Origin of the sequence: Streptomyces sp. NPDC008125 (assembly GCF_042957125.1) — a bacterium.
Lineage (GTDB): Bacteria > Actinomycetota > Actinomycetes > Streptomycetales > Streptomycetaceae > Streptomyces.
In genome coordinates, this window is record NZ_JBIBHR010000011.1 from 1 (window position 1) to 57,671 (window position 57,671).

General features: G+C 73.2%; 39 protein-coding genes, 1 tRNA gene and 1 pseudogene (1 of these 41 running past the window's edge). 16 read left to right on the plus strand and 25 right to left on the minus strand.

Annotation, left to right across the window (positions count from 1 at the left end):
* Window positions 1-52: 52 nt before the first annotated feature.
* Window positions 53-125: transfer RNA gene (locus ACFZAX_RS19595), tRNA-Arg, on the minus strand.
* A gap of 317 nt (window positions 126-442) precedes the next feature.
* Here ACFZAX_RS19595 and ACFZAX_RS19600 point away from each other — a divergent pair.
* From ACFZAX_RS19600 to ACFZAX_RS19630, 7 genes and pseudogenes are all read left to right on the plus strand, one after another.
* Window positions 443-2,089 (plus strand): dynamin family protein, encoded by a 1,647-nt coding sequence (locus tag ACFZAX_RS19600; protein WP_390963044.1) that lies wholly within the window; start codon window positions 443-445, stop codon window positions 2,087-2,089.
* A gap of 560 nt (window positions 2,090-2,649) precedes the next feature.
* Window positions 2,650-4,584 carry a GTPase gene (locus ACFZAX_RS19605; RefSeq protein WP_390963307.1) on the plus strand — a complete coding sequence of 645 codons (1,935 nt, stop codon included), beginning with the start codon at window positions 2,650-2,652 and terminating at the stop codon, window positions 4,582-4,584.
* Window positions 4,585-4,819: 235 nt separating this feature from the next.
* Window positions 4,820-5,185: pseudogene (locus ACFZAX_RS19610) on the plus strand (single-stranded DNA-binding protein); the annotation flags it as partial.
* A gap of 675 nt (window positions 5,186-5,860) precedes the next feature.
* A complete protein-coding gene (locus ACFZAX_RS19615) occupies window positions 5,861-7,336 on the plus strand; it encodes a Cys-Gln thioester bond-forming surface protein (RefSeq protein WP_390963308.1) in 1,476 nt (491 codons plus the stop codon).
* Between the two features lie 436 nt (window positions 7,337-7,772).
* A complete protein-coding gene (gene ettA, locus ACFZAX_RS19620) occupies window positions 7,773-9,437 on the plus strand; it encodes an energy-dependent translational throttle protein EttA (protein WP_390963045.1) in 1,665 nt (554 codons plus the stop codon).
* A gap of 5 nt (window positions 9,438-9,442) precedes the next feature.
* On the plus strand, window positions 9,443-9,865 hold the full coding sequence (locus ACFZAX_RS19625) for a thioesterase family protein (RefSeq protein WP_266704383.1): 423 nt from the start codon (window positions 9,443-9,445) through the stop codon (window positions 9,863-9,865).
* Window positions 9,862-10,599, plus strand: a complete 738-nt coding sequence (locus ACFZAX_RS19630) for a hypothetical protein (protein ID WP_390963046.1) — start codon at window positions 9,862-9,864, stop codon at window positions 10,597-10,599. The genes ACFZAX_RS19625 and ACFZAX_RS19630 overlap by 4 nt, the downstream gene beginning before the upstream one ends.
* A 45-nt stretch (window positions 10,600-10,644) precedes the next feature.
* Here the strand turns inward: ACFZAX_RS19630 and ACFZAX_RS19635 are convergent, their stop codons facing one another.
* Window positions 10,645-11,049, minus strand: a complete 405-nt coding sequence (locus ACFZAX_RS19635) for a globin (RefSeq protein ID WP_390963047.1) — start codon at window positions 11,047-11,049, stop codon at window positions 10,645-10,647.
* Window positions 11,050-11,089: 40 nt separating this feature from the next.
* Entirely contained in the window at window positions 11,090-12,499 is a 1,410-nt protein-coding gene (locus ACFZAX_RS19640; RefSeq protein WP_390963048.1) for an MFS transporter, read from the minus strand.
* Between the two features lie 269 nt (window positions 12,500-12,768).
* On the opposite strand from ACFZAX_RS19640, the gene ACFZAX_RS19645 reads away from it, so the two are divergent.
* Both ACFZAX_RS19645 and ACFZAX_RS19650 read left to right on the plus strand, forming a co-directional pair.
* The gene (locus tag ACFZAX_RS19645) at window positions 12,769-13,665 is read left to right on the plus strand and encodes a LysR substrate-binding domain-containing protein (protein WP_390963049.1); all 897 of its coding nucleotides are present in this window, start codon (window positions 12,769-12,771) and stop codon (window positions 13,663-13,665) included.
* A 71-nt stretch (window positions 13,666-13,736) separates the two neighbouring features.
* Window positions 13,737-14,726: a methyltransferase domain-containing protein gene (locus ACFZAX_RS19650; RefSeq protein ID WP_390963050.1), complete on the plus strand. Its 990-nt coding sequence runs from the start codon at window positions 13,737-13,739 to the stop codon at window positions 14,724-14,726.
* Window positions 14,727-14,766: 40 nt separating this feature from the next.
* On the opposite strand, the gene ACFZAX_RS19655 is transcribed toward ACFZAX_RS19650, so the two are convergent.
* The 14 genes from ACFZAX_RS19655 to ACFZAX_RS19720 form a co-directional block, all read right to left on the minus strand.
* Complete coding sequence (locus tag ACFZAX_RS19655; RefSeq protein ID WP_390963051.1) at window positions 14,767-16,320, minus strand: FHA domain-containing protein; 1,554 nt, start codon at window positions 16,318-16,320, stop codon at window positions 14,767-14,769.
* A 138-nt stretch (window positions 16,321-16,458) separates the two neighbouring features.
* Window positions 16,459-17,796, minus strand: a complete 1,338-nt coding sequence (locus ACFZAX_RS19660; protein ID WP_390963052.1) for a VWA domain-containing protein — start codon at window positions 17,794-17,796, stop codon at window positions 16,459-16,461.
* A 150-nt stretch (window positions 17,797-17,946) separates the two neighbouring features.
* Complete coding sequence (locus ACFZAX_RS19665; protein WP_390963054.1) at window positions 17,947-19,578, minus strand: protein phosphatase 2C domain-containing protein; 1,632 nt, start codon at window positions 19,576-19,578, stop codon at window positions 17,947-17,949.
* Between the two features lie 2 nt (window positions 19,579-19,580).
* Complete coding sequence (locus ACFZAX_RS19670; protein ID WP_390963056.1) at window positions 19,581-22,580, minus strand: tetratricopeptide repeat protein; 3,000 nt, start codon at window positions 22,578-22,580, stop codon at window positions 19,581-19,583.
* Window positions 22,577-23,950, minus strand: a complete 1,374-nt coding sequence (locus ACFZAX_RS19675; RefSeq protein ID WP_390963058.1) for a hypothetical protein — start codon at window positions 23,948-23,950, stop codon at window positions 22,577-22,579. Before ACFZAX_RS19675 ends, ACFZAX_RS19670 begins: the two co-directional genes overlap by 4 nt.
* A gap of 44 nt (window positions 23,951-23,994) precedes the next feature.
* On the minus strand, window positions 23,995-25,020 hold the full coding sequence (locus tag ACFZAX_RS19680; protein WP_390963060.1) for a transporter substrate-binding domain-containing protein: 1,026 nt from the start codon (window positions 25,018-25,020) through the stop codon (window positions 23,995-23,997).
* Between the two features lie 56 nt (window positions 25,021-25,076).
* Window positions 25,077-26,456 carry a hypothetical protein gene (locus ACFZAX_RS19685; protein WP_390963061.1) on the minus strand — a complete coding sequence of 460 codons (1,380 nt, stop codon included), beginning with the start codon at window positions 26,454-26,456 and terminating at the stop codon, window positions 25,077-25,079.
* Window positions 26,457-26,721: 265 nt separating this feature from the next.
* Entirely contained in the window at window positions 26,722-27,696 is a 975-nt protein-coding gene (locus ACFZAX_RS19690; RefSeq protein WP_390963063.1) for a BadF/BadG/BcrA/BcrD ATPase family protein, read from the minus strand.
* The gene (locus ACFZAX_RS19695) at window positions 27,687-28,952 is read right to left on the minus strand and encodes a 6-phospho-beta-glucosidase (RefSeq protein WP_390963064.1); all 1,266 of its coding nucleotides are present in this window, start codon (window positions 28,950-28,952) and stop codon (window positions 27,687-27,689) included. Before ACFZAX_RS19695 ends, ACFZAX_RS19690 begins: the two co-directional genes overlap by 10 nt.
* 1 nt (window position 28,953) lies before the next feature.
* Window positions 28,954-29,850 carry an ABC transporter permease subunit gene (locus ACFZAX_RS19700; protein ID WP_390963066.1) on the minus strand — a complete coding sequence of 299 codons (897 nt, stop codon included), beginning with the start codon at window positions 29,848-29,850 and terminating at the stop codon, window positions 28,954-28,956.
* A 3-nt stretch (window positions 29,851-29,853) separates the two neighbouring features.
* A complete protein-coding gene (locus ACFZAX_RS19705) occupies window positions 29,854-30,795 on the minus strand; it encodes an ABC transporter permease subunit (RefSeq protein WP_390963067.1) in 942 nt (313 codons plus the stop codon).
* 6 nt (window positions 30,796-30,801) lie between these two features.
* The gene (locus ACFZAX_RS19710; protein WP_390963068.1) at window positions 30,802-32,133 is read right to left on the minus strand and encodes an extracellular solute-binding protein; all 1,332 of its coding nucleotides are present in this window, start codon (window positions 32,131-32,133) and stop codon (window positions 30,802-30,804) included.
* Window positions 32,134-32,191: 58 nt separating this feature from the next.
* The gene (locus ACFZAX_RS19715) at window positions 32,192-33,415 is read right to left on the minus strand and encodes an ROK family protein (RefSeq protein WP_390963069.1); all 1,224 of its coding nucleotides are present in this window, start codon (window positions 33,413-33,415) and stop codon (window positions 32,192-32,194) included.
* Between the two features lie 192 nt (window positions 33,416-33,607).
* Window positions 33,608-34,672 carry a mechanosensitive ion channel domain-containing protein gene (locus tag ACFZAX_RS19720; RefSeq protein ID WP_390963070.1) on the minus strand — a complete coding sequence of 355 codons (1,065 nt, stop codon included), beginning with the start codon at window positions 34,670-34,672 and terminating at the stop codon, window positions 33,608-33,610.
* A gap of 316 nt (window positions 34,673-34,988) precedes the next feature.
* Between ACFZAX_RS19720 and ACFZAX_RS19725 the strand changes: the two genes are divergently transcribed.
* The 4 genes from ACFZAX_RS19725 to ACFZAX_RS19740 all read left to right on the plus strand — a co-directional run bounded on the left by ACFZAX_RS19725 (window position 34,989) and on the right by ACFZAX_RS19740 (window position 38,518).
* The gene (locus ACFZAX_RS19725) at window positions 34,989-35,525 is read left to right on the plus strand and encodes an HNH endonuclease (RefSeq protein ID WP_390963072.1); all 537 of its coding nucleotides are present in this window, start codon (window positions 34,989-34,991) and stop codon (window positions 35,523-35,525) included.
* Between the two features lie 243 nt (window positions 35,526-35,768).
* Complete coding sequence (locus tag ACFZAX_RS19730) at window positions 35,769-36,113, plus strand: hypothetical protein (protein WP_390963073.1); 345 nt, start codon at window positions 35,769-35,771, stop codon at window positions 36,111-36,113.
* A complete protein-coding gene (gene malQ / locus ACFZAX_RS19735) occupies window positions 36,114-38,264 on the plus strand; it encodes a 4-alpha-glucanotransferase (protein WP_390963075.1) in 2,151 nt (716 codons plus the stop codon).
* Between the two features lie 20 nt (window positions 38,265-38,284).
* On the plus strand, window positions 38,285-38,518 hold the full coding sequence (locus ACFZAX_RS19740) for a hypothetical protein (RefSeq protein WP_386890766.1): 234 nt from the start codon (window positions 38,285-38,287) through the stop codon (window positions 38,516-38,518).
* A 154-nt stretch (window positions 38,519-38,672) separates the two neighbouring features.
* Here the strand turns inward: ACFZAX_RS19740 and pepN (ACFZAX_RS19745) are convergent, their stop codons facing one another.
* From pepN (ACFZAX_RS19745) to pepN (ACFZAX_RS19765), 5 genes are all read right to left on the minus strand, one after another.
* Window positions 38,673-41,246, minus strand: a complete 2,574-nt coding sequence (gene pepN / locus ACFZAX_RS19745) for an aminopeptidase N (RefSeq protein ID WP_390963076.1) — start codon at window positions 41,244-41,246, stop codon at window positions 38,673-38,675.
* A gap of 150 nt (window positions 41,247-41,396) precedes the next feature.
* The gene (locus tag ACFZAX_RS19750) at window positions 41,397-42,425 is read right to left on the minus strand and encodes an aspartate-semialdehyde dehydrogenase (RefSeq protein WP_390963078.1); all 1,029 of its coding nucleotides are present in this window, start codon (window positions 42,423-42,425) and stop codon (window positions 41,397-41,399) included.
* Window positions 42,426-42,741: 316 nt separating this feature from the next.
* On the minus strand, window positions 42,742-46,047 hold the full coding sequence (locus ACFZAX_RS19755) for a S8 family serine peptidase (RefSeq protein WP_390963080.1): 3,306 nt from the start codon (window positions 46,045-46,047) through the stop codon (window positions 42,742-42,744).
* A 229-nt stretch (window positions 46,048-46,276) separates the two neighbouring features.
* Window positions 46,277-47,524 carry a hypothetical protein gene (locus ACFZAX_RS19760; RefSeq protein ID WP_390963081.1) on the minus strand — a complete coding sequence of 416 codons (1,248 nt, stop codon included), beginning with the start codon at window positions 47,522-47,524 and terminating at the stop codon, window positions 46,277-46,279.
* 156 nt (window positions 47,525-47,680) lie between these two features.
* Window positions 47,681-50,263, minus strand: a complete 2,583-nt coding sequence (gene pepN, locus ACFZAX_RS19765) for an aminopeptidase N (protein WP_390963083.1) — start codon at window positions 50,261-50,263, stop codon at window positions 47,681-47,683.
* Between the two features lie 156 nt (window positions 50,264-50,419).
* On the opposite strand from pepN (ACFZAX_RS19765), the gene ACFZAX_RS19770 reads away from it, so the two are divergent.
* The 3 genes from ACFZAX_RS19770 (at window position 50,420) to ACFZAX_RS19780 (ending at window position 54,090) form a co-directional block, all read left to right on the plus strand.
* Entirely contained in the window at window positions 50,420-51,070 is a 651-nt protein-coding gene (locus ACFZAX_RS19770; protein ID WP_390963084.1) for a DsbA family protein, read from the plus strand.
* A 127-nt stretch (window positions 51,071-51,197) separates the two neighbouring features.
* Entirely contained in the window at window positions 51,198-52,610 is a 1,413-nt protein-coding gene (locus ACFZAX_RS19775; RefSeq protein ID WP_390963086.1) for an MFS transporter, read from the plus strand.
* Entirely contained in the window at window positions 52,600-54,090 is a 1,491-nt protein-coding gene (locus ACFZAX_RS19780; protein ID WP_390963088.1) for an aminotransferase class V-fold PLP-dependent enzyme, read from the plus strand. Before ACFZAX_RS19775 ends, ACFZAX_RS19780 begins: the two co-directional genes overlap by 11 nt.
* A 137-nt stretch (window positions 54,091-54,227) precedes the next feature.
* Here ACFZAX_RS19780 and ACFZAX_RS19785 read toward each other — a convergent pair whose 3' ends face one another.
* From ACFZAX_RS19785 to ACFZAX_RS19795, 3 genes are all read right to left on the minus strand, one after another.
* A complete protein-coding gene (locus tag ACFZAX_RS19785) occupies window positions 54,228-54,869 on the minus strand; it encodes a Fe-Mn family superoxide dismutase (RefSeq protein ID WP_390963089.1) in 642 nt (213 codons plus the stop codon).
* A gap of 198 nt (window positions 54,870-55,067) precedes the next feature.
* Complete coding sequence (locus ACFZAX_RS19790; RefSeq protein WP_390963090.1) at window positions 55,068-56,537, minus strand: amino acid permease; 1,470 nt, start codon at window positions 56,535-56,537, stop codon at window positions 55,068-55,070.
* Between the two features lie 218 nt (window positions 56,538-56,755).
* Window positions 56,756-57,671, minus strand: partial view of an amino acid permease gene (locus ACFZAX_RS19795; protein ID WP_390963091.1) — the 3' portion only. The gene runs 506 nt beyond the window's last position; only the last 916 of its 1,422 coding nucleotides appear in the window; the start codon falls outside the window, past its right edge; its stop codon occupies window positions 56,756-56,758.

Consider the following 57,671-nt stretch of genomic DNA (forward strand, 5'->3'; position numbering starts at 1 on the left):
TGGACGCAAAAAAGCAGCCTCACCCGCGTTTCCGCAGGTGAGGCTAGGTGTGTGCCCCCGGCAGGACTCGAACCTGCGGCCAAGCGCTTAGAAGGCGCCTGCTCTATCCACTGAGCTACGGGGGCCGGGTGTGGGCCGTGGCGGACGGGAGCCCTGTGGTGGGGGAGTCCCTCGCCGTGCCGGGACAAGGATAGGGCTCTTGTCGCGGTGTCCCGGTTGCTTCGCCTGCGTGGCACCTTGTGGAGGTTCGGTGAAGCGAACCGATAATCGCAGCTGGGTGCGGATCACGCACCGGTTTTCGGGCCGGATCGCGCGGGTGTTGTGCACTCGTTATGCCCGCGCTGTGCATGTCCCGCCTGCCCTCGGGGTGGAACCGCCGCGCACGGGTGGCCATACGCTTCAAAAAGGCGCCAAAAGCGGGCATTCTTCGCATGTGGTGACCATGGATGTACGGCCTCAGTTCATCGACGCACTCTCCGCCCTGCGCGACCGTGTCGCTGCCGTGCGTCTCCCACTACCGCTCCTGGGATCGGAACGGGCCCGCCAGACCAGGGACGAACTCCTCGCGCAGCTCGACGACTACCTGCTGCCCCGGCTCAAGGCGCCCGAGGCGCCGTTGCTCGCGGTGATCGGCGGGTCCACCGGGGCGGGGAAGTCGACGTTGGTCAACTCGCTCGTCGGGTGCCGGGTCAGCGAGGCGGGCGTGCTCCGGCCGACGACGCGTACGCCGGTGCTGGTCTGCCACCCGGACGACCACCACTGGTTCGCCGACGTACGGGTGCTGCCCCAGCTGACCCGGGTCTGGTTGCCGCCGGGGCGTGGGGCCGGGGCGGACGGGATCGAGGAGGCGGGTGTCGGCCGGTCGCGGGGCGCCGCTCAGGAGTTGCGGGTCGAGACGGCGATGAGCCTGCCGCGCGGGCTCGCGCTGCTCGACGCCCCCGACATCGACTCGCTCGTCGAACGGAACCGGGTCCTCGCCGCCGAACTCATCTGCGCGGCCGACGTGTGGGTGATGGTGACCACGGCGTCCCGGTACGCCGACGCGGTGCCCTGGCACATGCTGCGTACGGCGAAGGAGTACGACGCCTCGCTGGTCAGCGTGCTCGACCGGGTGCCGCACCAGGTGGTGGGCGAGGTCTCCCGCCAGTACGCGGCGCTGATGACCCGCGCCGGGCTCGGGGACGTACCGCGCTTCACCATCCCCGAGCTCCCCGAGTCGGCGGGCGGTGCCAGCGGGCTGCTGCCCACCACCGCCGTCGCCCCGCTGCGTGCCTGGCTCACCCACCGGGCCCAGGACCCCGCCGCGCGGCAGCAGGCGGTGGGGCGCACGGCGGCGGGGGTCATCGACTCGCTGAGCGTGCGGATGCCCGCGCTGGCCGGGGCCGTCGCCCAGCAGTACGCGGCGGCCGTACGACTCACCGGCGCCGTGGAGGACGCGTACGAGAAGGAGGCCGAGCGCATCCGCCGACGGCTCCGCAACGGTGCCGTGCTGGCGGGCGACGCCCGGACGCGCTGGCGCGGGTACCCGCTGGACAGCTCGGCCTGCGAGGTGCTGGAAGCACTGGTGGAGAGCCTGGTGGCACTCGTCCAGTGCGCCGTCGCCGCCGCCGACGAGAAGATCCGTGCGGCCTGGCGGCGGGATCCGGCCGCAGCGGCGTTCCGCTTCGAGAGCGCGGGCCGGGAGGGCGGCGGCTGGGGCCCGGCGGAGGACGCCGAGGGTCGGATCGCCGTGGCGGTACGCCGGTGGCGGCGGGTCGTCGAAGAGCTGGCCGAGGAGGAGGTGGGCCGGCTCGACCGCAGTGTCGCGCCGGACCCGGAGACCGTCGCCGCGCTCCTCGCCGCCGCCCTGCTCGGCGGGCGCCGGGCCCGCACCGCGGGGGAGCAGCTCGCCGAACGCATCGGCGCCCAGGGCGCCCTGAGGCTGCGGGACAAGGGCGGGGCCCTGCTCACCAGCTATCTGGACCAGGTGCTGCGGGTGGAGCGGGAGCGGCGGCTCGCCCCGCTCGACGCACTCGACATCGCCCCGGAACCGCAGGCGGAGCTGATCGCCGCACTGTCCGTGTTGCAGAGGGAGAGGAGGCAGCGATGACTGCCGTCGTGGATCAGGACCGGGAGCAGGGCGATCAGGGCCGGGGGAGGGGCCAGGAGAAGGGCCGGGAGAAGGGCCAGGGAAAGGGCGATGCGGGTGGCGGGGGCGACAGTGACGTGACGGCGCCGGAGACGTCCGAAGCGTCGGAGGTGTCCAGGACACCGGAGGAGCCCACGGCGTCCACGGCGTCGGGGGCCTCGGGGGCCGCGGGGGAGGGGGCCGGGCCCGGGGCACCCGCCGTCGGCGATCCGAAGGTGCCGGGGGCCGCACGCGCGGACCGGAGGTCGGACCGAAACTCGGACCCGCAGCCGGAGCGAACGACGGGCCCGCAGCCGGACCGAAACGCGGACCCGAAGCCGGACCGGAGCCCGGACCGGAGCCCGGACCGGAGCCCGGACCGGAGCCCGGACCGGAGCCCGCACCGGAACGCGGACGCGGACGGGCCGGTGGACGAAGCGGGCGAACCGGGCGCATCGGGCGCCGTACCCGGGGCGCCGGCGGACGTGCCCGAACCGGCGGGCGACCCCGACCCGCGGGACACCGCCGTCACACCGGCGGGCGTGCCCTCCCACTGGGACGACGGGCTCATCGCCCGCCGGGCCGCGGCCCGGGCGGCCAAGGCCGCCGAGCGCGAGCCGGCCGTGCCGGAGGACGAACCGGGGCCCGAGGTCGAGGCGTACGTACCGTCGGGCGGCACGCTCCGGCCGCGGCTCGAAGCCCTGCGCGAGCTGGTCGGGCTCTCCCGGGCGCGGCTCGACCAGGGGACGCTCGCCGAGGCGGGCCGGGTGCTCGAAGAGGCCGCCGCGCGGCAGCGGCTCTCCTCCCGGCACACCGTGGTCGCCCTCGCCGGAGCGACGGGCAGCGGCAAGTCCTCCCTCTTCAACGCCCTCGCCGGAGCGCAGATCTCCGACACCGGGGTGAGGCGGCCGACCACCTCCTCCCCGATCGCGTGCAGTTGGACGGACGGGGCCGCCGGGCTCCTCGACCGGCTGGCGATCCCCGGACGGCTCCGCCGAAGGCCGCATGCGGGGACGGCGGCGGCCGACGCGGCGCTGCAGGGGCTCGTCCTGGTGGACCTCCCCGATCACGACTCGGCAGCCGCCGGGCACCGGGAACAGGTGGACCGGGTCCTCGCCCTCGTCGACGCGGTGATCTGGGTCGTCGACCCGGAGAAGTACGGGGACGCCGCCCTGCACGAGCGCTATCTGCGCCCCCTCGCCGGTCATGCGGAGGTCAGCTTCGTCGTGCTCAACCAGATCGACCGGCTGCCCGGCGAAGCCGCCGACCTGGTCCTCGACGATCTGCGCCGGCTGCTCGACGAGGACGGCATGGCGGTGGGCGAGCACGGCGACCCCGGCGCCACCGTGCTGGCCCTCTCCGCCCTCACCGGCGAAGGGGTCGGCGAACTGCGCGAGCTGCTGGGGAAGTTCGTCCAGGAGCGTACGGCCGCACAGCGCCGGCTCTCCGCGGACGTGGACGCCGCCGCCGCGCGGCTGCGCCCGGTGTACGTCGCGGAGGGGCGGTCCGGGCTGGGGGAACGGGCCCGGGAGGAGTTCACCGACCGGCTCGCCGACGCGGTCGGCGCTTCGGCCGCCGGACAGGCGGCCGAGCGGGAGTGGCGCCGGAACGCGGGCCGCGCCTGCGGCACCCCGTGGCTGCGGCTCTGGCGCTGGTACGAGTCGACGCGCAGGCTCGGCGGCCTGGAGCGCATGGGCCAGGTCCTCACACCCGCACGGGAGGAAGAGGAGGCCACCGCGCGGCAGCGGGTCGAGCAGGCGGTACGGGTGGTGGCCGACGACGCCGCCGGAGGGCTCCCGGACCCGTGGGCGCAGGCCGTGCGCGAGGCCGCGTACAACGGGGCGATGGGGCTGTCCGAGGCGCTGGACGAGCTGGCGGAGAAGGCGGGTTCGGCCGCCCCCGCCCCCGCCCGAGGCCGGAGGGCCGGAGCCGACGCAGCGGGGGCCGGCACGGCAGGGGCAGGCTCGGCGGACGGGGCCGCGAAGCCGGACGGGGGCGGCCGTACGCGCGGCCCGGGGCGGTTCGGAGGCAACCGGTCCCGGGGGGCCGGGGCGGAGACCGGGGTCGGCAGTGTCAAGGGCTCACCCGTGCTGCTCGGCCGGCCCGCCAAGCCGCCGCGCCCCAAGTGGTGGCCGGCGGCGGTGGTCGTCCAGGCGTCCATGACCCTGCTGCAGATCTTCGGCGGGCTGTGGCTGGTCGGCCAGATCGCCGGGGTGCTGAAACCGGGACTCGTCGTTCCCGCGCTCGTGATGCTCGCCGGAGTCGTCGGCGGACCGCTGGTGGAGTGGGCGTGCGCGGCCGCCGCGCGTGGGCCGGCCCGGCGGTACGGGCAGGAGGTCGAGCGGCGGCTGCGGGACGCGGCGGCCGGATGCGGTCGCGCCAGGGTCCTCGACCCGGTGGCCGCCGAACTCGCCCGGTACCGCGAAGTGCGCGAGCGGTACGGGGCGGTGACGGAGTTGTCCACAACCGGCCGGTAATCCACAGGCCCCGGCGGGATCGCCGCACCTCGTCCAGCATGGAGTCCTCGCACCGGCCCGCACACGGGAGCGGTGGAGGCGGCAGCACGGGGGAGCGGGGAGAGCCTCGCGTACCCACCGGTGCGCGGGGCTCTCCCGTGTTCCGGGGGCGTACGCGAGGGCGACCTCGTACCCCCGGCTGCTCGCACCCGGCGGGTTCGCCCGCACGGACAGCAAGCGAAGAGGGGGACAGGACATGAACGAGACCTTGGTGACCCTGGTCGGCAATGCCGCGACGGGGGTGGAGTTCCGCGAGACGGCCTCGGGCGGGATGGCGCGGTTCCGCCTCGCCGTGACACCGCGCCGCTGGGACCGGGAGAAGCAGCTCTGGGCCGACGGGCACACGAGTTTCTACACGGTGTGGGCCTGGCGGAGCCTCGCGTCGAACGTGGCCGCCTCCGTCGCCGTGGGCGAACCGCTGCTGGTGCACGGCCGGCTGAAGGTGCGGGAGGAGGAACGCGAGGGAGCGCGCCGGACGTTCGTGGACGTCGAAGCAGTGGTGGTGGGCCACGACCTGAACCGGGGCTCCGCCGCGTTCCGGCGCTCGGCGCGACGCGAGCCGTCGTTCGGCGCTGAGGCAGGTACGACTGCGGGTGCGGGGCTGGATTCGGGGGGCGGTACGGGCATGGGCGCGGGTATGGGTACGGGAGAGGGCGCCGGTGCAGGTGAGGGGGTGCGTACGAGAGTCGGCGCAGGACCGGGAGGGGGCCCTGGGGAAGGTCCGGGAGGAGGTCCGGGAGGTGGGCCGGCGGGGGCGGGAGGACAGGACGCGGACGGTCCGGTTTTCGCGAGCGAACCGGTCGGTGGCGGTCCCTCCTGGGAGTTCGGGCCCGTCGACGAGGAGGGCGGCCGTCCCGGGGCGGCAGGGGTTCCTCGTCCGGCGAGACGCTCACGCGAGCCGACGGGCCGTCAGTAACGGTATGCGGGGCGCGCGTCGGTGCGCTGCGTGCTCCGACGAGCGCTCGGTGCACGGCTGGTGACGGGGTGCTGATGGTTTTCGTCGTACGCCGTGGGGCGGGAGTGACGGCGATAACGATTGCGATTCGGAATGGTTGTGCGACCGTAAGACGGGGGAGCGGTTCTGGCCCCCGTCCATAGGATTCCCCCCGTACTCATGGGCACTTGAGTCTTTCGGCGGGGCACTCCCCACACGCGCACCGAGCGCGAGGGCTCCGCCCCGGAGGGGAATTCTGTGACTTCTGCGTTTTCTGAGATTTCAGCGCTTCAAGGTTCCGACATATCGTCCGACCCGGCCCTCGGCGCCGGTCGGGCCGCACGTCGGTCGCTGCGGGGACGGGGCCACGGGCTCGCCCGCCTGGCCTCCACCGCACTGGTCACCGGTCTCGTCGCGGCCGGCGCCCTCACCGGCGCGGGCACGGCGGCGGCCGACGAGGCGCCTGCGCACCAGGGCGGCGCGACCGCGGTCCTGGACGGGCTGAAGACGTCCGACAAAGCCGTGATCAAGACAGCCGGAGCGGACGACCTGCGAGTTTCCGCCGGTCTCTTCGAGATGACCGTCGACGGCGGCGGCAAGCTCAAGACCTACTGCATCGACATCCACAACCCCACCCAGCCGGCGGCGGAGTACAAGGAAACCCCCTGGGCGCAGTCCTCGCTCGGCAAGAACGAGAACGCCGGCCGCATCCGCTGGATCCTTCAGCACTCCTACCCGCAGGTCGACGACCTTGCTTCGCTCGCCAAGGCGGCCGGCGCCGACTCGCTCACCGAAGGCACCGCGGCCGCCGGTACCCAGGTCGCCATCTGGCGGTTCTCGGACAACGCCGACGTCACCGCGGTGAACGAGGACGCCGAGAAGCTCGCCGACTACCTCCAGGGTGCGGCCAAGAACTCGGCCGAGCCCCAGGCATCCCTCACCGTGAGCCCCGCCGTCGTCTCCGGCCAGGCCGGCGGCCCGCTCGGCCCGGTCACCGTCCACACCGACGCGGCCGAGGCCGCGGTGGCCCCGCCCGCCGACGCCGTCGCCAGCGGCATCAAGATCACCGACAAGGACGGCAACCCCGTCTCGAAGGCGACCGACGGCACCGAGCTCTACTTCGACGTGCCGAAGGGCGCCGCGGACGGTACCGCCGCACTCACCGTGCAGGCGACCACCTCCGTCCCGGTCGGCCGCGTCTTCACCGGCGTGACGACCACCAGCCAGACGCAGATCCTGGCCGGTTCCAGCGAGTCCGTCGTCTCCGCGCAGGCCACCGCGACCTGGGCCGCCAAGGGCCCGGTTCCCGCAGTGACCGCGCAGAAGAACTGCGCCAAGGGCAGCGTGGACTTCACCGTGACCAACAGCGGCGACCAGCCGTTCAGGTTCTCGTTCGAGGCCGGTACCGACTTCACCGTCGAGGCCGGTGGCACCAAGACCGTGTCGGTCCCGGTCGGTGAGGACAAGGCGTACGACATCACCCTCGGCGGTGTCGACAACGACTTCAAGCAGAACTTCAAGGGCGTGCTCGACTGCGTCACCGCCTCCACCCCCGCCCCGGGCGACGAGGGCACCGACACGCAGGCCGGCGCCTCGCCGAGCCCCGTCGCGACCGCCGCTGCCGCCGACACGACCGGCGGCGGTGAGGGCGACCTCGCCGCCACCGGTGGCTCCAGCGCGACCCCGGTCATCGCGGGCGTCGCCGTCGTGCTCGTCCTCCTCGGCATCGGCACGATGGTCTTCCTCCGCCGCAAGAAGTCGGCTGCCGGCGCCCAGTAGTGGCCGCCAGGTGCGCGCGGTGACCGCGCGCACCACGCCGTAACGGTGGGACGGTGCGACGGCAGGAGTGCCGCACCGCCGCAGGACCGTACGACCGAAGGCCCCGTTCCGCCGGATTCCCCGGGGGAACGGGGCCTTCGCACGTATCCGACCCGAGGCACCCGTACGTACCCGCGCGCACCCGCACACGCACCCCCGGCACCCGAACGAGCACCCCGCGCTCCGGTCGTCCGACGCCGGTTTCCATCGGCTTCCAGCGGTTTCCGGCCGCTGCCAGTGGCGTCTCGTCCGGCGATGTCGCCTTTGCCGCCGCCCGAGGCCCCCCGCCGCCGCCCAGGTCAGCGGCCCCGGGTGGGACGGGTTTCCCCCGTGGGCTTGTCGTCAGGCAAGATGGGGTGTATCTGCCCACACCTCTATTGCTGCCGGACGGTTTCTCTTGGCTGAGTTCATCTACACCATGCGCAAGACGCGCAAGGCGCACGGCGACAAGGTGATTCTCGATGACGTCACCTTGAACTTCCTGCCCGGCGCGAAGATCGGTGTCGTCGGCCCCAACGGCGCCGGCAAGTCCACGGTGCTGAAGATCATGGCCGGCCTGGAGCAGCCGTCCAACGGTGACGCCTTCCTCTCGCCCGGCTTCAGCGTCGGCATCCTCATGCAGGAGCCGAAGCTCGACGAGGAGAAGACCGTCCTGGAGAACGTCCAGGACGGCGCCGCCGACATCATGAGCAAGCTCAAGCGCTTCAACGAGGTCGCCGAGCTCATGGCGACCGACTACTCCGACGCGCTGCTCGAAGAGATGGGCAAGCTCCAGGAGGACCTGGACCACGCCAACGCGTGGGACCTGGACGCCCAGCTGGAGCAGGCCATGGACGCCCTGGGCTGCCCGCCCGGCGACTGGCCCGTCACCAACCTCTCCGGTGGCGAGAAGCGCCGCGTGGCGCTCTGCAAGCTGCTCATCGAGGCGCCCGACCTGCTGCTGCTCGACGAGCCCACCAACCACCTCGACGCCGAGTCGGTGAACTGGCTGGAGCAGCACCTCTCGAAGTACGCGGGTGCGGTCGTCGCCGTCACCCACGACCGGTACTTCCTCAACAACGTCGCCGAGTGGATCCTCGAGCTGGACCGCGGCCGCGCGCTCCCGTACGAGGGCAACTACTCCACGTACCTCGACAAGAAGGCCGCGCGCCTCAAGGTCGAGGGCCGCAAGGACGAGAAGCGCGCCAAGCGGCTCAAGGAAGAGCTGGAGTGGGTCCGGTCCAACGCCAAGGGCCGCCAGACCAAGTCCAAGGCCCGCCTCGCCCGTTACGAGGAGATGGCTGCCGAGGCCGACAAGATGCGGAAGCTGGACTTCGAGGAGATCCAGATCCCGCCGGGCCCGCGCCTCGGTTCCATCGTCGTCGAGGTCGAGCACCTCTCGAAGGCCTTCGGCGACAAGGTCCTGATCGACGACCTGTCGTTCACGCTGCCCCGCAACGGCATCGTCGGCATCATCGGTCCGAACGGCGCGGGCAAGACCACGCTGTTCAAGATGCTCCAGGGCCTGGAGACGCCGGACTCCGGCACGGTCAAGATCGGCGAGACCGTCAAGATCTCGTACGTCGACCAGTCCCGCGCCAACATCGACCCGAAGAAGACCCTCTGGGCCGTCGTCTCGGACGAGCTGGACTACATCAACGTCGGCCAGGTCGAGATGCCGTCGCGGGCGTACGTCTCCGCGTTCGGCTTCAAGGGACCGGACCAGCAGAAGCCGGCCGGTGTGCTCTCCGGTGGTGAGCGCAACCGCCTGAACCTGGCGCTGACGCTGAAGGAGGGCGGCAACCTGCTCCTCCTCGACGAGCCCACCAACGACCTGGACGTCGAGACCCTGTCGTCGCTGGAGAACGCCCTGCTGGAGTTCCCGGGCGCCGCTGTGGTCATCTCCCACGACCGCTGGTTCCTGGACCGCGTCGCCACGCACATCCTGGCGTACGAGGGCGACTCCAAGTGGTACTGGTTCGAGGGCAACTTCGAGTCGTACGAGAAGAACAAGGTCGAGCGCCTCGGTGCGGACGCGTCCCGCCCGCACCGCGCCACGTACAAGAAGCTCACCCGGGGCTGATCACCGTGGCCCGTCACCTCTACCCCTGCCCGCTGCGCTGGTCGGACATGGACGCCTTCGGCCACGTCAACAACGTGGTCTTCCTCCGCTACCTGGAGGAGGCGCGCATCGACTTCATGTTCCGGCTGGCGCCCGGGGACGGTTCGCCGTCCTTCGCGGGCGGTTCCGTCGTGGCCCGCCACGAGATCGACTACCTCCGGCCGCTGGTCCACCGCCACGCACCGGTCACCGTCGAGTCCTGGGTCACCAAGATCGGCGCGGCGTCCCTGACGATCGCGTACGAGATCAAGGACGCGGATCTGGTGTACGTGCGGGCCTCCACGGTCGTCGTGCCCTACAACCTGGTGGAAGGGCGGCCCCGGCGGATCTCCGCCGAGGAGAAGCTCTTCCTCCAGGAGTACATGGAGCAGGAGCCCGCCGCGGCATGACCGTGCCCGTGCACTCCGTGCTCTTCGCCGACACGAGGGAGGCGGCGGACCTCGCCGCCTTCCTCGGCCGGCTGCTCCACTACGACCGCGCCGCCGCCGTCCGCCTCCAGGCGGCCGGCGGGGCGCTGGCCGTGTTCGGGCGCCCGCCTTCGTTCGACGTGCTGGCGATCCGTACCGCACGCCTGGCCGCGACCGGGAGCCCGGGGGCCTTCGACGTCACCGTGTCGGCGGGGGAGTTCCTGGAGAGCCTCGGCCACGAAGGCCACGAAGGCCACGAAGGCCCCGAAGGTCCCGAGGACGGCGACGGAGGCGCAGGCGTCCTGCCCGCCCCCGTCACCGGACCGCCCTGGGCCGGGCTGTTGCCGCCCCGCGGCCCCTGGCGCGAGATACCGGGTCTGCCGGGCCCGCAGGAACTGCGGACGATGCTGACCACGGCCGTCGGCGAGTTCCGCGCCCGCGACGAGGCGCTCCCCGAGGAGCACCGCACTCGGGCCGAACGCGACGTGATCGGCCGCGAGATCTGGTCCCGGCCGGTGGGCGGGACCCCGCTCCCGCTGCGCGCCGTGCACGCGGCCCAGTCGCTCGGCTTTCTCCGCCCCCAGCCGGACTTCCCGGTGAGCCTGCTGTCGGCGGGATCCTGGCTGCGGCTGCGGACCCCGTACGGCTCCGTCGCCCTGCGCGCCGAGGGCGGCGGCGGGCTCGGGGCGCTCCAGGTGTCGGTGGGCCGGCGTTGAGACACCCGCGCTGGAGCCCGGCGCTGAAACACCCGCGCGGGTACGTCAGCCGGCCGTGTTCACCATCGAGGCCGCCGCGTACGTGAGGTAGGACCACAGCTGCTGCTCGTGCTCGGGGGCGAGGTCCAGCTCGTCCAGGGCCACCCGCATGTTGGCGAGCCAGGCGTCGTGCGCCGCCCGGTCCACCCGGAACGGCTGGTGCCGCATCCGCAGCCGGGGGTGGCCGCGGTGGTCGCTGTACGTCCGGGGGCCGCCCCAGTACTGCATCAGGAAGAGCGCGAACCGCTCCTCGGCCGGGCCCAGGTCCTCCTCCGGGTACATCGGCCGCAGCAACGGGTCCTGGGCCACTCCCTCGTAGAAGCGGTGCACCAGACGCCGGAAGGTCGCCTCGCCGCCGACCTGCTCGTAGAAGGTCTGCTCCTGCAGCGTGTCGTGCGGGTTCTCTGTCACGTCTCCATGGTCGCAGACGTACCGGCCCAGGTCCGGGGTCCTAGGACCCCTGGGGCCCGCGGTCCTGCGACCCCCTCGGCCCGGCGCCGGGACGGGCCCACGCGCAGACGAGTCCGGCGAGCGCGCAGATCCCGGCCGACAAAAGCAGGGACCAGCCGGCGTGCGCGGCCGCGGCGGCGCCCATGAGGGCGACGCCGAGGGTGGCGCCGACCTGGCGTACCGCGTTGAGCAGGCCCCCGGCCGAGCCCGCGGTCCCTTCGGGGGCGGCGCCGACCACCGCCGCGGCGAGGGCCGGCAGCACGAAGGAGATCCCGAAGCCGGTGAGCAGCAGGCCCGGAGCGAGCCAGAGGAAGCCGACCCCGGTGAAGGCCGGGAAGGCGAGCGCGGCACCCCCGGCGGTCAGCAGGGACAGACCGGTCAGGATGGGGAGCCGGGGGCCCTTGCGCGCCACGATCCGGCCGGTCAGCGGCGGATTGGCGGCGAAGGGGACCGTCAGCGGCAGGAAGGCGAGCCCGGTCTCCCACGCGCTCAGGTGCCACTGTCGCTGGAGCAGCAGGGGGAGTACGAAGAGCGCGCCGGCCAGCGCGAAGCCGACGGCCGCGCCGGCCAGGAGACCGGCCCGTACCCGGGCGGACCGCAGCAGCGCGCGGTTCAGGACCGGCGACCGGCTTCCCCGCTCGCGTACGAGGAAGGTGACCGCCGCGAGGAGGAACCCCGCCGACGACCACACCGCGTGGCCCGTGTTCCGCGCCCCGGCGGCGATCAGCGCGTCCGTGAGGAGCGCCAGCGCCACCGCGGCGACCGCCTGCGCGGGCCAGTCGAGAGGGCGGTCACCGCGCGGGCAGGCCACCGAACGCCCCCGGGTGAGGGCCAGCGCCACCAACCCGACGGGCACGTTGACCAGGAACACCGCGCGCCACCCGGCCGCCTCGACCAGGAGACCCCCGACGAGCGGGCCGGCCGCGACAGCCGCCCCGCTGACCGCGGCCCACACCGAGATGGCACGCGCCCGTGCGGCCGGCTCCGGGTAGAGCCGGCCGATCATCGCCAGGGAGGCGGGCACGCACGCCGCGGCGGCTGCGCCGGAGACCGCCCGGAGCAGCAGCAGCGCGGTCAGGCCAGGGGCGACGGAGCTGAGCACCGACGCCAGCACGAACACCGCGACACCGCCACGGAAGAGCCGGTCGGCCCCGAACCGGTCGGCCGCGGCCCCCGCCGACAGCAGCAGCGCCGCGAAGGCCACGGTGTAGCCGGTGACCGCCCACTGGAGTCCGGCCATCGACGTGCCCAGGGAGGAGGCCAGATCGGGTTCGGCGACGGAGAGCACCGTGGTGTCGAGAAGGACCATGAAGTAGCCCAGCGAAATGCCCGTCAGCGCACGGGTCCGCCGGCCCTTCCGGCTCTTCGGGGAGGAGAGGCCGGGGGATGCGGGTGGATCGACGACAGTCATGACGGGCAGTCCTCCTGGGAGTCGGGAGTCGGGAGTCGGTGGTTGGGGGTCGGTAGTCGGGAGTTGAGGGCAGGGGCGGACAGGGGCGGGCAGGGGCGGGCAGGCGGGAAAGCCCGGCCCAGGAAGCCGGGAAGCCGGGAGCGTGCGGGACGTTCGGGCGAACTCGGGTGCAGGCAGCCCACCTTGGCCGTCGCGGGGCGAGAGCTCCACCGGCTCGTCCGCACGGGGCGTTCGGAATCCCCGAACGCTCACCCGCGTTCTCCTCCGTCATGGAGCTACGCCAACTCAGGGTCTTCGCAGCCGTCTTCGACCACCGGACCGTGACCGCGGCCGCCGTCGCGCTCGGTCTCGCCCCCTCCTCGGTCTCGGAACAGATCCGCTCCCTCGAATCGGCCCTCGGGGTACCCCTGTTCGACCGGGGGCCCCGGGGGATGGCGCCGACGGCCGCCGGGCAGCGGCTGCGCGGCTGGGCGCGTTCCCTGCTCGACACGGCCGAGCGGGCCGTCCGCGACGTCCGGGCCGAGCGCCGGAGGCTGCGGCTCGGCGCGCTGGAGACGCTGGCCGGCTCCCATGTCCCGCTGGTCCTCGCCCGGCTGGCCGAGCGGCGGCCCGAGACCGACGTCGAGGTGCACGCCGACGGCAGCCGTCAGGCGCTCTTCGCGGACGTCGTCGCGGGGCGGCTGGACGCCGCGCTGCTGCTGGACTCCGGCGAGGAGATCGGCGGCCTCGGCTTCCCGCCGCCGGCCGAACCGCTGGCTTTCGTCGATCTCGACCCGGTCCCGCTCGCCCTGGTCGCCGCTCCCGCCCACCCGCTGGCCGGCCGGAGTGCGCTGGTCCCCGCCGACCTCGGCCGGGAGCGGCTCCTGGTCAACGTCCCGGAGTGCTCGTTCCGGATGGCCGGTGACCAGATCCTCGGCACCGGCCCCGAGCGGGTCCGGGCCGGCGGGGTGACGGTGATGCGCTCCTGGGCCGAGCACGGCCTCGGCATCGCGCTGCTGCCGCACTTCGCGGTCGCCGACAGCCTGCGGGCGGGCACCCTGGTCCGGCTCGGACTTCCCCTGCCCGACCTCAGCCTGCGCCTCGTCTGGCGCGAGGACCGCGAGGCCCTGCCCGGCCTGCGGGACATCCTGTACGCCGCCGCCCACGCCGCCCACCCCTCGCCATGACGGACCGGGCCGACGGACCCGGTGGGCAGCCGCCGCTCGCCCGCCGGGCGCCGCCGCAGGAGAGTGGAGGCATGGGTGGACCAGAGCACGCGGCGCGCGATCCGTTCGAAGCCGAGGCGGCGGCGGCCCGCCAGGCCATGGTGGGGCTCATCGTGGCCGGCGGCGGGCTGCGCGACCCCGCCTGGCGTGCGGCGTTCGAGGACGTGCCCCGCCACCTGTTCGTGCCGTACTACTACGAGGGCGGGCTCCTCGGCCACGTACGCCTCTGGTGCGGGGACGCCGACCCCGTACGCCGCGAGCAGTGGCTGCGCGGGGCGTACGCGGACGGCCCGCTGGCCACCCGGATGAAGGACGGCGAACTCGTCTCCTCCAGCAGCCAGCCCTCACTGATGGCGCTCATGCTCGAAGAGCTGGACGTGCGCGACGGCCAGAGTGTGCTGGAGATCGGCGCGGGCACCGGTTACAACGCCGCCCTGCTCGCCCACCGGCTCGGCGACCGGTCGGTCACCACCGTCGACCTCGACCCGGAGATCACCGAGTCCGCCCGCCGCCACCTCGCCGCGGCCGGATACCGCCCCACCGTCGTCACCGGCGACGGGGCACGCGGCTGCCCCGGGCGGAGCCCGTACGACCGGATCGTCGCCACCTGCACCCTGCCGCTGATCCCGGAGGACTGGCTCGCCCAGTGCGCCCCCGACGCGCGCATCCTGGCCCCCTTCGCCACCGGGCTGATCTCGCTCCGGGTACGGCAGACGGCCGGCGGGCGGCGGGCCGAGGGGCGCTTCCTGCACACCCCGGCGTTCTTCGTGCCGCTGCGCGGGACGCCGGAGCGGCACGGCGGCCCGGCCCGGCACACGGCAGGGAACGACCTCTACTCGTTCCTGCTCACCCTGGCGGGCGGCTCGCTCGGCGCGGACGAGGCGATGAACCTCTGGGAGGGCGAGGGACGCCCCGACCGGGAACGCTTCGGCCTCACCGTCGACCGGGGCCGGCAGTGGGCCTGGCTGGACGACCCGGAGGGCCCGTACGTATGGCCCCTCACCGGTCACGAGGAGCGGTGAGAGGCCGGAAGCCATACGTGCGGGGTACTGCCGGGGCGGGTCAGCCCCGGCGGACCGTGATCGTCGTCCACGCCCCGACGTGCACCTGGTCGCCGTCCTGGAGCGGCACCGGTACGTAGGGCTGGATCGGGTCCTCGGCGCCGTTGAGCGTGGTGCCGTTGGTGGAGTTCTGGTCCACCACCGCCCAGCCGCCGTCCGGCTGCTTCACCAGGACCGCGTGCTGGTGCGAGACGCCCGGGTCCTCCGGCGGCACCGCCAGGTCGATGTCGGGCGACTCGCCGGTGGAGTGCCGACGGCGCCCGATGGTGACCTGGCTGCCCGCGAGTTCGAGGTGCTGCTCGGGGGAGTAAGCGGGCAGGTTCAGCCCGGTCGCCTCCGGGCCGCTGCGCTGCATCATCGCCAGGAAGTAGTCACGGTCCGGCGCGATCACCGCGGTCCAGACGGCCGGCCGCGGCGGCTCCTGCCCACCGGGACCCGCCTGACCGCCCGGCGCCCCGGGGCCCGCCTGGGCGCCGGGGAAGCCGCCCTGACCGGGGAACGGCGGCGGGAAGGCCCCCTGGGGGCTCTGGCTCTGCTGCTGGAAAGCGTGCGGCTGCTGCTGCTGCGGCTGCTGGTGCGGCGCGGGGGCGTGCGGCGCCTGCGCACCCGCCTGCGCCCCGGCCCGGCCCTGCGAGGGCGGGGGCAACATCCAGTCGTCCGCCTCGGGCGCGGACGGACCGGGCGCGGGCGGCGCGCTCTGCTGGAACGCCGACGGCGGGCCCTGCTGGAACCCGGCCGGCGGGCCCTGCTGACCACCCTGCTGCCGGCCCGGCCCGCCCTGCTGGCCCGGCCCGCCCTGCTGGCCCGGCCCGCCCTGCTGGCCCTGCTGGCCCTGCGGGAAGGACGGCTGCCCGGGGTGGCCGGGGAACTGCTGCCCGCCCTGCGGGAACGGCGGCTGCGGGCCCGGCCCGCCCTGGGGGTTCGGCTGCCCGGGATGCCCCTGCTGGCCGTGCTGCCCCTGCTGGAAGGCCGGGGGTGGCGGGCCCTGCTGGAAGGCGGAGGGCGGCGGGCCCTGCTGGAACGCGCTCGGCGGCGCCTGCCGTCCGTCGCGATCCGGTACGAGCGGCTCCGCCGGGCGGTTCAACTGCGAGGGGCGCGAACCCTGGTACTCGAAGGGGTCACGCGGCTGCGGAGGCTGCGGGCCCTGGGACTGCGGGCCCTGGGACTGCGGGGCCGGCGGTGCCTGCCGGGGGCCGGGCTGCGCCTGGAAGCCCGGCGGCAGGTTGAGGCCGGGCACGGCTCCGCCACCGGCGCCGGGCTGCGGAGCCAGCGGGGTGTACGAGGTGGCCGTGTTGGTGAGGAAGTTCCACCGGCACTCCTCGCAGAACGGCCCCCCGGGCTCACGCGGGGTGCGGCACTGCGGGCAGAGCTCGACGCCGGCGGTCGGCTGAGAGCCGGGGCCGGAGCCCTGCGGGTAGCCGTACCCGGGCGCGGGCGGCGGCGGAGGGGGAGGCGGGGGCACGGCACCGGGCGGGCGGGCTCCGGCCATGCGGTGTCCGCAGACCTCGCACCAGTCCTCGGAACCCGACTGGTGTCCGTTCGGGCAGGTCGGCATGTCGGCGCTTCCCCCTCTCCTCGTCCGGCCCAGGGGGCCGTCATGCTCGTCGATCGCCGTGCGCGCGGCGGGGCGGAGGGTCCGCCCTCGGCCGTGCGGACGACTCTGTCGCTCGGCTTCGTCTGTGTCGTTCTCTTGCTACTTCTTGACGCGAACGGTCTTGGTGGAGCGCGTTTCGAGTGTCATCTCGTCCGCTTCCGCGACCTTCGCTTTCAGTCGCACAGTACCTGTCGCGGCGTCGACCACGTCGACCACCTTCGAAAGCAGCTTGGCGGTGTCCTCGTTGCCGGAGACCGACGCGAGCTGCACCGCGCGCCCCAGTTTCGCGGTCGCCCCGTTCAGGTCCCCGGCCTTGCGGGCGTCGAGTCCCTGCTGGATCACCCGGGCCAGCTCGGCCTGGCCCGTATAGTGCGCGACCTGCGGGTTCATCGCCGTGGACGCCACCAGGTCGTCCGTCCACACCGCCCGTACGAGCCCCTGCGCGAGGGTCTCCGGAGCGCCCCCGCCCGAGGGACCGGGGAGGACCAGGGAGACCCGCGCCGCCAGCATCTCCTGGCCGATCCGGGCCTGGGGAACCCTGACGCACACGTGATAATCGCGGGATTCGTCACCCCAGGAACCCGTCGGATAGTCCCCGGCGCGTGGCCCCGCCTCCGTCCGGCGCCCGGTCAGGTCGACGACCGACGGAGCGACCTGTTTCACGAAGAGGACCTCGGTGTCCACCGGAGTCCAGAGCCGCAGCGCCACGTCCGCGACCTCCTTGCCCATGGCGTTCTCCATCATCCGCGTGAAGTCCGCGGCCAGCCCGGCCGGGTCGGCGACGATGTCGGCGGTGCCCAGCAGGGCGGAGGCGATGCCCGTGACCTCCTTCACCTCCCAGTCGGTGCCGACGCCCCGGGCGTCACAGGTGAAGCGGCCCGCACAGGCGTCCAGCGCCGCCCGCAGATCCTCCGGCGCCTCGTGCTCGTTGCGCCCGTCGGTCAGCAGGATGCCGTGCCGCAGACCCACCCCGGTGGTGCCGAACAGCCGGTCGGCGAGCCTGAGCCAGGTGCCGATCGCCGTGCCGCCGCCCGCGCCCAGCCCGCGCAGGGCGTCCTTCGCCTGCGCCCTGGTCAGGCGGTCTGCCTTGGCGAGGCGGCCGTTGCCCGGGTAGACGTCCTTCGCCACGTGCGTACCGGCCACCACCGCGAAGAGGGTGCCGTCGCGCAGGGTGTCGATGGCCGCCGCGGTGGCGTCCCGGGCGTTGCGCATCTTCGTCGGCGGGTACTCCATCGACCCGGAGCAGTCGACCATGAGCACGACCGCCGTGTTCGACGCGGACGCGTTCCCGGCGAGCGGCACCCCACCCGTCGTACCGCCTCCCGTGGAGGTGACGGTGACGATCGCGTTGACCTCGCGGCCCCCCTCGGGGAGGTAGCTGTTCTGGTACACGTCGACGGAGAACCGCGGCGCTTGCGACTTGGAGAAGTTGGCCATGGAGCGGCTCCTCGATGCCCCACCGGAGGGACGGATACGGGTGTGCGGCGGACGGTCGGTGACCAAGGCGGGGAATGGTCCACAAGCAGTGGGAAGCAGTGGGAAGAGGTGGGAACCAGCCGGAAACGGCCGGGAGCGCCCGGGAGCCCGTCAGCCGGAGTGTGCCCCGGCCGGCGGTACGGCGAACGGCAGCAGCGCCACTGTTACGTTGTCGTGGCCCCCGCCGTCGAGCGCGTGCCCCACCAGCACCCGGGCGCCGTGCAGGGGGCGTTCGCCCGCGTCCCGGGGCAGGGCGGCGGCCATCTCCTCGGCGGACTCCGCGTAGTTCCAGAGTCCGTCGGTGCAGACCACCACGGTGCCCGGCTGGTCGGGCTTGAACGCCGCGGTGTGCGGGTCGAGTTCGTAGGCGTCGGCGCCGAGCCAGCCGGTGATCGCGTGGGCCCGCTCGTCCGCGTACGCCTGCTCCTCGCTCATCAGGCCCGCCGCCACCATCTGCGCGGCCCAGGAGTCGTCCTCGGTGAGCCGGGCCGGCTGCAGGCCACGGTCGGCCGGCACCCAGTAGACGCGGCTGTCGCCGACCCAGCCGACGATCAGCAGACCGGCGGCGACGATCGCGCCGACCAGGGTGCAGGCCGGGGCGTTCTGGTGGCGGTGCGGGTCGTGCTCCGTCGCGCCCTCCTGCTCCTCGGCCAGCGCGTTGACGGCCCGGGAGGCCGCGACGATCGCGTCGTGCATCGCCTGCTGCGGGTGGGTGCCGCGCGGCAGCGACTCCAGGAGGGACGCGTCGGCGGCGTACGCGGCGGCGGCCGACGCCTCGTCGGGCCGGTGCGCGGAGGACACCCCGTCGCAGACGATCGCGACGACGGCCGGCGAACCGTCCGGCAGCGCCGTCGTCGACACGGCGAAGGAGTCCTCGTTGCGGTGGTGGCGCAGCCCGCGGTCGCTGACCGCCGCCACCGGGCCGAGCTCCCGCTCCATGTGGTCGCGCTCGCGCGGCTGGGCGTGGCCGCAGGTCTCGCAGTACCCGTCGGTGTCCACCCGGCCGGCCCGGCAGGCGACGCACAGCTTGGTGCCGGCCGGGGCGCTCGTACCCGCGGCGGGAGTCGTGACGGTCCCGGGGGCGCGCGGGTCGGTGGCGGGCACGCCCTCGGGGGCGGACCCCGGTGCTGCCAGTTCGAAGTCCCCCGAGCCGTAGCCGGGGCCGAGGGAGCCGGGGCCGAGGGAGCCGGGATCGAAAGAGTCGGGTTCGGCCGAGCCGGGTCCGGCGGAGCCGGAAACTTGGCCGGGGCGCTGTCCCGGTACCGCCCGGTCGTCGTGGCGCACGGCGGGCGGGGCCACCGGGGCGGCGGGCGCGGCGGGGGCCGCCGCCGCGCGGGCGTACAACGGGTGGCCCGCGGAGTCGATGCCCGGGAGGTCGGCCGGACGGTGGACGGGCGCGGGCTGGTCCGAGGTGTCGGTCTCGGACGCGGGCGGCCACTGGACCGGAGCCGGAGCCGCAGCACCCGGAACCGCCCCCGGCCGGGCGGGAGCCGGCGGGGCCCCCGGCGAAGCATGCGGTACGGGCGCACCATGCGGTACGGGTGGGGCAGGCGGGGCCGGTGGTGCTGCCGGTGGGGGTGGAGGCGGGGCGGTGATCGCCATCGTCGGCCGGTCGCCCGGCCGTTCGGGCACGGCCGACAGGTCGTAGCCGCAGGCGCCGCAGAACAGGTCGCCCTGCTCCAGCGGTTCCGCGCAGCTGGGGCAGGCCGGCAGGGGAGCCGCCTGCTGGTGGATCCGTGACATCTTCACACCCACGTCCGGGGGCGGAAACGGTTGGCCCGCTCCACCAGTTCGATCCTCTCGTCGCCCTGCTGAGCCAGCCTGGCGAGCATCCGATAAGCGCGTTCCAGCCCGAACCGGAGCCCCCGCTCGTCCAGTTCGCTGCCGAGCAGCGTCCGCGCGCCCGGCCCCGAGAGCGCGGAACCCGCGGACGGACGGGCGGGTCCTGTGGAGAGTACCCAGTCCAGCGCGGTCCCCAGCACCTCCGTCGAGAGGCGCTCGCGGCGCACCGCGTCCAGCCCCAGTCCGGCCAGCTCCGTGATCTGGTCCGAAGCGGAGGCGAGGTCGTCCGCCAGCGGCTCTCCCGGGGCGCGCCCGCGCAGCCGCGCGCGGACCGAGGCGACCCGGGCGGCCGTGAAGTGGATCGACGCGGCGGGCACCGACTCCAGCGTCCGTACAGCGCCCGTACGGTCCCCTGCGGCGAAGCGCACCCGGGCGAGCCCGAACGCGGCGCTGACGAAGCTCGGATCGGTGGTCCAGACGAGGTGGTAGTAGTCGGCGGCGTTGTCCAGCTGCCCGAGCACCTCCGCGCAGACGCCGAGCGCCAGCTTGGGTGCCGGTTCGCCCGGGAACGCGTCGTACACCGCGTCGAAGGAGAGCGCCGCGTGCTCGCGGTCACCGGTCACCAGGGAGACGATCCCCCGGTACCAGACCACCCGCCAGTCGGCCGGGTACCGGGCCTCCAGCTCGCCCAGCACGTGGCCGGCCGCCCCGTACTCCGCCAGCTCCAGGAGGGCGCGCAGCTCGCGCAGCCTGGTCTCCGGAGAGGGCGCCGGTACGGTGCGCAGCGCGCCGATCAGCTCCTGCGGAGCCGCCGCCATCACCCCGGCGAGAAAACCGGCGTTGGGGTCGCTCGCGTCGACGCGCGGCACCGGCAGGGCGAGCGCGGTGGCACCGGCGTCGAGACCGCCGAGCCACGGCCCGGCTCCGGACGGCGCGGGTCCCGCCCCCGGCGGCGGGACCGGAACGGCTGCCGCCGGGTGGGCGTACGCCGGAGCCACCGGCTGCGACGGCACGTACGGGGACTGCCCGCCGGCCGGCGGACGGCCGCCCACCGACCCGTTCGTGTGGGTGGGCGCGGCCGTGAGCGCCGCCGCCGAGGGCTGGTACCCGGCCGGCGGGGTGTACCCGGACGGCTGGGAGTAGGGGGCAGGCGCCGCGTGCCCGGACGGCTGGGAGTAGGGAGAGGGCGCCGCGTATCCGGACGGCTGGGAGTGCGGGGCGGGCGCCGCGTGCCCCGGGGCCGGTGCGTACCCGCCGGGCTGCGGGCCGACCGCTCCGGTGCGGGCCGGGGGGACACCGCCGTACGGCCCCGGGCCCACCGGCAGTGCCGCCGCCACCGCCGGAGCCGCCGCGCCGGGGGCGACCGTGCCCGGAGCCGCCGCGCCCGGCGGGACGGCTCCCGCGAGGGCCCCCGCGGGGGGCTTCCCGCGCCGCCTCGGGCGTCCCGCCCGTCCCGCCGCCTGCGCGCCACGGCCGCCGAGGAGGGAGACGTCACCGGTCAGCTCGGCGAACAACTCCGTGTCCGTCACCCGCAGTTCCGGGCCGAACAGGGTGGAGAGCGCCGGGCGCGGGCGGCCCGACTGGAGCGCCACGACCTCCCGGAGCACCCCCGTCAGCTGTTCGGCCATCTCCTCCGCCGAGGCGAAACGCCGCGCCGGGTCGGGGTCGGTGGCGCGGACCAGAAGCCGGTAGAAGGACTCGTACGTCCGGAAGACCTCGATGTTCTCCGGGTCGGGCAGCGAGTCAACGAAGACGTTGGTGTAGCCCTGGAAGTCGAAGGTGAGCACCGCGAGGGTCCGCGCCACCGTGTACAGGTCGGAGGCGACCGACGGACCGACCTCCCCGACCTCGGGGGCCTGGTAGCCCACCGTGCCGTAGATCGCCGACTCCTCGTCGTCCATCCGGCGGACCGCGCCCATGTCGATCAGCTTGAGCTGGTTCTCCGTCTGGATCGCGTTGTCGACCTTGAAGTCGCAGTAGAGGAGGTTGCGGCTGTGCAGGTGGCCGAGCGCCTCCAGCGCCTCGATCCCGTACGCGCACGCCTGCTCGACCGGCAGCGGATCGCGTCTCCCGGCCGGGGTGCGGCGGTCGTTGGCGATCTCCTTGAGCGCCTTGCCGCCGACGTACTCCATCACGATGTAGCCGTCCAGCGAGCCCGTCCGCTGGTCGAGGTGCTCGACGAAGTTGTAGATCCGCACGATGTTGGAGTGCTCGATCTCGGCGAGGAAGCGGCGCTCCGAGATGGCCGCCGCCATGGCGTCCTGGTCGCCGGTGTCGAGCAGGCCCTTGAGGACCACCCAGCGGTCCGAGACGGCCCGGTCCACCGCGAGGTACACCCAGCCGAGCCCGCCGTGCGCGAGGCAGCCCGCGACTTCGTACTGCCCGTGCACCACGTCACCGCCGCGCAGCTTCGGTACGAAGGAGTACGGGTGCCCGCACTTGGTGCAGAACCCCTCGGTGCGGCCCGGCCGGTCGCCGCGCGCCCGGCCCACCGGCGCCCCGCAGTCCGAACGCGAGCAGAACCGCTTCCGCTCGGGGACCTCGGCGTGCGCCATCACGGCCGCACGCGGATCGGGGCGCGGCACGTCCGGCACCTGCACCAGGCCCGCGCCCAGCCGGCCCCGGCCGGAGGAGCCGCCCGACGCGCCGGAGGACCGTACCGACACCGACGGCACGGTCCCCGCGCCGCCGGACAGACCCCGCGAGAGCCGGCCCGAGACGGACCGCCGCGAGGTCGACGAACGCGAGGAGGCACGGCCCGAGGCGCGGGAACCGGCCGGTGCGGACGCCGAGTCGCCGCCGCGCGCGGCGAAGGCGCCGCCCGCGATGCCGGTGGGCGGCGAGGCGACCATGCCGGTCGGGGAGACGACGGGAGCCAGACCGCAGGTGTCGCAGTACAGCTCTCCCTCGCCCATGTCCTCGTACGCGCCTTCGCACGTGGGTCGCTGGCACCGGGTACTCATCGGGTCTCCCGCTCGTCGTGCCGGCCGTGCCGGTCGTGCGCGTCGTACCGCCGGTCCTCGGGCGGGGGCGTCCGGCCCGGCGCCGTCATCTCCGCGGCCGTGTGCTGGTAGCGCAGCACCGCCTGGTCCGCGACCCGCAGATCGCAGGGTGCGCTCCACAGCATCCGGCGGGCCGCGTCGTACTGCTCGATCAGCAGCGGGTCCTCCGCGAGCCCGTGCCGCGCCACCTTCGCGCGGTACGCGTCGAGCCGGCCCCGCAGCTCCGCGCGCACGGCGAGCGGGGCGGTCACCGAGGTCAGCGACTCACGGGCGCGCAGCAGCTCCTCCTCCGCCTCCCGCTCCAACTGTTCGAGGAGCGGCGGGAGCCGGTGCCAGCGGGCGTGCCGACGGTGCTCGGAAGCGGCGGCCAGCCGCTCCTGGAGCGCGGTCGGCGGACCGCTGACGGCGGGCACCTCCGAAGCGGCGATCTTCGCCAGCACCTCGCCCCGGGCGGTCCGCGCCTCGGCCAGCGTGCGGTCGGCCCGCGAGAGCACGTCCCGCAGCCGGGCGAGCCGGTGTTCGGCGTCCTGCCGGACCGCGAGGACCGCCTCGATCTCCCGCCGCACCTCCTCCAGCGCGCGGGCCGCCCGGTCGTACCGCGCGGTGTCGGCGCGTCCGCCGCCCGGCGCCGCGCTGCCCGGCCCCGGCAGCCAGAACGCCAGCGGGTCGGCGATCACCTGGGCCCGCAGCTCGGCGAGCTCCCGGGTGATCGACTCCAGGTCGTCGCCGGACGGGTGCTCGCCCGGCCGCACCCCCACCGAGTGGGCCAGCGAGCGGGTGCGGTGGAGCTCGGCGGCGAGCAGGTCGATCCGCGCGGGCAGCGCCGACCAGACCGAGTCGGAGGCCACCACCATGTCGAGCGAGCGGGCGTAGAGCGTGTTCATCCGGCTCACCAGCTCCTCCAGCGAGAAGCGTGTCGCGAGCCGCGCCGGACCCGCGACCGAGGGGTCGGGCGGCGCGGCGCCGTGCGCCACGGTGATCTCCCGTCCACGGAGCAGCCCGGTGAGCGTCTCCAGGTCCTCCCGGCCGGGGTGACGCCTGCGGGCGCGCACCTCGCGCGCCCGGGAGAGCGCGCCGGCGTACGCGTCGAAGTACCCCCAGAGCTGGGTGATCGACCGCTCGGTGGTGGCCCAGCGCTCCTTGGTCACCCCGGACAGGTCGGCGCCCTCCAGGAGGCGCCGGCCCGCGTGGTCCTGCAGGGCGAGGAGCGAGGTCTCGATCGCCTCGTGCTCCGCGCCGAGCCGGGCCAGCGCACGGTCCGCCTCGTCCCGGTCCATGACGGGGCCCGGGGGCTTGGACGCGTAGCTGGGGAAGGGTCCCGCGACGCTCATCGCTCACCTCTCCGCTCTCCCCGCCGGCCCGTGGGCCGCCGGGATCAGTTGCTCCGGTACGAGGGTGCCGGGGGTGCCGTGACGCCGGGCAGCCCGGCCTCCAGCCAGGTGCGGTACGAACGCATCCACGGGCTCCCCGCACCGCCGCTGCGGTAGTCCGCCAGCACCTGGTTCACCCGGGCCACCAGGTCGTCGGAGCCGAGCCTGGCGGCGACGCCGTAGTACTCCGTCGTGAACGGGCCGCCCTTGAGCTCCACCGTCGGGTCCTGGGCCACCTGGCCCGCCGCCAGGGCGTTGTCCGTCACCACCGCGTCCACCTCGCCGAGCTGCAGGCGCACCAGGCAGTCGAGCTGGCTGGGGACGGTCAGCCGGTCCTCGTCCCCGGCGGTGCCGTCGTGCGCGTCCTCGAAGAACGCGCCGTACGACTGCTTCTTCAGGGCCTCGTACGCGGTGGAGCCCTCGGCGGTGCAGACCCGCTTCCCGCGCAGCGAGGCGTTGTACCCGGTGATGCCGGAGGCCACCGGGGCGAGCACCTGCTGGCCCGCCCGGAAGTAGGCGGTGGAGAACGCGACCTGCTTCAGTCGCGCGCAGTTGATCGTCATCGTCCGCACCACCACGTCGACCCGGCCGCTCTCCAGCGCCGCGATCCGCTGGCTGGTCGGGATGGCGCGGAAGACCACTTTGGAGGAGTCGCCGAGGATGTCCTGGGCGATGGCCCGGACCAGGTCGATGTCGAAGCCCTCCAGCTTCCCGGTCGCCGGATTGCGGTACCCCCAGCGGTAGCTGTTCTGGTCCACCCCGGCGACGAGCTTGCCGCGCTCCTTGATCCGCGCGACGCCCGGGCCGTCGTCCCGGGACGGCGGCAGGCTCGCCTCGGGCTTGTCGCAGGTCTCGGCGCGCACCTGAGCGGCCTTCGCGGCGCCCGGGCCCGGGTCGCCGCCGAAGGAGCCGGTGGTGCCGTGCGTCAGCGGCAGCAGGGCGAACAGGGCGGTGAGCACGCAGGCCACCGCCATGGACGTCACCCCGCCCCAGCCGCGCAGCCTGCTCCCGCCGGTCCGGGTCCGTGCCATCGCTCCCCCTCCCACCGCTCCTCCCTCTGCCGGCTCGCCCGCCGGTCCGTCCGCGTTCACCGGTACTCCCCGAGTCGCCGGCCGATCCCGGTGATCGCGGCGACCGCTCCCAGCACCGCCAGGACCCCCGCCCCCACCGGCAGCCCGTCCAGGGCGCCGCGGCCCTTGCCGGCCGCCGCGTCGAACTGCTTCTGCTCGTGGGCCAGGGCCGTCTCCAGCGCGGCGTCCACCTTCGAGAAGCACTCGCCGGTGGAGTCCTTCGCCCCGATCACCAGGGCGAGCGCGCCCTCGTAGTCGCCGCCGTCGTCGGTCTTCCGGGCGTCGGCGTGGCGCTTCTGCCACTCCGTCACGCTGCCGACGGCCGCTTTCACCGGGGCGCTCCCGGCGGAGTCGTCCGCCAGCTCGCCCGCCCTGCCCAGCTCGGTGCGGAGCGTGGCCATGTCGGCGGTGTAGTCGGTCTGGTACTGGTCGGCGGAACCGTCCGCGGTGAGCACCGCGCCCCGGGCGACCAGGGTGAGGTTCTCGTTGGCGCGGGCCTTGAGGGAGACGATCCGCGCGCCGTTCAGCACGTCCAGCGAGGCCTGGCCGTCCGCCATGGCGTGGTGCAGCTCGGTCCTGGCCAGGGCCTGCCCGGCGGCCAGCCAGACCAGCGCGGCGGCGGTCGCGGCCGTCGCGGCGAGCAGTCCGCGGCTGAAGACCCGGTTGGTCCGGCGGTAGTCGCGCCGCTGCGCCCAGGCCAGCACGGCGAGGGCCACGATCCCGGCGGCGAGGGCGACGAGCGGCCACTGCCGGGCGTCGCGCTGGTCGGCGTCGAGCCGGCCGGTCTCCGCCGTGTACAACCGCTCGGCCGCGGGCAGGAGTTCGCCGCTCATCTTCTGGTTGGCGTACCGGAGGTAGGCGCCGCCCAGCGGCAGCCCGAGACGGTTGTTGGCGCGGGCCCGCTCGACCAGGCCGGTGTAGACCGGGAGGAGCTCGTTCATCGTGCGGATCTCACGGCCGGAGGAGGTGCCGGCCCCGGTGTTCGCCGCCGCCTTCACCAGCAGCCGGGAGGCGTTCCGGATGTCCTTCTCGTACTGGGTGCGGACGCTCGAAGGCTCCCGGGTGCCCGCGAGGAACCCGCTCGCCGCCATCGTGTCCGCGTCGGCGAGCGAGCGGTAGACGGCCGCCGCGTCCGCGCTGAGCGGCTGGCTGCGGTTGACCACGTCGTCCGCGGCGGCGGCCCGCCCGGAGACCTCCACTGCGGTCACCGCCCCGAAGGCCACGACGAGCAGGGCGAGTACGGCTCCGACGAGCCGCAGTCGCCCCGGCTCGGTCGTCGCCGCGTCGCGCAGCCGTCCCGCCAGCGCGGATGCCGCCCCGCGCCGCTGTGCGGGCACGCCGGAGGCCCGCACCGCTCCCCGCTGTCGCGGCGGGCCCCCGATCGGCGGGTGTGTCACTCGGCTTCCCCCTCGTCACTGACGGCGCTCCCGCCCCCGGCCGGTCGGGGGAGTGACGCCCGGGCTGAAGTATGGCCGCAGCGACCGGCATCCACCAGGAATACCTGGATCTCGCACCGGACTTGAGCCTCACGCCCGTGACCGGACCGCCCCCGCTGTGAACACGATCGGCACAGGTGATCGGTTCCCGTACGTCAGGGCCGTCCCGGGCGACGCGGTGCGGAAGCCGACGGGCGCACACCGGCCGGCCTCCCCGGCCCGCCCTTCAGACGTACCGCGCGCGCAGCCTGGCGTGCGCCCCGGGCGCCGCCCCCGTGTGGTCCAGGCCCAGCAACGCGGCGCCCAGCACGGGTGGTTGGGCCACCACGCGGATCTCGGCCCGGGGTGCGCGGGCGGTGAGCAGCGAGGCGATCCGGCGGTCCAGGTCCGGGTGGCGGGCGGCCAGCACGCTGCCGCCGAGAATCACCGGAACGTGTGCCTCCAGAAGACCCAGCCGGTCCAGCGCCACCGAGGCCATCGCGACCACCTCCTCGGCGAGCCGGTCCACGACCGCGCGCGCCACCGGGTCACCGGCGGCCCCCGTCGCGAAGAGCACCGGGGTCAGCTCGTGCCGGCGCTCGTACGGGAGGTGTTCCCGGTGCAGTGCCTCGATCAGCTCGTACATCGAGGCGAGCCCGAAGTGAGCCGGGAGCGCCCGGGCCAGCTCGGTCGGCTCGCCCCGGCCGTCCTCGGCGCGGGCGGCGAACCAGAGCGCCTCCTCGGCGAGCCCCGAACCGCCTCCCCAGTCACCGGATATCCGGCCGATGGCGGGGAACCGGGCGGTGCGGCCGTCCGGCAGCATGCCCACGCAGTTGATCCCGGCGCCGCAGACCACCGCGACGCCCCGGGGCTCGTCCACCCCGGCGCGCAGCACGGCGAAGGTGTCGTTGCGCACCTCGACCGTGTGCCCCCAGCCGCGGTCGAGCAGCGCGGCCGCCAACTCCTCCTCCTCGACCGGAAGGTCGGCGTTGGCGAGGCAGGCGGAGACGTGCGCGACCGGACCGGACGGTTCCCCGGCCGAGGCGAACGCCCTCGCCACGGCGGCGGCGAGCACGTCCAGCGCGGCGGGGATTCCGACCACGGGCGGCTGGAAACCGCCGCCCCGGCCGGTGCCGAGCACCGTGCCGTCCTCGCCTATCAGCGCCACGTCCGTCTTGCTGTTCCCCGCGTCGATGGCGAGGACCGAAGCGTTCACGCCCACGCGAGGTGCTCCCGGTTGTGCGCGATCAGCCGGTCCGTGAGGCCCTCGGCGTACTCGAACTGACCCACCAGCGGGTGGGCGAGCAGCGCCTTGAAGACGCGGTCCCGGCCGCCGTGCAGGGCGGCCTCCAGCGCCAGGTCCTCGTACGCGGTGACCTGGGCGATCAGCCCGGCGTAGAGCGGGTCCAGCGCCGGGACGGCGAGCGGTACGGCGCCCGAGCCGTCGACCCGGGCCTGCGTCTCGATCACCGCGTCGTCGGGGAGGAACGGCAGGGTGCCGTTGTTGAGGGTGTTGACCACCTGGACGGTGGGGGCGCCCCCGCCGAGCAGCGAGGAGGCCAGGTCCACCGCCGCCTCGGAGTAGAAGGCGCCGCCGCGCTTGGCGAGCAGCGCGGGCTTCTCGTCCAGCGCCGGGTCGCCGTACATGGCGAGGAGTTCCTTCTCCATCGCGGCGACCTCGGCGGCCCGGGACGGCTTGGTACCGAGCTCCCGGACGACCTCGTCGTGCGCGTAGAAGTACCGCAGGTAGTACGAGGGGACCACGCCGAGCCGGTCCACGAGCGCGCGCGGCAGGTGCAGGTCGGCGGCGATGGCCTCGCCGTGCTCGGCCAGCAGGCGCGGCAGCACGTTCTCGCCGTCGGGGCCGCCGAGGCGTACCCCGAGCTCCCAGGAGAGGTGGTTCAGCCCGACGTGGTCGAGGTGGACCTCGGCGGGGGAGACGTCCAGCAGCCGGGCGAACTTCCGCTGGAAACCGATCGCCACGTTGCAGAGGCCGACGGCCTTGTGGCCGGCCCGGAGAAGCGCCCGGGTGACGATGCCCACCGGATTGGTGAAGTCGATGATCCAGGCGTCCGGATTGGTGCGGCGGACCCGCTCGGCGATGTCCAGCACGACCGGCACGGTGCGCAGCGCCTTGGCGAGGCCGCCCGCGCCGGTGGTCTCCTGGCCGACGCAGCCGCACTCCAGCGGCCAGGTCTCGTCCTGGCCGCGCGCGGCCTGCCCGCCGACACGCAGCTGGAGCAGGACCGCGTCGGCGCCCTCCACCCCGGCGTCCAGGTCGGAGGTGGTGGTGATGGTGCCGGGGTGGCCCTGCTTGGCGAAGATCCGCCGGGCGAGGCCTCCCACGAGGTCGAGGCGGTCGGCCGCCGGGTCGACGAGCACGAGCTCCTCGATCGGCAGGGTGCCTTGCAGACGGGCGAACCCGTCGATCAGTTCGGGTGTGTAGGTGGACCCGCCACCCACGACTGCGAGCTTCATTTCAGCCCTTCACTCCGGTCAGTGTGACGCCCTCGACGAATGCCTTCTGGGCGAAGAAGAAGACGGCGATCACGGGGGCCATGACCAGAACGGTCGCGGCCATGGTCAGGTTCCAGTCGGTGTGGTGTGCGCCCTTGAAGGACTCCAGGCCGTAACTGAGCGTCCAGGCGGCCGGGTTCTCGGAGGCGTAGATCTGCGGCCCGAAGTAGTCGTTCCAGGCGGCGAAGAACTGGAACAGCGCGATGGCGGCGATGCCCGGCTTCGCCATCGGCAGCACCACCCGCAGCAGGGTGCGCAGTTCGCCGCAGCCGTCGATCCGTGCCGCGTCCAGGTACTCGTCCGGGATGGTCAGCAGGAACTGGCGCAGCAGGAAGATGGAGAAGGCGTCGCCGAAGGCCATCGGGAGGATGAGCGGCCAGAGCGTGCCGGAGAGATCCATCTGCTTGGCCCAGAACAGGTACATCGGGATGATCACGACCTGCGGCGGCAGCATCATCATCGAGACGACCAGCATCAGCGACAGCTTGCGGCCCTTGAAGCGGAACTTCGCGAGCGCGTAGGCGACGGGCACCGAGGACACCACGGTCAGCACGGTGCCGGCCCCGGCATAGAGGAGGGTGTTGCGCCACCAGGTGAGGAAGCCGGGGGTGTCGAAGACCCGCCGGTAGTTCTCCCACTCCCAGGTGTCGGGGGTGAGGTCGCGGGTCAGCGCCTGCTGGTCGCTCATGAGCGAGGTCAGCACCACGAAGACCAGCGGGAGGACGAAGAAGAGCGCGGCGGCGACGCCGAGCGAGTGCACCGCGACCCACTGCAGCAGCGCCTTGCGGCGGGCGGTGCGGCCGGCGGCCGTACGTGCGGTACGGACGGCGGGCGCGGGGGATTCGAGCAGCTGGGTCATGAGTCAGTCACCGGCCCGGACGAGGTTGTTGCGGCCCCGCATCAGCAGTGCGGTGAAGGCCATGGCCAGGGCGAACAGGACCAGGGCGACGACGCAGGCGGAGCCGTAGTCGAAGCGCTGGAAGCCGAGGTTGTAGACGAGCTGGGGGAGCGTCAGGGTCGACTTGTCGGGATAGCCGGGCTCGAAGGACTGCCCGGAGCCGCCGATCACACCGGAGGCCACCTTCCCCGCCACCAGCGGCTGCGTGTAGTACTGCATCGCCTGGATGACCCCGGTGACCACGGCGAACATCACGATGGGCGAGATGTTCGGCAGGGTCACGAAGCGGAACCGCTGCCAGGCGGAGGCGCCGTCCAGTTCGGCCGCCTCGTACTGCTCGACGGGCACGTCCAGCAGCGCGGCCATGAAGATCACCATCAGGTCGCCGATGCCCCAGACCGCGAGCATGGTCAGCGCCGGCTTCGACCAGGTCGCGTCGTTGAACCAGCCGGGTGTCGGCAGCCCGAGGTCGCCCAGGACCGAGTCGACCGGCCCCGTCCCCGGGTTGAGCAGGAAGACGAAGGCGAGGGTCGCGGCCACCGGCGGTGCGAGGTAGGGCAGGTAGAAGAGGGTGCGGAAGAGCCCGGTGGCGGTCTTGATCCGGGTGATCAGCAGCCCGATGCCGAGCCCGAACACCACCCGGCAGGTGACCATGACGATCACCAGCCAGAGGGTGTTGCGCAGCGACGGCCAGAACATCGGGTAGTCGGTGAAGACGTACGTCCAGTTCGTCAGCCCGTTGAAGACCGGCGCCCCGAACCCGTCGTACTTCGTGAAGGAGAAGTAGACGGTCGAGATCATCGGATAGGCGAAGAAGAAGCAGAAGCCGATCAGCCAGGGCGACAGGAACGCCACCGTGCGCAGCGCCGACCTGCGGCGCTTGGAGCGGAGTGTGTACGTGGTCATCGCGGGCTACTTGGCCTTGGCGATGTCGGTGTCGATCTGCGCGGCGGTCTTCTCCAGACCGGCCCGGAGGTCCTTCACCGAGCCCTTCTCGTACTGGTAGCCGAAGTCCTGGAGGGTCTGCTGGTACGTGGCCCCGTTGACGGCCCCGTCCGGGGTGTTGGAGTGCGGGTTCCGCGCGATGTCCAGGAAGGTCTTGAAGCGCGGGTCGAACTTCAGGTCGGGGGAGTTCAGCGCCGCGAAGGTGGAGGGCACGTTCTTGATGCCGTTGGCGAAGTCGACCACCGCCTCGGTGTCGCTGGTCATGAACTCGACCAGCTCCCACGCGGCGTTCTGCTTCTTGCTGGCGGGCGCGATGCCCATGATCGTGCCGGAGAGGAAGCCCTTGCCGTAGGTGTCGGCCTCGTCGTCGGCGACGGGCATCGGCGCGACCCCGATCTCGAAGTCCGTGCCCGCCTCCTCGGCCATCCCGAGCCGCCACTCGCCGTCCATCTGCATGGCGACCTGGCCGGTCTGGAACGGGTGCTTCGCGCCCCACTCGTCTCCGAAGGAGCCGCGGAACTTCTCCAGCCTGTCGTAGCCGCCGAGGTCCTCGACCAGCTTCTTCTGGTACGTGAACATCTCGGCGAAGGCCGGGTCCTTGGCGATGTTCGACTTGCCGTCCGCGTCGAAGTACGTGTGGTCCCAGGACCCCAGGTAGTGGTCGGCCACCGACTCGTAGCCGTGGAAGGTCGGCATGAAGCCGAGCTGCTGGTAGCTGTCGCCCTTGGTGACCGTGAGCTTCTTCGCGTCGGCGGCGAACTCGGAGAGGGTCTTCGGCGGTGCGGCGATCCCGGCCTTCTCGAACGCGTCCTTGTTGTAGTAGAGCCCGTACGCGTCGGCCAGCAGCGGCAGCGAACAGCGCTTGCCCTCGAACTGCGTGTAGTCCAGGAGCACCTTCGGGAAGGTCTTCTCCAGGTCCAGCTTCGACTTCTCGATGAACGGCGTCAGGTCCGCGAAGGCGCCGGACGAACAGAACTTGCCGACGTTCGACGTGGTGAAGGACGACACGACGTCCGGACCGTTCGAACCGCCGGCACGCAGCGCCTGGTTGAGCTTGTCGTCGTTGATGTTCCCGACGACGTTCACCTTGATGTTCGGGTGGGCCTTCTCGAACCGGTCGACGTTGTCCTGCACCGCCTTGACCTCGGACGGCGCGCTCCAGCCGTGCCAGAAGTTGATGGTGGTCCTCGCGTTCGGGTCGTCGGTGGCACCGCTCTTCGACTGGCCCGTGCAGGCGGTGGCGAGGGCGGATATCGCGGCGACCGCGACGGCGGCGGTGGTGAGGCTGTTTCTGCGCATGGCAAAGCTCCTTGAAGACGGTGAAGGAGAGGCGACAGCGGTACGGAGTGCGGGTGGTTCAGGGGCGGGAGGTGTCGAAGACCTCGTCGCGGGTGTCCGCGAGGGCGCGTTCCAGAGCGCCGCGCAGCACCGGCAGCCGGACGGTCTCGGCGAGGACGAGCGGGGGCCGGGAGGCGGCCAGTTCGGCGAGTTCGGACTGGATCAGTGCCCGCAGCCGCTCGCCGCCCGCCGAGATCAGCCCGCCGGCCAGCACGATCAGCCCGGGGTCGAGCACGGCCGTCAGGGAGGCGAGCCCGGTCGCGAGCCGCTGCGCGTAACTCCGCAGCAGCTCGGTCAGCCGCTCGTCCTCGCCGTACGCGGCGGCGGCACGGGTCACCAGGGCGGCGGCCACCTCCGGGTAGGGCTGCTGCGGGGTGTCGATGCCGAGCGACGCGGCGAGCCGGGGGATCGCCTGGGCGCCCGCCAGTTCCTGGAAGCCGCCGGCGTTGGCCTTGACGACCTGGCGTACGAGCGGGGTACCCGGCACCGGCAGGAAGCCGACCTCCCCGGCGCCGCCGGTGAAGCCCCGGTGCAGCCGGCCGTTGATGACGAGCGCGCCGCCGAGCCCCTCCTCGTTCCAGAGCAGGACGAAGTCGTCGTGGCCCCGGGCGGCCCCGCGCCGCTGCTCGGCCACCGCGACCAGGTTCACGTCGTTCTCGTACTCCACGGGCATGGGCAGCGCCGCCGCCAGCTCGTCGAGGAGGGTGGGGGAGTGCCAGCCCGGCAGGTGCGAGGCGTAGCGCAGCCGGCCGGTGCCCGGGTCGAAGGCGCCCGGAGTGCCGATCACCACCCGGTGGACCGCGGACCGGTCGAGACCGGCCCGCTCCACCGCACCGTCCAGCGCCCGGACGACCTGGTCGACCGCGCTCTCGGCGCCCCGGCCGGGGGTGCGGAGCTCGAACTCGCCCACCGCCTCGCCGGTGACGTCGGCGACGGCGGCCACGATGCGCTGGGCGTTCACGTCGAGCCCGGCCACGTACGCCGCCTCCGGGTTGACCGCGTACAGCTGCGCGTTCGGCCCCGGCCGCCCCTCGGTGGTGCCGGTGGCCCGCACCAGCCCGGCCGCCTCCAGGCGGGCCAGCAGCTGCGAGGCGGTCGGCTTGGAGAGACCGGTGAGCTTGCCGATCCGGGTGCGGGAGAGCGGGCCCAGCTCCAGCAGCAGATCGAGAGCGGCGCGGTCGTTCATGGCACGCAGCAGCCGGGGGGTGCCGGGCACGCCGGTGCCCGGGGTGGTTCCTGCCATGGAAGTGGTCCGCCCTCTGTTAGGAAAGTTTCCTATCCGGTGGGAGCAAGGTAGGCGTCCGTACCCGGGGCGTCAATGGCGAGGAGGCCGGGCAACGAAAGCGTTACCCGCGGAGGGAGCGCGGAAGGGGGCCGAAACACGCCGGAGGGCCTCCGCGGCGTGCGCGAAGGCCCTCCTGACTGGCGGGTACGGCTACTTGCTGATGCTCGGCGGGGTGAGCGGCGTCGCCGCGAGCGACTGCGGCGAGGTCGCCGAGGCGTACGCGGACGGGGCGGCCATCGCCGCCGTCGGGTCGGCCTTCGACTCGGCCTCCGGCTGCGCCGGCACCGCGCCGATCATGCTGATGCCCGCCTCGTCCAGCGAGCTCTTGATGCGCCAGCGCAGCTCGCGCTCCACGGCCAGCGCCTTGCCCGGCATGGTTTTCGCGGTGACCCGTACGGTCATCGAGTCCAGCAGGACGGCGTCCAGGCCGAGGATCTCCACCGGGCCCCAGAGCCGCTCGCTCCACGGCTCCTCCTTCGCCATGACCTCGGTGGCGGCGGAGATGGCGGCGCGCACCCGGTCCAGGTCCTCCGTCGGCCGGACGGTCACGTCGACACCGGCGGTGGACCAGCCCTGACTGAGGTTGCCGATCCGCTTCACCTCGCCGTTGCGGACGTACCAGATCTCGCCGTTGTCGCCGCGCAGCTTGGTGACCCGCAGCCCCACCTCGATGACCTCGCCGGAGGCGACGCCCGCGTCCACCGTGTCCCCCACGCCGTACTGGTCCTCCAGAATCATGAAGACGCCGGAGAGGAAGTCGGTGACGAGGTTGCGCGCACCGAAACCGAGCGCGACCCCGGCGACCCCGGCGGAGGCCAGCAGCGGCGCCAGGTTGATCTCGAAGGCGCCCAGGATCATCAGCGCCGCCGTGCCCAGGATCAGGAAGGAGGTCACCGACCGGAGCACGGAACCTATCGCCTCGGAGCGCTGGCGGCGCCGCTCGGCGTTGACCAGCAGCCCGCCGAGGGCGGTGCCCTCCACGGCCTGGGCGCTGCGGTTCATCCGCTCGATCAGATTGGTGAGGGCGCGGCGGATCAGGTAGCGCAGCACGATCGCCACGGCGGCGATCAGGATGATGCGCAGACCGGTGTTCAGCCAGGTGGACCAGTTCTGCTCGACCCAGCCCGCGGCGTCGCCGGCCTGCCGGGCGGCCTCGTCGAGCGAGCCTCCCGACCCGGTCGACGGGGCGGCGGCCAACAGAACGGACGGGGACACGGTGGGACCTCCAGAACGGGCGACAGCTGATCAACCAGGTTAACGACGGGCGCGGCCCGGATGATGTCCGCAGCCCGCCGAGAGACGCATCTCATCCCTTCATCACACGTTTGTGCGCGTTCGGTCGCGCAGCCCGACCGCACCCGGCCGGCCGGTGGGAACGGGCGGACACGGCACGGTCCGTGCGGCCGTCGGGCGGAATCCGCTCGGCCCATTACTCGCACGTGGTGGCGCCCGGACCGGCCATGAGGAGAGACTGAGAGCGGATCGTCCCGGCGCGAGCCACGCGCCGCCGGCGTACAAGGAGGCATCCACCGTGCCGCACGTCCTGGTTCTCAACGCGTCGTACGAGCCGCTCGGCGTCGTACCGCTCCACCGCGCGCTCGTCCTCGTCCTCGAAAACAAGGCCGTCTGCCTCGAAGAGTCCGGCGCCCTCCTCCGCAGCCCCACCACCGCCGTACCGGCGCCCAGTGTGGTCCGCCTCAAGCGCTTCATCCGGGTCCCCTACCGGGGGCCCGTCCCGCTCACCCGCCGCGCGCTCTTCGCCCGGGACGGCGGGCGCTGCGTGTACTGCGGGGCCGCCGCCACCAGCGTCGACCACGTCGTCCCGCGCAGCCGGGGCGGTCTGCACGCGTGGGAGAACGTGGTGGCCGCCTGCCGCCGCTGCAACCACGTCAAGGCCGACCGGCACCTCCCCGAACTCGGCTGGCGCCTGCGCCACCAGCCCGCGCCCCCCACCGGCCTCGCGTGGCGGATCATCGGCACCGGCCACCGCGACCCGCGCTGGCTGCCCTACCTCCAGCCGTTCGGGGCGGACGACGCGATGGCCCGGATCGACGGCGTCTCCGCGTGAACACCGCCCGCCGCCCCGGTCGCGGGACGGCCACGGCGGGATCGTGGCGGCGGGGTCGTGAGGGCAGGTGGCTGGGCAGGTGGATTGGCTGAAAATGGCTCAAATCTGCCGTCCGGGGGAACGGGATATGACCCACGGCACGTTGAGGACGTCGGCATCGGACCTGTGCCACCCTCACGTCTGCGCACCCGAGGGCTGGGTAGGTCTCTCATCCGTTCTGCTCCCACAGCCAGGAGGCCCACCTTGCCCGCAGCCGCGCGTCTTCCGCTCCCCGCCCTGTCCAAACAGGTCCCCGGTCCGGCCGGCCCGGAGCCGCTGACCAGTGAACCGCTGACCAGCGAACCGCTGACCAGTGAACCGCCCCTCCCGCCCGCAGCCGTCCCCCGTCCCCCCGGCGCCCCCCGCACCGGCCCCACCGCCGCGCTCGACTCGCCTCCGGCCGCCGGCTCCGCACCCCTCACCAGCGAACCGCCGCTCGCCGACGCCACCCCGCTGACGAGCGAGCCGCCGCTCGCCGTCGCCGCTCCGCTCACCAGCGAACCGACCGCCCCCGGTGTCGCGGGGGCCATGGAGTCTCCAGGAGTCTGAATGGGCCTCTCCCGGCTCGCCGCCCTGCACGGCGTCGCCACGTCCTACTCCCCGTCCGCCGGTGTCACGGTGCCCGTCCCCGACGACACGGTCACCGCCGTGCTCGCCGCGCTGGGCGTGGACGCCGCCACCCCGGAGGGCGTACGGAGGTCGCTCGCCGCCGCCGAATCGAAGGCGGGCTCCCGGCTGCTCCCGCCCACCGTGGTGGTCTGGGCGGGCGAGCCGCTGCCGCCCGCCCTCGCCACCCTGCCGATCGGGACGACCCTGACGGTCGCCCCGGAATCCGAACCGGGCGCCGCGCCGCCCGAGCCGGTCCGGCTGCGCGTCACCGGCGCGCAGGCCGACGTCCCGGACGCGCCCCCGCCGTCCGCCGTCCCCGTCTGGTGGACCGGCCCGCCCCTCGGCGTCCACCGGGTGACCGCGCGCACCCCAGACCACCGGCAGGGCACCGCCACCCTCGTCGTCGCGCCCGCCCGCGCCCCGCAGCCCCCCGCCCGCGCCCAGGGCTTCCTCGTCCAGCTCTACTCCCTGCTCTCCGGCCGCTCCTGGGGCATGGGCGACCTCGGCGACCTGGCCGACCTCGCCGCCTGGGCCGGACGCACCCTCGGCGCCGGATTCGTCCAGATCAACCCGCTGCACGCGGCCGTCCCCGGACGCCCCACCGACCCCTCCCCGTACCGCCCCTCCTCGCGGCTCTTCCCCGACCCCGTCCACCTGCACGTCGAGTCGATCCCGGAGTACGGCCAGGTACGCGCCCGGGCGGTGCTGGACGACCTCCGCCAGGACGCCGCCGCACTCTCGGAGGCGGTACTCAACAAGGGCGCGCTGATCGACCGGGACGCCGTCTGGGAGCTCAAGCGGCAGGCCCTGGAGCTCGTCCACCAGGTGCCGCTGACCCCCGGCCGCCGGGCCGCGTACTGCGACTTCCTCTCCGCCCGGGGCCAGGCACTGGAGGACCACGCGCTCTGGTGCGCGCTGGCCGAGGTGCACGGCCCCGACTGGCACACCTGGCCCGAGCCGCTGCGCGACCCCCGCTCCCGGGAGACCGCCCGCGCCCGCACCGGACTCCTCGACCGGGTGGACTTCCACAGCCGGCTCGCCTGGCTCACCGACATCCAGCTCGCCGAGGCCCAGCGGGCCGCCGAGGACGCCGGGATGGAGGTCGGCGTCATCCACGACCTCGCCGTCGGCGTGCACCCGGCGGGCGCCGACACCTGGGCCGGCCAGGACCACTACGCGCGTCGCATGTCCGTCGGCGCGCCCCCGGACGCCTTCAACGCGCGGGGCCAGGACTGGGGCCTGCCGCCCTGGCGGCCCGATGCCCTCGCCGCCTCCGGCTACGCCCCCTTCCGGAGCCTGCTGCGCGGCCTCCTCGCGCACGCCGGGGCGCTCCGCGTCGACCACGTCATGGGCCTCTTCCGGCTCTGGTGGGTCCCCGAGGGCAAGCCGCCCACCGAGGGCACCTACGTCGGCCAGGACGGCGAGGCGATGCTCGCCGTCCTCGTCCTGGAGGCCCACCGCGCCGGGGCCGTCGTGCTGGGCGAGGACCTCGGCACGGTCGAGCCCGGCGTCCGCGAGGCGCTCGCCCGGCGCGGCGTCCTAGGCACCTCCGTCCTCTGGTTCGAACGCGACTGGGAGGGCGACGGCCGCCCCCTGGCCCCGGAGCGCTGGCGCCAGGACTGCCTGGCCACGGCCACCACCCACGACCTGCCGTCCACCGCCGCCCGCCTCTCCGGCGACCACGTACGGCTCCGCCACGAACTCGGCCTGCTCACCCGCACCCTGGAGGAGGAACTCGCGGAGGACGCCACCGGCACCGCCGAGTGGCTCGGCTGCCTGGCCCGGCTGCGGCTGCTGCCCGAGGGCGAGGGCGACGAGGAGGCCGCCGTACGGGCCGTGCACCGCTTCCTGCTGCGCACCCCCGCCCGGCTGACCGGCATCTGGCTCCCGGACACCGTGGGCGACCGCCGCCCGCAGAACCTCCCCGGGACCTGGGACCAGTACCCCAACTGGCGCCTGCCGATCGCCGACGGGGAGGGCCGTCCCCTGACGTTGGAGCAGATCACGGGCTCGCCCCGGCTGCACCGCCTGATGGACGGACTGACCCCCCGCACCCCACGTACGGCACCCCCGGACGCGCGGCGTCCTTAGGCGTTCGCTACGTTTGCACCGTGGACAAGAAGAACGCTATGCGCGCCGGCGCCGTTGCGGCCGGTACGACGCTGATGATGCTGCTCATGTCGTCCCCCGCTCTCGCGCTCACGCGCGACGACGGCGACGACCCGGGTCAACACGGTCTGTCGGTCATCGAGACCATCAGCCTGTACGTCCTCGCGCCCCTCGCGCTGTTCGTGGTGATCGCGGGCCTGGTCGTGGTGCTCGACAAGTCCAAGAAGAAGGCGTAACCGCCTCACACGCTCACGCCGTGTGCGCCGCCGGTACGGGTTACCGCGCGGCGCACACGCATGTCCGGATACGGGCGTGCCCGCGCCCCCGGGTACGCACCGGGGCGCCCTCCCCGCCGCGTACCGCCGGGGAGGGCGCCCTGGTGTCGTGCCCTTACGCGGTCGCGGCGGCGTCCGCCGCCTGGGCGCGCAGCGCGCGCTCGACGCCCGCGCGGGACTCCGACATCAGCCGGCGCAGCGCCGCGTTCGGCTCGGCCGAGGCCAGCCAGGCGTCCGTGGCGTCCAGCGTCTCCCGGGAGACCTGGATCGCCGGGTAGAGGCCGATCGCGACCTGCTGGGCCATCTCGTGGCTGCGGCTGTCCCAGACCTCCTTGACCGCCGCGAAGTACTTCTCCGCGTACGGCGCCAGCAGCTCGCGCTGCTCGGTCTGGACGAAGCCGCCGATGACGGCCTCCTGGACGGCGTTCGGCAGCTTGTCGGACTCCACGACCAGCGCCCAGGCCTCCGCCTTGGCCTCCTCGGAGGGACGCGCGGCGCGGGCCTCGGCCGCGTGCCGCTCGCCCGCCGCGGTCCGGTCGCGCTCGTACTCGGCGGCGATCTCCTCCTCGTCGAGCAGACCGGTCGCGGCGAGGCGCTGCACGAACGCCCAGCGCAGCTCGGTGTCGACGGCCAGGCCCTCGACCCCCTTGGTGCCGTCCAGCAGCCCCTGCAGCAGGTCCAGCTGCTGCGGGGTACGGGCCGTCGCCGCGAAGGCGCGGGCCCAGGCCAGCTGGTGGTCGCTGCCGGCCTCGGCCGCGTTCAGATGCGCCAGGGTGGCGTCCGTCCAGCGGGTCAGCAGCGCCTCGCGGGACTCCGGCGCCGCGTACTGGTCGAGCGCCAGCTTCACCTGACGGTGCAGCGACTGCACCACGCCGATGTCCGACTCCTTGCCGATGCCGGACAGCACCAGCGCGAGGTAGTCGCGGGTCGCCAGCTCGCCGTCGCGGGTCATGTCCCAGGCCGAGGCCCAGCACAGCGCGCGCGGCAGCGACTCGGCGAAGTCGCCCAGGTGCTCGGTGACGAACCGCAGCGACTCCTCGTCGAGCCGGACCTTCGCGTAGCTGAGGTCGTCGTCGTTGAGCAGGACGACGGCCGGGCGCTTCGTGCCGTCGGGCAGGTCCACCTCGGTGCGCTCGCCGTCCACGTCCAGCTCGATCCGCTCGCCGCGGACCAGCTTGCCGTCGGCGCCGAGGTCGTAGAAGCCGATCGCGATGCGGTGCGGGCGCAGCGTCGGCTCGCCCTTGGCGCCGGCCGGGAGCGCCGGGGCCTCCTGGAGCACGGCGAAGGAGGTGATGCGACCCTCGGCGTCCGTCTCGATCGACGGGCGCAGGATGTTGATGCCGGCGGTTTCCAGCCAGGATTTCGACCAGGTCTTCAGGTCGCGGCCGGAGGTCTTCTCCAGCGCGCCCAGCAGGTCGGTGAGCCGGGTGTTGCCGAAGGCGTGCGCCTTGAAGTAGGCCTGCACGCCCGCGAAGAACGCGTCCTTGCCGACGTAGGCCACGAGCTGCTTGAGGACCGAGGCGCCCTTGGCGTACGTGATCCCGTCGAAGTTGACGAGGACGTCGTCGAGGTCGTTGATCTCCGCCATGATCGGGTGGGTGGACGGCAGCTGGTCCTGCCGGTACGCCCAGGTCTTCATGGAGTTGGCGAACGTGGTCCACGACTGGGGCCACCACGAGCCCTCGGCGTCCGCCAGGCAGGCGATCGAGGTGTAGGTGGCGAACGACTCGTTCAGCCAGAGGTCGTTCCACCACTCCATGGTGACCAGGTCGCCGAACCACATGTGGGCCAGCTCGTGGAGGATGGTCTCCGCGCGGCCCTCGTACGCGGCGTCGGTGACCTTGGAGCGGAAGACGTACTGGTCGCGGATGGTGACCGCGCCCGCGTTCTCCATCGCGCCCGCGTTGAACTCCGGCACGAAGAGCTGGTCGTACTTGGCGAACGGGTACGCGTAGTCGAACTTCTCCTGGAACCAGTCGAAGCCCAGCCGGGTGACCTCGAAGATGTGCTCCGCGTCGAGGTGCTCGGCGAGCGAGGGGCGGCAGTAGATGCCGAGCGGCACCGTCCGGCCGTCGCGCTCGTAGCTGCTGTGCACCGAGTGGTACGGGCCGGCGATCAGCGCGGTGATGTACGTCGAGATGCGGGGCGTCGGCGCGAAGGTCCAGACGTCGTCCGCCGGCTCGGGCGTCGGGGAGTTCGAGATCACCGTCCAGCCCGCGGGCGCCTTGACGGTGAAGGCGAAAGTGGCCTTCAGGTCGGGCTGCTCGAAGCTGGCGAAGACCCGCCGCGCGTCCGGCACCTCGAACTGGGTGTAGAGGTACGCCTGTTCGTCCACCGGGTCGACGAACCGGTGCAGGCCCTCACCGGTGTTGGTGTAGGCGCAGTCGGCGACGACCTGCAGCTCGTTCGCGCCCTCGCGCAGGTGCGGCAGGGTGATCCGCGCGTCGCGGAAGACGGCGGCGACGTCCAGCGGGGCGCCGTTGAGGACGACGTCGTGCACGGCGGGGGCGATGAGGTCGATGAAGGTCTCCGCACCGGCCTCCGCGGAATCGAAGCGCACCGTGGTGACGGAGCGGAAGGACCCGCCTTCCTGCGCTCCGGAGAGGTCGAGCTCGACCTCGTAGGAGTCCACGGTCAGCAGGCGGGCCCGCTCCTGTGCCTCTTCGCGGGTCAGATTCGTGCCAGGCACCCGGTCATCTCCTTCGATGGTGACGTTTCGGGTCATCCTTCCACGTCAGGGGTGCGGGGCGTTAAGCGCTTCCGCGCGGAGCGAGCCGGGGAGACCGAACGCGAGGGGGCGGCCACCGGTGGTCACCGGTGGCCGCCCCCTCATGGTGGGTCAGCCGTTCAGCTCGGCCGCCACCAGCTCCGCGATCTGCACCGCGTTCAGGGCCGCGCCCTTGCGCAGGTTGTCGTTGGAGACGAAGAGCGCGAGGCCGTGCTCGACCGTCTCGTCGACCCGGATGCGGCCCACGTACGAGGGGTCCTTGCCGGCCGCCTGGAGCGGGGTCGGGATCTCGGAGAGCTCCACGCCCTCGGCGTCCTTGAGCAGCTCGTAGGCGCGCTCGACGCTGATCGGACGCGCGAACCGGGCGTTGATCTGGAGCGAGTGGCCGGAGAAGACCGGCACGCGCACGCACGTACCGGAGACCTTGAGCTCCGGGATGCCGAGAATCTTGCGGGACTCGTTGCGGAGCTTCTGCTCCTCGTCCGTCTCGTACGAACCGTCGTCCACGATCGAACCGGCCAGCGGCACCACGTTGAAGGCGATCGGGCGCTTGTAGACACCGGGCGCCGGGAAGTCCACGGCTCCGCCGTCGTGGGTCAGCCTGTCCGCCTCGGCGACGACCTTGGAGGCCTGGCCGTGCAGCTCGGAGACGCCGGCGACACCGGAGCCGGAGACCGCCTGGTAAGTGGCGACGGTGAGGGTCTCCAGACCCGCCTCGTCGTGCAGCGGGCGCAGGACGGGCATCGCGGCCATCGTGGTGCAGTTCGGGTTGGCGATGATGCCCTTGGGGCGGTCCAGCGCGGCCTTCGGGTTGACCTCGGAGACGACCAGCGGGACCTCGGGGTCCATGCGCCAGGCGGAGGAGTTGTCGATCACGACGGCGCCCTGCCGGGCGACCTTCTCGGCGAGGGCCCGGGAGGTGGCGCCGCCGGCGGAGAAGATGACGATCTGCAGGCCCGTGTAGTCGGCCGTGGAGGCGTCCTCGACGGTGACCTCGGTGCCCTCGAAGTCGATCGTGGAACCCGCCGAGCGGGCGGAGGCGAACAGCCGCAGCTGGGTGACCGGGAACTCACGCTCGGCCAGGATCTTGCGCAGGACTGTGCCGACCTGACCGGTGGCGCCGACGATACCGACCTTCACGGAAGACTCCTCTGTACGTGTGTGCGGCCCTGGGGGCTCGCCCCGTCGTCCCTGGTGAGCGGGTACGCGGTGCGGCCCTTTGCCGCCCCATGATGCGTACGTCCCTGCCCACCTTGTCCAATCCATTGTCCGGCCTGCGGACTCCGCGGGCCCGGGCCGCAGGTTCTGCCGTCGCGCGGGCCCGCGGAGCGAACATCTTCGGCGCGGCGCCGGGGCCCGGCGGCGGCCGGTGGAAGCGGGACGGGGCGGGTGCCCGTGAGAGCGCCCGCCCCGCCGTTCCGCCCGGCCGGTCGCGAGGACCGGCCGGGCGGAGGTACTACTCGGTGACCTTGTCGATCACCACACTGCCGGTGCCCGCGGCGGTGCCGTGGGCGTTCACGAGCTGGACCTCGCCGAAGAACTGGCGGCCCGCGGGGGCCGCACCGGCGACGATCACCTGGGCGCCGACCTGGGCGGACGCTCCGGCCGCCAGGTTCACCGGCGTCGACTCGTCGACCTTGATCGTGCCGAGCGCCGCGGAGTAGAACACGTCGCGGTAGTCGTACGCGGTGGTACCGGTCGGAACGTCGTAGCCGTCCACCACGACCGTGTAGGTACCGGCGGCCGGGGAGGGGATGCTCACCGACTCCTCGGACCCGGCGGTGGTCGAGGCTCCGACCTGCGTGTCACCGAGGAAGACGTACAGGTCGATGTCCGCGTTGGCGTCCGAGGTGGAGCCGATGGCGACGTCGAGCTTCTCGGCGCCCGCCGGGACGGTGACCTCGAAGGACTGCGCGTCACCCGTCGAGATCGACGGGCGCTCGACCGCGGCCGAACCGAGCGAACCGCCCTTGAGGTGGCCGGTCAGCGCCGCCGCCTCGTTGGTGACGGTCCAGTTCACCGCTGCCGGGGTGCCGATCTTCGCCTCGGCGATGGTCTGCACCGCCGGGTCGAAGGTGGCGCCGAGCAGCGAGACGTCGAGCTTGTACGGGTTGTCCAGGAGCGGCGACGTACGACGGGCCTCGACCTCGATCTCCCAGACGCCGGGCTGCGGGTCCTGGTAGGCACGCGCGTCCGGACGGCAGGTGTTGGTCGGGCTCTCGTAGTTCGGGTAGCAGTAGATCGTGGAGCTGTCCTCGACCGACACCCCGTACGGGTGGATCGAGATGAACCGCGTCTGGCTGCCCGAGCGCAGGGCGCTGAGCGCGACCTCAAGCGTCTTGGCGCCCTCCGGCACGTTCAGGAAGTACGACGTGGTGCTGTTGCGCTGCACCGAGCCGGACGCCGTGAACGCGTTCGTGGGGGCCTTGATGTCGGTGGCGACGACGACGGTGTTCAGGATCTGCTGGTCCACGCCCACGGTCTTGCCGTCGTTCACCTCCAGGATGGCGCTGTGCGCACCGGCAGAGCGCGGCTGTGCCTGGACCTTCACGGTCACCGGCGTGCCGAGCGGCAGCTTGACGGTGCTCGGACCGACCAGCTTGAAGGTGCCGTCGTCGTTCTTCCACGACAGCTTGTGCGCGACGTCGCGGTCGGCACCGGTCGTGCGGGTGACGACCACGTCGTACGTCTTCTTCTGGCCGGCCTTCAGGCCGCCCTCACGGTCGTAGACGCCGGTGCCGAAGCCCGGGTCCTTGAGCGCGAAGTCGATCGCGGTGTCGACCGGGGCCTTGACCGTGTACTCGTTGGCCGTGGCGCCCTCCTTGATGAGCTTCCACGCGTCCACGATGTTGATCAGGCCGGAACCCTGAGCGAGCGCGGGCACGCCCTTGATCAGGGTGGCGGAGCTGGTCAGCGCGGTGCGCAGATCGGCCGGGGGCAGCTCGATGTGCTTCTGCTTCGCGGCGGAGAGCAGCAGCGCGGTGGCGCCGGCGACCTGCGGCGACGACATCGACGTGCCCTGGAGCATCGAGTAGCCGGCCGGCAGGGTGTAACCGGCTTCCTTGACCGGGCTGCCGGGCAGCCAGGTCTGCGTGGTGTTGATGGCCGCGCCGGGGGCGGTGATGATCGGCGCGAAGCCGCCGTCCTCACGCGGGCCGCGCGAGGAGAAGGGCAGCATGTCGTACTTCTTGGTGACCAGGGAGCCGTAGTTGGCCGCCCACGTCTCCTTGGAGATCGACGCGCCCACCGAGATGACGTGGTCGGCGAGGCCGGGGTCACCGATGGTGTTGACACCCGGTCCCTCGTTGCCGGCCGAGATGACCAGCTGGACGCCGTAGGTGTCGATGAGCCGCTTGTACAGCTCGGCGCGCGCGTTGTTGCCGTCGTTGAGCGCCGGCAGACCGCCGATCGACATGTTGACGACGTCGACACCGCGGTTCACGACGAGGTCGATCATGCCCTCGGTGAGGGCGATGTTGGTGCAGCCGCCGCTCCAGGTGCAGGCACGCGAGGAGACGATCTTCGCGCCGGGGGCCGCGCCGTTCATCGCGCCGCCGAACAGGCCGTTGGCCGAGGTGATGCCCGCGACGTGCGTGCCGTGCTCGCCCACGATGACGCCGATGTTGACGTAGTCGGAGGTGGCCCCCGCCGCGTTGTAGACGACGTTCTTGCGTGTCTCGACGACGAACGGGATGCGTTCGGCGACCTCGGTGCGCGGGTCGTCCTTGCCGAAGTAGGAGACCTGGAACTTCTCCTTGTACGGCAGGAGGGCCGTGTCGTCGGAGAAGTCCGCGTTGTTGTTCAGGTCCACCCGGGTCACCCCGGTGACCGGGTCGTACAGCACGCCCCAGGTGTCGGTGGTGTCACCGTCACGGTTGAGGTCGCCCGCCATGTCGCCGCCGAGGGTGGCCGACTCGCGGAACAGGCTGAACTTGTACGACCCTGCGGGCGCCTTGTAGGTGACGCCGCCGAGGGTGAACGACGGGCCGGAGACCGCCTGAGTCATCCGCAGCCAGGTGCCGTCGCCGTCGCTGACCGGGTCGGTCGCGGTCACCCAGTCGACGATCTTGCGCTCACCGGTGGTGGTCTTCTGGAGCGCCGGGTGGGCGAGGTCCACACCGGAGTCCAGGATGCCGATGGTGATGCCCCGGCCGTCCGCCTTCGGGTTCTGCTTCACGAAGTCGACGGCGCCCGTCTCGAAGGACGGGTTGTACGGGTTCTTCGCGGGCGTCTTCTTCGACGGCGCCGCGTACGTGGCGGAGGTCCTGGCCGTCTTCGCGCCGGCGGCACGGTCGGCCGACGGCGTCGGATCGTCCAGCTCGATCTCCTGCTGGAGGTCGATGCCGAGCACCGACGACAGCTTCGAGGCCGAGGCGATGGTGGTCTTCGCCGTCTTCGTGGGCACGGTCGCCCGGACGTAGCCGAGCTTGTCGTACGTGATGCCGGGAACCGAGCCGCTGACCGCGTCGAGCTGGCTCTTGACCTGCTCGGTGGCGCCGGGCTTCGTGGCGACCATCAGCGTGACGTTCTTCTCGCCCTTGGCCTCGGCCTGCGCCAGCACCTGCGCGTCGGACTTGCCGAGCTTGTCGCCCGAATCGCCGGTGGCGGCGGGCTTGACGGTGGTCGCGGCCGGGTCGTCCGCGGCGAAGACCGGCACGGCACCGGTGGCGGCGAGCGCTGCCACCAGACCCGCCGCGGCGGCCACCCGGGCCACGCGTCTTGCCGCCGGTATGGAGCCGGGGGAATCCTTGGTCATCAGCATCCCTGTGATTCGGAAAAAATGAGTCCGGAATTCGGTACCGGATGACCGCTCACCCTTTCGTACTTGACAGGGTTTTGTGGAGAGTTGACGGAGGCGCTTAGACGACATGGCGTAGATCCGCCACGGTTGCTCCTGCGACACCGGGGACAAAAGGTGTCGGACCATGCCATCGCAGCCCCCGGGGTTCCTGCCCCGGTTCCACCCTCCGCTCAGCGGTGCCACCCTCCGCTCAGCGGGGCAACGCCACCACGTACGCGGCGGGTTCCCGGTCCCGCGCCGCGCCCAGCGCCGTCCGCACCACGTCCGCCTGCTCCTCCATCGCCTCGCGCAGCCGCTCCGCCCGGAGCCGCACCACGGTGATCCCGAGCCGCTCCAGATGCTCCCGCCGCACCGCGTGCGCGGCCGGCCCCCGCTCACGTTCCGCCCGGCCGCCGTCGTGTCCGCGGTCCGCGCGGGGGCGCCCGCGCTCCGCCCGGTCGCGCTCCGCCCGGTCGCGCTCCGCCCGGTCGCGCTCCGCCCGGTCGCGCTCCGCCCGGTCGCGCTCCGCCCGGTCGCGCTTCCCGCGCGGGGCGGGCCAGGGCGCGGAGGCGGCGGCGCAGCGGGACGCGTGGGCGGTGTCCAGCTCCACCGCCACCGCCTCCTCGGGCCAGTAGGCGTCCACGCTGCCCAGGTACGGGCCGCCGGGCAGCCGCAGGTCCACGTTCCACACCGGTTCGGGCAGCCGGTGCAGCCGCACCATCGCGTACAGCCGCTCCTCGGCGATGCCGCGGCCCTCCGCGAGCAGCAGTTCCACCGCGCGGGTCACGGCGGGCCGGTCCAGCAGCTTCGCCGCACTCAACTCGGCGACGAGCGGGCCGGGTTCGCAGTGGCCGTCGCGGACCGCCTCGGTCAGCAGCAGGCGCACCGCGACCGGCTCGTCGAGCCCGGCCACCACGTCGGCGACGGCCCGCTCCGCGGCCACCACCGGAAATCCGCCGACCGTCGTCCGCTCCCGGGGGAGGGCCGCGCGCACCACCCGGACGAAGCCCGCCGCCCGCAGCCGCCTGGTGCGCGGCACGAGGACGTCGACCCGGGTGAGCGCCGGTACGGGCGGGGCCGCGGCGAAGCCGTGCAGCGCCAGCGCCGCCACCCCGGTGACGACGGCGTCCGTGGCGGCGGCGCCCGTATCTGCTGAGACGTCCGTACCCGCCGGGAAGCCCGTACCGGCCGCGGGGTCCGCGCCGCGGCGGCCGGTGGCGGGGCGGCCCGCGTACAGCAGCGCCGCGCGCAGCCGCTCCCGCCCGTCGGCCGGTCCGGTGCGCAGCAGGTAGACGCCGGGCAGCAGTCGCTGCCAGGGGCCGCGGGGCGAGCAGCGCTCGGAGACCTGAGCCTGGGTCAGGCCCTGCCGCCGCAGCTGTGCGCCAGTGACCACCCGGAGATCCGCCCCGGGCGTGCGGGGGAGGGCGCGGGGGGAGGACAGAGGGGTGTCGTGGTTCATGCACAGGGGCCTTCCGCCGACGGACCGGCCGCTAACCCCTGTTACAGGCCCGTCGCGATACCAGGACAGCGCGGGCCCCCTGCGTACGGGCCGATGATCGAAATGGCCCGCCCTGCGGGGGTTGCCCGGGGCACGCCCGGGCAACCCCCGCAGGCGTCAGGCTGCCGCGTCGCACTCCTGACCGCGCAGTGCGCGCGCCAGGTCGTCGCGGGCCTCCAGCACCAGGCGGCGCAGCGCGGGTGCGGCGTCCTCGTGCTCCTTCAGCCAGGCGTCGGTGGCCTCCAGGGTGGCCGGGTCGTCCTGGAGTCCCGGGAACAGACCCGAGACCACGTGCATCCCGATCTGGATGGAGCGCTCCTTCCAGACCCGCTCGATCGCCGCGAAGTACTTCCCGGTGTACGGCGCGAGGAGTTCGCGCTGCGAGGGCCGGGCGAATCCGGCGATGGTCGCCTCCACCAGGGCGTTGGAGAGCCGGTCGGACTCCACGACCGCCGCCCACGCCTGGTCCTTGACCGCCGCCGAGGGGCGCGCCGCCAGACACCGCACCTGGTGGCGCTTGCCCGACGCCGTGTCGTCGCGGGCCAGTTCGGCGTCGATCGCCGCCTCGTCGGCCACGCCGTGCGCCGCCAGCGGGAAGAGGAACGCCCAGCGCAGCTCCTGGTCGACGTCGAGTCCGTCGATGGCGGCGGAGCCGTCGAGCAGCTGGCCCAGCAGGTGGAAGTCCTCGTCCGATGAGGCCGTCGAGGCGAAGAACCGGGCCCAGGTCAGCTGGTCCTGGCCGCCCGGCACGGCGAGCCGCAGCTCGCGCAGCGCGCCTTCCGCCAGCAGTCGGCCGCCCTCCTCGCGCCAGGCCGGGGCCGCGTAGTTCGTGAGCGCGGACGCGGCCCAGTTGTGCAGCATCTGGAGCACGCCGATGTCCGTCTCGCGCCCGGCGAAGGCGAGGACCAGGGCGATGAAGTCGCGGGCCGGCATCAGCCCGTCGCGGGTCATGTTCCACAGCGCCGACCAGCAGAGCGCGCGGGCCAGCGGGTCGGCGACGGCGCCGAGGTGGTCGCGCAGGGTGGCGAGCGACCGCTCGTCGAACCGGACCTTGCAGTACGTCAGGTCGTCGTCGTTGACGAGGATCAGCTCGGGCTTCTCGGCCCCGGCCAGCTCGGCGACGACCGTCCGCGCCCCGGCCACGTCCGTCTCGACGCGGGCGTACCGCGCCAGCGTGCCGTTCCCGTCGTGCCGGTACAGGCCCACCGCGATCCGGTGCGGGCGCAGTTCCGGGTGGGAGGCGGCGGCCTCCTGGACGACGGCGAGCTCGGCGATCCGGCCCTCGGAGTCGTACGACACCACCGGGGTCAGGCTGTTGACGCCCGCCGTCTGGAGCCAGGCGCGGGACCAGGCCGTCATGTCGCGGCCGGAGGTGTCGGCGAGCACCGAGAGCAGATCGCCGAGGCGGGTGTTGCCGTAGGCGTGCCGCTTGAAGTAGCGCCGGGCGCCTTCGAGGAACGCGTCCCGCCCGACGTACGCCACGAGCTGCTTCAGGACGGAGGCGCCCTTGGCGTACGTGATGCCGTCGAAGTTCAGCTTGGCGTCCTCCAGGTCGCGGATGTCGGCCGTGACCGGGTGGGTGGAGGGCAGCTGGTCGGCCCGGTAGGCCCACGCCTTGCGGTTGTTGGCGAAGGTGATCCAGCCACTGGTGAAGCGGGTCGCCTCGACCATCGAGAAGGAGCCCATGAAGTCCGCGAAGGACTCCTTCAGCCACAGGTCGTCCCACCAGCCCATGGTGACGAGGTCGCCGAACCACATGTGCGCCATCTCGTGCAGGATGACGTTGGCCCGGCGCTCGTAGGACGCCGTGGTGACCTTGCCGCGGTAGATGTACTCCTCGCGGAAGGTGACCATGCCCGGGTTCTCCATCGCGCCGAGGTTGTACTCCGGCACGAACGCCTGGTCGTACTTCCCGAACGGGTACGGGTAGTCGAAGTGGTCGTGGAAGAAGTCCAGGCCCTGCTTGGTGATGAGGAAGACGTCGTCCGCGTCGAAGTGGCGGGCGAGACCCTTGCGGCACATCGCGCCGAGCGGGATCTCCAGCGTGCTGCCGTCCTCGAAGGTGCGGGAGTAGTGGTCGGTCACGTAGTGGTACGGCCCCGCCACCACGGCCGTGATGTACGTCGAGATCGGCTCGGTCTCGGCGAACCGCCACACCCCGCCCTCGTGGGACTCCTCGGCGCCGTTGCTCCACACCCGCCAGCCCTCGGGGGCCGCCACCTCGAAGCGGTACGGGGCCTTGAGGTCGGGCTGCTCGAAGTTGGCGAAGACCCGGCGGGCGTCGGCCGGCTCGTACTGCGTGTAGAGGTAGACCTCGCCGTCCTCCGGGTCGACGAACCGGTGCATCCCCTCGCCGGTCCTGCTGTACGCGCAACGCGCGTCGACCACCAGGACGTTCTCGCCCTCGGCCAGACCGTCCAACGCCACCCGGACGCCGTCGAAGACGGCCGCCGGGTCGAGCGCGGTGCCGTTCAGGGTCACCGCGTCGACACCCGGGGCGATCAGGTCGGCGAAGGTGGAGGCACCCGCGCGGGCCGAGCGGAAGCGGATCGTGGTCACGGACCGGAAGGTGCGCGGGGCGCCCTCCTCCTCGGCCCCGCCGACGGCGGACCGCAGATCGAGCGCGATCTCGTATCCGTCGACGGTCAGCAGCTCCGCCCGCTCGCGGGCCTCTTCGCGGGACAGGTTCTCACCGGGCACCGGCACTCCTTCGTGGCTCGATATCGAATGTTTTGATCCTCGCATGCCGCTCTGCGGGGAATCTCCGCGGAATCTCCTGACGGTTCGATCCCAGGGGAATCTCCTGGCCGTTCCACGCGTTGTGCCGCGCGGAGACCGACGCTGCCAAGGAGAGACATGTCCGACACCACCACCGCACCCGGCAAGACCCCCGCGGACTTCTGGTTCGACCCGCTCTGCCCGTGGGCGTGGATGACCTCCCGCTGGATGCTGGAGGTCGAGAAGGTCCGCGACGTCGAGGTCCGCTGGCACGTGATGAGCCTGGCCGTCCTCAACGAGGACAAGCTGGACCAGCTGCCCGACGAGTACCGCGACATGCTGGAGAAGAAGGCGTGGGGCCCGGTCCGGGTCGTCGTCGCCGCCCAGCAGCTGCACGGTGACGAGGTCACCGGCCCGCTCTACACCGCGCTCGGCACCCGCTTCCACAACAACGGCGAGGGCCCGACCCGCGAGGCGGTCCTCGGCGCGCTCGCCGACGTGGACCTGCCCGCCTCGCTCGCCGACTTCATGGACGACGCCACCTACGACGCCGAGCTGCGCGCCTCCCACCAGGAGGGCATCGACAAGGTCGGCCAGGAGGTCGGCACCCCGGTCATCGCCGTGCCCGGCGCCGACGGCGAGCAGGTCGCGTTCTTCGGCCCGGTCGTGACCCCCTCCCCGAAGGGCGAGGCCGCGGCGAAGCTCTGGGACGGCACGCTGCTGGTCGCCTCGGTCCCCGGCTTCTACGAGCTCAAGCGGACCCGCACCCAGGGCCCGGTCTTCGACTGATCCGTACCGGCGTACGGGGCACGGGCGGGCGCGGGGCCGGACGGCCCGGCGCCCACCCCGTACTCGTTCGCACACCCGCAACACGCGAACCCTTGTTCCCCCGGTGCGTCCGCCGCATGATCGGCGCATGCCCGCCGACAGACCCCCGCGACCCGCGCCCGCCCTGCCCCGCCGGGTGCGCGTCGGTTACGGCCTGGGTTCCCTCGCCACCGGCACCTTCTCCACCGTGCCCGGTCTCGTCCTGCTCTACTACCTCACCGACGTGCTGGCCGTGCCCGCGGCCGTCGCCGGGGCCGCCGTCTTCCTCCCCAAGGCGTGGGACGTCCTGGTCAACCCGCTGGTCGGCGCGGCCTCCGACCGCAGCCGGCTGCGCGGCGGCCCCCGCCGCCCCTTCCTGCTGATCGGCGCCTGCACCCTGCCGCCGTCCTTCGCGCTGATCTTCGCCGCGCCGGACCTGCGCGGCGGAGCCGCCGCCGGGTACGTCGCCGTGCTCTTCCTGCTCGCCGCGACCGCGTACGCCGTGTTCCAGGTGCCGTACGTGACGATGCCCGCCGAGATGACCGAGGACCCCGCCGAGCGCGGCCGGGTACTGGCCTGGCGGGTGGCGTTCCTCGGCGTCGCCATCCTGCTCTCCGGCGCGCTGGCCCCCGCGATCGCGCACGCGGAGGGCGACACCCCCGCGAGCTACCGGCTGATGGGCGTCGTCGTCGCCGTGCTCCTCGCGGCCGGCATGTTCGGCGCCTGGTTCACCACCCGGTGGGCCCCCACCGCCGCCCGCGGCGAGGCCGAGCCTTCGCTCCGCGCCCAGCTCGCGGCCGCCCGCACCAACCGCCCCTTCCGCCACCTCGCCGGGATGTGGACGCTCCAGGCGCTGGCGATCGGCGTGATGCTCGCGGGCGTCCAGTACTTCGCCACCTACACCCTGGGCTCGGCGTCCGCGGTGACCCCGCTCTTCGCCTGCATGATCGGCCCGCTGGTGCTCTTCATGCCGCTCTGGAACCGGCTCGCCCGCCGCAAGGGCACCCGGTACGCCCAGTGGTGCGCCTCGCTGCTCTACATCGCCGGGGCGCTCGCCCTCGCCTTCACCGGGGCGGCCGGTCCGGTGCTCGGCTACCTCGCGGTGGCCGCGGTCGGCATCGCGTACGCCGGTCTCCAGTTGCTGCCGCTGACCCTGCTGGCCGACACCCTCGCCGCCGACGCGGTCCGCACCGGCAAGCGCAGGACCGCCACCTTCACCGGTCTGTGGACGGCCGCCGAGACCCTCGCCTTCGCCCTGGGCGCGGGGGTGTTCGCGCTGGTCCTCGCGGGGACGGGGTTCCGCTCATCGGACGCCGACCACGAGGTCGCCCAGCCCGCCGCCGCCCTCACCGGCATCGCCGCCGGGATGAGCCTGCTGCCCGCCGTCCTCGCCGCCGCGAGCCTCTGGCTGCTGCACCGCTACCGCGAGGAAGCCCAGCCCACCGCCGTGACCCCTACCGCTACCGCCCCGAAAGCCGCCCCGAAAGCCGCCCCGAACGAGGACCTGACCCGTGCCGACTGACCCCGTACCCGCCCCCGCCGCGACCGGGCGGCCCGCCGCCGAGGTGCTGGCCGAACTCCGTGCCCTGCGCGGCGCCGACGCCCCCACCCGGGGCGGACGCACCTTCGCCTACGTCTACGACGCCGGGCTCGACGGACTCGACGAGCTGACGGCCGAGGCGTACACCGCCTTCGCCACCGTCAACGGCCTCGACCCCACCGTCTTCCCCAGCGTCGCCCGGCTGGAGAACGACCTGGTACGCGCCGCCGTCGACCTCCTCGGCGTCCCCGGCGCCCAGGGCACCTTCACCAGCGGCGGCACCGAGAGCATCCTGCTCGCCGTCAAGACCGCCCGCGACCACGCCCGTGCCGTACGCGGGGTGACGGACCCCCAGCTGGTGCTGCCCTCCACCGCCCACGCGGCCTTCCACAAGGCCGCCCACTACCTGGGCCTGGAACCGGTCGTCGTCCCCGTCGACCCGGTCACCTTCCGGGCCGACGCCGGCGCGATGGCCGCCGCCCTCACCGGCCGCACCGCCCTGGTGGTCGCCTCCACCCCCTCGTACGCCCACGGGGTGATCGACCCGGTCGCGGAGATCGCCGCCGCCGCCTCCGCGCGCGGGGTGCTCTGCCACGTCGACGCCTGCATCGGCGGCTGGCTGCTGCCCCATCTGCGGCGCGCCGGACGGGACATCCCGGCGTTCGACCTGTCGGTGCCCGGTGTCACCTCGCTCTCCGTCGACCTGCACAAGTACGGGTACGCCGACAAGGGCGCCTCCGTGGTGCTCTACCGGGACGCCGGACTCCGCCGCCACCAGTACTTCGCGCACGCCGGCTGGCCCGGCTACCCGGTCGTCAACCCCACCGTGCAGGGCACCAAGTCCGGCGGACTGCTCGCCCAGGCATGGGCGGCCCTCCACCACGTGGGCGAGGACGGCTACACCGCACTCGCCGGCCGGGTCGCCGAGGCGTCCGACCGGCTGCTGGCCGGCCTGCGGGCTCAGCCCGGCCTCCGGGTCCTCGGCGAACCCGCCGCCGGACTGGTGGCGTTCACCGTGCTCGGCCCGGAGGCGGGGGCCGACGAGGGAGCCCCCGACCTCAGCCTGCTGCTCCACCTCGCCGACGAGATGCGGGAGCTCGGCTGGTACCTCCAGCCCCAGCTCTCCTTCGACGGCCTCCCGCCCAACCTGCACCTCACACTCACCCCGGCCACGGTCGGCCAGGTCGACGCCCTCCTCGCCGACCTGGCGAAGGCACTGGTCGCCGCCCGCGCGCTGGAGCCGGTCGCGGTCGACCCCGCGCTCGCCGCGCTCGCCGCCGGCCTGGACCCGGACACGCTCGGGCCGGAGGAGGTCGCCGGGGTGCTCGCCTTCGCCGGTCTCGACGGGGACGCCGGTCTGCCCGGCCGGATGGCCCCGGTGCTGGTGCTGCTGGACGCCCTGCCGGGGCGGCTGAAGGAGCGACTGCTCGCGGAGTTCATCGGCGCGGTGTTCCGGGTCTGACACTCCTGAAGCGGACAGGGGAGAGCCCCCGCGGACCATGTCTCCGCGGGGGCTCTCCGTCCATCCGCCCGCCGGGTGAGGGTTGAGAAGACGATCACGAGGCAGGACGCTTCAGCGGCCGGGTTCGGCGGCCGGGCTCAGGGGGCGAGCAGCAGCACGTTCTCGCGCGCCTTGGCGGCGGCGTACCGCTGGGCCACGTCCTGCCAGTTGACGACCCGCCACATCGCCTCGATGAAGTCGACCTTCTGGTTCTTGTACTGGAGGTAGAAGGCGTGCTCCCAGGCGTCGAAGACGAGGATCGGCACCGATCCCTGGCCGACGTTGCCCTGGTGGTCGTAGACCTGCTCGACGATCAGCCGGCCGCTCAGCGGCTCGTACGCGAGGACGCCCCACCCCGAACCCTGGGTGGTGGCGGCGGCCTTCGTCAGCTGGGACTTGAATCCGGCGAAGGAGCCGAAGGAGACGGTGATCGCGTCCGCGAGGTCGCCGACGCCGTCCGCCGCGAGCGGTTCGCCGCCACCGTCGCCGGTCATGTTGTGCCAGTAGATCGAGTGCAGGACATGGCCGGAGAGGTGGAACGCGAGGTTCTTCTGCAGCCCGTTGACCGCGCCCCAGGCCTCCTTCTCCCGGGCCTCCTCCAGCTGCTCCAGGGTGTCGTTCGCGCCCTTCACGTACGCCGCGTGGTGCTTGTCGTGATGGAGCTCGATGATCTGCGGGTTGATGACCGGTTCCAGCGCCGCGTAGTCGTACGGGAGTTCCGGGAGCGTGTAGGTGGCCATGGTGGGGACCCTTCAGATGCTCAGCAGTTGTTATTGCAACCTATGTGCAAGTGCAGGCTAGCAGGAAGAAGATCGTGCGGGGGAGAGGGCCCGACGGAGGCGTCCGTACGCGAAAGGGCGCGGCGGGGTGCCCGTACGCGAGAAGGAGCGGCGGCCCGGGAATTCCCCGGGCCGCCGCTCCTTCTCGACGTGCGACCGTCAGCGCGCCGCCGCACCCCGCCGCTGCCGGATCAGCCCGACCACGATCAGGACCACCGTCAGCGCACCCGTGGCGAGCAGTTGGTCGCGCGTGTCGGGCTGGCGGAGCATCAGCACGAAGATCCCGGCCATCGCCAGCAGCGCGGCCACCGTCGCCACCGGGAACAGCCACATCCGCACCACCAGCTTCTCCGGCGCCTCGCGCTCGGTGCGCCCGCGCAGGACCAGCTGGGAGAGGGCGACGAAGATCCAGACGACCAGGATCACCGCGCCGATCATGTTGAGCAGCCACGGGAAGACGTCGTCGGGCCGCCAGTAGCTCAGCAGCACGCAGACGAAGCCGAAGAGCGAGGAGGCCAGCACCGCGTTGCGCGGCACCCCGGACGAGATCCGGCCGAGCGCCTTCGGGCCCTGACCGCGCGCCACCAGCGAACCCGCCATCCGGGAGGCGCCGTAGATGTTGGCGTTCATCGCGGAGAGCAGCGCCACCAGGATCACCACATCCATGATCCGGCCGGCCGCCGGGATGCCCAGGTGGTCGAGGGTCGCCACGTACGGGCCCTTCTCCACGACCTTCGGGTCGTCCCACGGCACCAGCACCACGATGACCGCCATCGACCCGACGTAGAAGAGCGCGATCCGCCACATCGCGGTACGGACCGCCTTCGCGACCCCGCGCACCGGGTTCTCCGACTCGGCCGCCGCGATGGTGACCGTCTCCAGCCCGCCGTACGCGAAGACCGAGGCCAGCAGCCCGATGATGAACCCGTTCGCCCCGTGCGGCAGGAAACCGCCGTCACCGGTGAGGTTGGCGGAGCCGGGGGCGTCCACGTCGGGCAGCACCCCGGTGATCGCCAGTACGCCGAGGACCAGGAAGAGCGAGATGGCGCCGACCTTCAGCGCGGCGAACCAGAACTCGAACTCGCCGAAGTTCCGCACCGCCGCGAGGTTGGTGCCCAGGAAGACGGCCATGAAGAGCGCCACCCACATCCACTGCGGGGTGCCCGGCAGCCAGCCCGTCACGATGTCCGCGGCGCCGATGCCCTCCAGCCCGACCGCGACCGAGAGCAGCACCCAGAACGACCAGCCGGCGGTGAATCCGGCCCACGGCCCGAGCGCACGCTCGGCGTGCACCGAGAAGGAGCCGGATGCCGGGTGGGCGGCCGACATCTCGCCGAGCATCCGCATCACGAGCATGACCAGCAGCCCGGAAGCCGCGTAGGCGACGACGATCGAGGGTCCCGCCGAGGCGATGCCCGCGCCCGAGCCGACGAAGAGCCCGGCGCCGATGACCCCGCCGAGCGCGATCATCGACAGATGGCGCTGCCGGAGACCGTTGCCGAGCGAGGAACCGTCCGGGGCGGCTTCCCGCGCGGCGGCCTCCGCGTCGGGCGGTACGGCGGCCGGGGTGGGGGACCCGGTGGGCGCCGGCGGACCGGCGGCGGGGGAGGATGCGGGGGTGCGGGGCATGGACGGGCTCAGTTCGGTCGGCGGACACCGCCCGGGGCGGATCCGTGAGGGCGGTCGGGCCGCTGACCAGTGAGTTTCCTGGCGCGGGGGTGGCGGCCCGGGGGACATCTCCATCTGAGCGGATGAACCACCCATCGGGCATATGTGTCCGCAATGCGGTCACCGGATTCGCACACCGCGCACACCCGGCGGCCCCGCCGGACCGTCGTCGAGCCCGGTCAGCGCCCCGCCGACCCGCTTCGCCGCCCCGCGAACCCGCGTACCCACGCGACCAGGAGCACCAGCGCCGTCGCCCCCGCCGACCACAGCACCTGCCCGCGCGCGGAGTCGTCGGCGAGCATCAGCACGAGCACCGCGAACAGTGCCGCCAGCGTCAGCCAGGTCAGATACGGGAAGCACCACATCCGCAGCACCGGCCCCCGCTCCGGCCCGCGCGCGGCGGCCTCCCGGTCGATGCGGGGGCGCAGCCGCAGCTGGGAGAGGGCGATCAGCGCCCAGACGAACAGCAGCACCGCCCCGACCGAGTTGAGCAGGTACAGGAAGACCGTGTCCGGCCACCGCAGATTGAGGAGTACCGAGACGAAGCCGAAGGCCACCGAGGCGAGCACCGCCCGGCGCGGCACCCCGCCGCCGCGCTCCGTCCGCCCCGACACCTTCAGCAGCCCGCGCGGCGCCTCGCCCCGCTCGGCCAGCGAGAAGATCATCCGCGAGGAGCCGTAGAGGTTCGCGTTGAGCGCGGAGAGCAGCGCCACGAAGATCACGACGTTCATGATCTGCCCGGCGGAAGGCACCCCGATCGAGTCCAGCATCTTCACGTACGGGCTCAGCCCCGCCTGCTGCGCGGTCCACGGCAGCACCGTCACGATGACCAGCATCGAACCGACGTAGAAGAAGAGGATGCGCACCACCGCGCTGCGCACCGCCCGCCCCACCGCGCGCGCCGGATCGTCGGTCTCGGCGGCGGCGATGGTGAGGACCTCCAGGCCGCCGAAGGCGAAGACCACCGTCAGCACCCCGGACACCACCCCGCTCCAGCCGTTCGGCAGGAATCCGCCCCGGCCCGTGAGGTTGGTCAGGCCCACCGGACCGGTGTCCGGCAGCACCCCGAAGACGGCGAGCGTGCCCAGCACCAGG

What these genes read in the sequence shown, in the direction of transcription:
- ACFZAX_RS19600 (WP_390963044.1), top strand. Translation starts at nt 443, where the DNA reads ATGGATGTACGGCCTCAGTTCATCGACGCACTCTCCGCCCTGCGCGAC.
- ACFZAX_RS19630 (WP_390963046.1), top strand. Translation starts at nt 9,862, where the DNA reads ATGACCGTGCCCGTGCACTCCGTGCTCTTCGCCGACACGAGGGAGGCG.
- ACFZAX_RS19640 (WP_390963048.1), bottom strand. Translation starts at nt 12,499, where the DNA reads ATGACTGTCGTCGATCCACCCGCATCCCCCGGCCTCTCCTCCCCGAAG.
- ACFZAX_RS19645 (WP_390963049.1), top strand. Translation starts at nt 12,769, where the DNA reads ATGGAGCTACGCCAACTCAGGGTCTTCGCAGCCGTCTTCGACCACCGG.
- ACFZAX_RS19650 (WP_390963050.1), top strand. Translation starts at nt 13,737, where the DNA reads ATGGGTGGACCAGAGCACGCGGCGCGCGATCCGTTCGAAGCCGAGGCG.
- ACFZAX_RS19655 (WP_390963051.1), bottom strand. Translation starts at nt 16,320, where the DNA reads ATGCCGACCTGCCCGAACGGACACCAGTCGGGTTCCGAGGACTGGTGC.
- ACFZAX_RS19660 (WP_390963052.1), bottom strand. Translation starts at nt 17,796, where the DNA reads ATGGCCAACTTCTCCAAGTCGCAAGCGCCGCGGTTCTCCGTCGACGTG.
- ACFZAX_RS19665 (WP_390963054.1), bottom strand. Translation starts at nt 19,578, where the DNA reads ATGTCACGGATCCACCAGCAGGCGGCTCCCCTGCCGGCCTGCCCCAGC.
- ACFZAX_RS19670 (WP_390963056.1), bottom strand. Translation starts at nt 22,580, where the DNA reads ATGAGTACCCGGTGCCAGCGACCCACGTGCGAAGGCGCGTACGAGGAC.
- ACFZAX_RS19675 (WP_390963058.1), bottom strand. Translation starts at nt 23,950, where the DNA reads ATGAGCGTCGCGGGACCCTTCCCCAGCTACGCGTCCAAGCCCCCGGGC.
- ACFZAX_RS19680 (WP_390963060.1), bottom strand. Translation starts at nt 25,020, where the DNA reads ATGGCACGGACCCGGACCGGCGGGAGCAGGCTGCGCGGCTGGGGCGGG.
- ACFZAX_RS19695 (WP_390963064.1), bottom strand. Translation starts at nt 28,952, where the DNA reads ATGAAGCTCGCAGTCGTGGGTGGCGGGTCCACCTACACACCCGAACTG.
- ACFZAX_RS19700 (WP_390963066.1), bottom strand. Translation starts at nt 29,850, where the DNA reads ATGACCCAGCTGCTCGAATCCCCCGCGCCCGCCGTCCGTACCGCACGT.
- ACFZAX_RS19705 (WP_390963067.1), bottom strand. Translation starts at nt 30,795, where the DNA reads ATGACCACGTACACACTCCGCTCCAAGCGCCGCAGGTCGGCGCTGCGC.
- ACFZAX_RS19710 (WP_390963068.1), bottom strand. Translation starts at nt 32,133, where the DNA reads ATGCGCAGAAACAGCCTCACCACCGCCGCCGTCGCGGTCGCCGCGATA.
- ACFZAX_RS19715 (WP_390963069.1), bottom strand. Translation starts at nt 33,415, where the DNA reads ATGGCAGGAACCACCCCGGGCACCGGCGTGCCCGGCACCCCCCGGCTG.
- malQ (WP_390963075.1), top strand. Translation starts at nt 36,114, where the DNA reads ATGGGCCTCTCCCGGCTCGCCGCCCTGCACGGCGTCGCCACGTCCTAC.
- ACFZAX_RS19755 (WP_390963080.1), bottom strand. Translation starts at nt 46,047, where the DNA reads ATGCTGATGACCAAGGATTCCCCCGGCTCCATACCGGCGGCAAGACGC.
- ACFZAX_RS19760 (WP_390963081.1), bottom strand. Translation starts at nt 47,524, where the DNA reads ATGAACCACGACACCCCTCTGTCCTCCCCCCGCGCCCTCCCCCGCACG.
- ACFZAX_RS19770 (WP_390963084.1), top strand. Translation starts at nt 50,420, where the DNA reads ATGTCCGACACCACCACCGCACCCGGCAAGACCCCCGCGGACTTCTGG.
- ACFZAX_RS19775 (WP_390963086.1), top strand. Translation starts at nt 51,198, where the DNA reads ATGCCCGCCGACAGACCCCCGCGACCCGCGCCCGCCCTGCCCCGCCGG.
- ACFZAX_RS19785 (WP_390963089.1), bottom strand. Translation starts at nt 54,869, where the DNA reads ATGGCCACCTACACGCTCCCGGAACTCCCGTACGACTACGCGGCGCTG.
- ACFZAX_RS19790 (WP_390963090.1), bottom strand. Translation starts at nt 56,537, where the DNA reads ATGCCCCGCACCCCCGCATCCTCCCCCGCCGCCGGTCCGCCGGCGCCC.